45 protein-coding genes, 7 tRNA genes, 1 other RNA gene and 4 pseudogenes (2 of these 57 only partly in view) are annotated in these 57671 nt (G+C 68.8%); 35 read left to right on the forward strand and 22 right to left on the reverse strand.

The features are described from left to right. From AB0M67_RS09515 to AB0M67_RS09525, 3 genes are all read right to left on the reverse strand, one after another. Positions 1-1331, reverse strand: the 5' portion of a protein-coding gene (locus AB0M67_RS09515; RefSeq protein WP_365744320.1) for a HAMP domain-containing sensor histidine kinase. It extends 139 nt beyond the left edge of the window; only the first 1331 of its 1470 coding nucleotides appear in the window; it begins with the start codon at positions 1329-1331; the stop codon falls past the left edge of the window. Between the two features lies 1 nt (position 1332). Continuing rightward, entirely contained in the window at positions 1333-2076 is a 744-nt protein-coding gene (gene cseB, locus AB0M67_RS09520; RefSeq protein WP_365744322.1) for a two-component system response regulator CseB, read from the reverse strand. 218 nt (positions 2077-2294) lie between these two features. After that, a complete protein-coding gene (locus AB0M67_RS09525) occupies positions 2295-3416 on the reverse strand; it encodes an endonuclease/exonuclease/phosphatase family protein (protein WP_365744324.1) in 1122 nt (373 codons plus the stop codon). Between the two features lie 276 nt (positions 3417-3692). Between AB0M67_RS09525 and uppS the strand changes: the two genes are divergently transcribed. The 3 genes from uppS to AB0M67_RS09540 all read left to right on the forward strand — a co-directional run bounded on the left by uppS (position 3693) and on the right by AB0M67_RS09540 (position 7585). Then, positions 3693-4502, forward strand: coding sequence for a polyprenyl diphosphate synthase (gene uppS, locus AB0M67_RS09530; RefSeq protein ID WP_365744326.1), 810 nt, complete (start codon positions 3693-3695; stop codon positions 4500-4502). After that, positions 4424-6043 carry an oxygenase MpaB family protein gene (locus tag AB0M67_RS09535; protein WP_365744328.1) on the forward strand — a complete coding sequence of 540 codons (1620 nt, stop codon included), beginning with the start codon at positions 4424-4426 and terminating at the stop codon, positions 6041-6043. The genes uppS and AB0M67_RS09535 overlap by 79 nt, the downstream gene beginning before the upstream one ends. Positions 6044-7057: 1014 nt before the next feature. Beyond that, positions 7058-7585, forward strand: a complete 528-nt coding sequence (locus AB0M67_RS09540; RefSeq protein WP_365744330.1) for a toll/interleukin-1 receptor domain-containing protein — start codon at positions 7058-7060, stop codon at positions 7583-7585. Positions 7586-7717: 132 nt separating this feature from the next. On the opposite strand, the gene AB0M67_RS09545 is transcribed toward AB0M67_RS09540, so the two are convergent. Then, positions 7718-8395 carry a YdcF family protein gene (locus AB0M67_RS09545; RefSeq protein ID WP_365744332.1) on the reverse strand — a complete coding sequence of 226 codons (678 nt, stop codon included), beginning with the start codon at positions 8393-8395 and terminating at the stop codon, positions 7718-7720. A 133-nt stretch (positions 8396-8528) separates the two neighbouring features. Between AB0M67_RS09545 and AB0M67_RS09550 the strand changes: the two are divergent. Then, positions 8529-9415: pseudogene (locus AB0M67_RS09550) on the forward strand (site-specific integrase); the annotation flags it as partial. A gap of 91 nt (positions 9416-9506) precedes the next feature. On the opposite strand, the pseudogene AB0M67_RS09555 reads toward AB0M67_RS09550, so the two are convergent. Next, positions 9507-9714 (reverse strand): annotated as a pseudogene (locus tag AB0M67_RS09555) (VapC toxin family PIN domain ribonuclease); the annotation flags it as partial. 600 nt (positions 9715-10314) lie between these two features. On the opposite strand from AB0M67_RS09555, the gene AB0M67_RS09560 reads away from it, so the two are divergent. The 6 genes from AB0M67_RS09560 (at position 10315) to AB0M67_RS09585 (ending at position 15108) form a co-directional block, all read left to right on the forward strand. After that, on the forward strand, positions 10315-10938 hold the full coding sequence (locus AB0M67_RS09560; RefSeq protein ID WP_365744334.1) for a cyclic nucleotide-binding domain-containing protein: 624 nt from the start codon (positions 10315-10317) through the stop codon (positions 10936-10938). A gap of 149 nt (positions 10939-11087) precedes the next feature. Continuing rightward, on the forward strand, positions 11088-11912 hold the full coding sequence (locus AB0M67_RS09565; protein WP_365744336.1) for a hypothetical protein: 825 nt from the start codon (positions 11088-11090) through the stop codon (positions 11910-11912). Positions 11913-12822: 910 nt separating this feature from the next. Further along, positions 12823-13026, forward strand: a complete 204-nt coding sequence (locus AB0M67_RS09570; RefSeq protein WP_365744338.1) for a hypothetical protein — start codon at positions 12823-12825, stop codon at positions 13024-13026. Continuing rightward, the gene (locus AB0M67_RS09575; RefSeq protein WP_365744340.1) at positions 13023-13325 is read left to right on the forward strand and encodes a DNA-binding protein; all 303 of its coding nucleotides are present in this window, start codon (positions 13023-13025) and stop codon (positions 13323-13325) included. Before AB0M67_RS09570 ends, AB0M67_RS09575 begins: the two co-directional genes overlap by 4 nt. Next, positions 13322-14500, forward strand: a complete 1179-nt coding sequence (locus AB0M67_RS09580; protein ID WP_365744342.1) for a hypothetical protein — start codon at positions 13322-13324, stop codon at positions 14498-14500. The genes AB0M67_RS09575 and AB0M67_RS09580 overlap by 4 nt, the downstream gene beginning before the upstream one ends. A 278-nt stretch (positions 14501-14778) precedes the next feature. Further along, a complete protein-coding gene (locus tag AB0M67_RS09585) occupies positions 14779-15108 on the forward strand; it encodes a hypothetical protein (RefSeq protein WP_365744344.1) in 330 nt (109 codons plus the stop codon). 252 nt (positions 15109-15360) lie between these two features. Here the strand turns inward: AB0M67_RS09585 and AB0M67_RS09590 are convergent, their stop codons facing one another. Continuing rightward, a complete protein-coding gene (locus AB0M67_RS09590) occupies positions 15361-15609 on the reverse strand; it encodes a DUF4145 domain-containing protein (protein ID WP_365744346.1) in 249 nt (82 codons plus the stop codon). On the opposite strand from AB0M67_RS09590, the gene AB0M67_RS09595 reads away from it, so the two are divergent. The 5 genes and pseudogenes from AB0M67_RS09595 to AB0M67_RS09615 all read left to right on the forward strand — a co-directional run bounded on the left by AB0M67_RS09595 (position 15538) and on the right by AB0M67_RS09615 (position 21731). After that, positions 15538-15681, forward strand: coding sequence for a hypothetical protein (locus AB0M67_RS09595; RefSeq protein WP_365744504.1), 144 nt, complete (start codon positions 15538-15540; stop codon positions 15679-15681). The two genes, AB0M67_RS09590 and AB0M67_RS09595, sit on opposite strands and share 72 nt — an antisense overlap. Before the next feature lie 553 nt (positions 15682-16234). Further along, a complete protein-coding gene (locus AB0M67_RS09600; protein ID WP_365744348.1) occupies positions 16235-18022 on the forward strand; it encodes an HNH endonuclease in 1788 nt (595 codons plus the stop codon). 101 nt (positions 18023-18123) lie between these two features. Next, positions 18124-19974: a DUF2075 domain-containing protein gene (locus AB0M67_RS09605; protein ID WP_365744350.1), complete on the forward strand. Its 1851-nt coding sequence runs from the start codon at positions 18124-18126 to the stop codon at positions 19972-19974. 269 nt (positions 19975-20243) lie between these two features. Then, positions 20244-20693, forward strand: coding sequence for a hypothetical protein (locus AB0M67_RS09610; protein ID WP_365744352.1), 450 nt, complete (start codon positions 20244-20246; stop codon positions 20691-20693). A gap of 267 nt (positions 20694-20960) precedes the next feature. Further along, a pseudogene (locus AB0M67_RS09615) lies at positions 20961-21731 on the forward strand (DUF3987 domain-containing protein). Between the two features lie 48 nt (positions 21732-21779). Here AB0M67_RS09615 and AB0M67_RS09620 read toward each other — a convergent pair. Further along, positions 21780-21867, reverse strand: a tRNA-Ser gene (locus AB0M67_RS09620). Between the two features lie 72 nt (positions 21868-21939). On the opposite strand from AB0M67_RS09620, the gene ffs reads away from it, so the two are divergent. From ffs to AB0M67_RS09650, 6 genes are all read left to right on the forward strand, one after another. Then, positions 21940-22038, forward strand: an RNA gene (ffs, locus tag AB0M67_RS09625) — signal recognition particle sRNA small type. A 51-nt stretch (positions 22039-22089) separates the two neighbouring features. Further along, the gene (locus AB0M67_RS09630; protein WP_365744354.1) at positions 22090-24417 is read left to right on the forward strand and encodes a DNA polymerase III subunit gamma and tau; all 2328 of its coding nucleotides are present in this window, start codon (positions 22090-22092) and stop codon (positions 24415-24417) included. Between the two features lie 82 nt (positions 24418-24499). Then, on the forward strand, positions 24500-25804 hold the full coding sequence (gene purD / locus AB0M67_RS09635; RefSeq protein WP_365744356.1) for a phosphoribosylamine--glycine ligase: 1305 nt from the start codon (positions 24500-24502) through the stop codon (positions 25802-25804). Between the two features lie 398 nt (positions 25805-26202). Beyond that, the gene (locus AB0M67_RS09640; protein ID WP_365744358.1) at positions 26203-28164 is read left to right on the forward strand and encodes a hypothetical protein; all 1962 of its coding nucleotides are present in this window, start codon (positions 26203-26205) and stop codon (positions 28162-28164) included. Between the two features lie 384 nt (positions 28165-28548). Next, positions 28549-30084 carry a N,N-dimethylformamidase beta subunit family domain-containing protein gene (locus AB0M67_RS09645; protein ID WP_365744360.1) on the forward strand — a complete coding sequence of 512 codons (1536 nt, stop codon included), beginning with the start codon at positions 28549-28551 and terminating at the stop codon, positions 30082-30084. A gap of 202 nt (positions 30085-30286) precedes the next feature. Continuing rightward, positions 30287-31186: a phosphoribosylaminoimidazolesuccinocarboxamide synthase gene (locus AB0M67_RS09650; protein ID WP_365744362.1), complete on the forward strand. Its 900-nt coding sequence runs from the start codon at positions 30287-30289 to the stop codon at positions 31184-31186. Positions 31187-31319: 133 nt separating this feature from the next. On the opposite strand, the gene AB0M67_RS09655 is transcribed toward AB0M67_RS09650, so the two are convergent. The 8 genes from AB0M67_RS09655 to AB0M67_RS09690 form a co-directional block, all read right to left on the reverse strand. After that, a tRNA-Gly gene (locus tag AB0M67_RS09655) sits at positions 31320-31392 on the reverse strand. 22 nt (positions 31393-31414) lie between these two features. Beyond that, positions 31415-32026 (reverse strand): response regulator transcription factor, encoded by a 612-nt coding sequence (locus tag AB0M67_RS09660; RefSeq protein ID WP_365744364.1) that lies wholly within the window; start codon positions 32024-32026, stop codon positions 31415-31417. Then, positions 32023-33558 (reverse strand): histidine kinase, encoded by a 1536-nt coding sequence (locus tag AB0M67_RS09665; protein WP_365744366.1) that lies wholly within the window; start codon positions 33556-33558, stop codon positions 32023-32025. Before AB0M67_RS09665 ends, AB0M67_RS09660 begins: the two co-directional genes overlap by 4 nt. A gap of 39 nt (positions 33559-33597) precedes the next feature. Then, the gene (locus AB0M67_RS09670; protein ID WP_365744368.1) at positions 33598-34422 is read right to left on the reverse strand and encodes an ABC transporter permease; all 825 of its coding nucleotides are present in this window, start codon (positions 34420-34422) and stop codon (positions 33598-33600) included. Next, on the reverse strand, positions 34419-35387 hold the full coding sequence (locus AB0M67_RS09675) for an ABC transporter ATP-binding protein (RefSeq protein WP_365744370.1): 969 nt from the start codon (positions 35385-35387) through the stop codon (positions 34419-34421). Before AB0M67_RS09675 ends, AB0M67_RS09670 begins: the two co-directional genes overlap by 4 nt. Positions 35388-35544: 157 nt before the next feature. After that, positions 35545-35617: transfer RNA gene (locus AB0M67_RS09680), tRNA-Gly, on the reverse strand. 81 nt (positions 35618-35698) lie between these two features. Further along, positions 35699-35770, reverse strand: a tRNA-Gly gene (locus AB0M67_RS09685). 152 nt (positions 35771-35922) lie between these two features. After that, positions 35923-36258: an Lsr2 family protein gene (locus tag AB0M67_RS09690; protein ID WP_365744372.1), complete on the reverse strand. Its 336-nt coding sequence runs from the start codon at positions 36256-36258 to the stop codon at positions 35923-35925. A 375-nt stretch (positions 36259-36633) separates the two neighbouring features. On the opposite strand from AB0M67_RS09690, the gene purS reads away from it, so the two are divergent. The 7 genes from purS (at position 36634) to purM (ending at position 44631) form a co-directional block, all read left to right on the forward strand. Continuing rightward, on the forward strand, positions 36634-36885 hold the full coding sequence (gene purS / locus AB0M67_RS09695; protein WP_365744374.1) for a phosphoribosylformylglycinamidine synthase subunit PurS: 252 nt from the start codon (positions 36634-36636) through the stop codon (positions 36883-36885). After that, positions 36882-37562: a phosphoribosylformylglycinamidine synthase subunit PurQ gene (gene purQ / locus AB0M67_RS09700; RefSeq protein ID WP_365744376.1), complete on the forward strand. Its 681-nt coding sequence runs from the start codon at positions 36882-36884 to the stop codon at positions 37560-37562. Before purS ends, purQ begins: the two co-directional genes overlap by 4 nt. Further along, entirely contained in the window at positions 37562-39820 is a 2259-nt protein-coding gene (purL, locus tag AB0M67_RS09705; protein WP_365744378.1) for a phosphoribosylformylglycinamidine synthase subunit PurL, read from the forward strand. The genes purQ and purL overlap by 1 nt, the downstream gene beginning before the upstream one ends. 317 nt (positions 39821-40137) lie before the next feature. After that, positions 40138-40941, forward strand: coding sequence for a sterol carrier family protein (locus tag AB0M67_RS09710; RefSeq protein ID WP_365744380.1), 804 nt, complete (start codon positions 40138-40140; stop codon positions 40939-40941). A 54-nt stretch (positions 40942-40995) separates the two neighbouring features. Beyond that, entirely contained in the window at positions 40996-41886 is an 891-nt protein-coding gene (locus tag AB0M67_RS09715; protein WP_365744382.1) for an META domain-containing protein, read from the forward strand. A 73-nt stretch (positions 41887-41959) separates the two neighbouring features. Further along, entirely contained in the window at positions 41960-43486 is a 1527-nt protein-coding gene (purF, locus tag AB0M67_RS09720; protein ID WP_249951648.1) for an amidophosphoribosyltransferase, read from the forward strand. A 74-nt stretch (positions 43487-43560) separates the two neighbouring features. Next, on the forward strand, positions 43561-44631 hold the full coding sequence (gene purM / locus AB0M67_RS09725; RefSeq protein ID WP_365744384.1) for a phosphoribosylformylglycinamidine cyclo-ligase: 1071 nt from the start codon (positions 43561-43563) through the stop codon (positions 44629-44631). A 178-nt stretch (positions 44632-44809) separates the two neighbouring features. Here purM and AB0M67_RS09730 read toward each other — a convergent pair whose 3' ends face one another. Next, the gene (locus tag AB0M67_RS09730) at positions 44810-45061 is read right to left on the reverse strand and encodes a DUF3073 domain-containing protein (RefSeq protein WP_351419769.1); all 252 of its coding nucleotides are present in this window, start codon (positions 45059-45061) and stop codon (positions 44810-44812) included. 302 nt (positions 45062-45363) lie between these two features. Beyond that, a complete protein-coding gene (locus AB0M67_RS09735) occupies positions 45364-46464 on the reverse strand; it encodes a Glu/Leu/Phe/Val dehydrogenase dimerization domain-containing protein (RefSeq protein WP_365744387.1) in 1101 nt (366 codons plus the stop codon). A gap of 178 nt (positions 46465-46642) precedes the next feature. On the opposite strand from AB0M67_RS09735, the gene AB0M67_RS09740 reads away from it, so the two are divergent. Together AB0M67_RS09740 and bldC are read left to right on the forward strand one after the other, a co-directional pair. Beyond that, the gene (locus AB0M67_RS09740; protein ID WP_365744389.1) at positions 46643-47536 is read left to right on the forward strand and encodes a hypothetical protein; all 894 of its coding nucleotides are present in this window, start codon (positions 46643-46645) and stop codon (positions 47534-47536) included. Positions 47537-48111: 575 nt separating this feature from the next. Further along, complete coding sequence (gene bldC, locus AB0M67_RS09745; protein ID WP_003949541.1) at positions 48112-48318, forward strand: developmental transcriptional regulator BldC; 207 nt, start codon at positions 48112-48114, stop codon at positions 48316-48318. Positions 48319-48730: 412 nt separating this feature from the next. Here bldC and AB0M67_RS09750 read toward each other — a convergent pair whose 3' ends face one another. From AB0M67_RS09750 to hrpA, 3 genes are all read right to left on the reverse strand, one after another. After that, positions 48731-48943, reverse strand: coding sequence for a DUF6274 family protein (locus tag AB0M67_RS09750; RefSeq protein WP_365744391.1), 213 nt, complete (start codon positions 48941-48943; stop codon positions 48731-48733). Positions 48944-49197: 254 nt separating this feature from the next. Beyond that, positions 49198-49272, reverse strand: a tRNA-Asp gene (locus AB0M67_RS09755). Between the two features lie 101 nt (positions 49273-49373). Further along, entirely contained in the window at positions 49374-53324 is a 3951-nt protein-coding gene (gene hrpA / locus AB0M67_RS09760) for an ATP-dependent RNA helicase HrpA (RefSeq protein ID WP_365744393.1), read from the reverse strand. A 229-nt stretch (positions 53325-53553) separates the two neighbouring features. On the opposite strand from hrpA, the gene AB0M67_RS09765 reads away from it, so the two are divergent. The 3 genes from AB0M67_RS09765 (at position 53554) to AB0M67_RS09775 (ending at position 55824) form a co-directional block, all read left to right on the forward strand. Next, entirely contained in the window at positions 53554-54033 is a 480-nt protein-coding gene (locus AB0M67_RS09765; RefSeq protein ID WP_365744396.1) for a hypothetical protein, read from the forward strand. A gap of 94 nt (positions 54034-54127) precedes the next feature. After that, positions 54128-54928 (forward strand): thioredoxin domain-containing protein, encoded by an 801-nt coding sequence (locus tag AB0M67_RS09770; RefSeq protein ID WP_365744398.1) that lies wholly within the window; start codon positions 54128-54130, stop codon positions 54926-54928. Next, entirely contained in the window at positions 54925-55824 is a 900-nt protein-coding gene (locus AB0M67_RS09775) for a cytochrome c biogenesis CcdA family protein (protein ID WP_365744400.1), read from the forward strand. The genes AB0M67_RS09770 and AB0M67_RS09775 overlap by 4 nt, the downstream gene beginning before the upstream one ends. 55 nt (positions 55825-55879) lie before the next feature. On the opposite strand, the gene AB0M67_RS09780 is transcribed toward AB0M67_RS09775, so the two are convergent. Next, positions 55880-55953: transfer RNA gene (locus AB0M67_RS09780), tRNA-Phe, on the reverse strand. A gap of 21 nt (positions 55954-55974) precedes the next feature. Next, a tRNA-Asp gene (locus tag AB0M67_RS09785) sits at positions 55975-56049 on the reverse strand. A gap of 936 nt (positions 56050-56985) precedes the next feature. On the opposite strand from AB0M67_RS09785, the gene AB0M67_RS09790 reads away from it, so the two are divergent. Together AB0M67_RS09790 and AB0M67_RS09795 are read left to right on the forward strand one after the other, a co-directional pair. Continuing rightward, entirely contained in the window at positions 56986-57255 is a 270-nt protein-coding gene (locus AB0M67_RS09790) for a hypothetical protein (RefSeq protein ID WP_365744402.1), read from the forward strand. Positions 57256-57463: 208 nt separating this feature from the next. Then, positions 57464-57671, forward strand: a pseudogene (locus AB0M67_RS09795) (ABC transporter ATP-binding protein) (its annotated part continues 647 nt past the right edge of the window); the annotation flags it as partial.

Below are 57671 nucleotides of genomic sequence, written 5' to 3' on the forward strand. Positions count from 1 at the left end.
GTGAGGCCGAGGCCGTGCCCGTGGCCGCGTTCGGTGGCTCCGGTGCGGAAGCGCTGGGGGCCGTGGGCGAGGAGCTCCGGGGGAAAACCGGGGCCGTGGTCCCGTACGACGACGGTCGTGCCGTCGATCGTGACCTCGACCGGCGCCGCGCCGTGCCGGTGGGCGTTGAGGATCAGGTTGGTGACGATGCGGTCGAGGCGGCGGGGGTCGGTCTCGGCGACCGGGCGGCCCCTCACCGCGATGTCCGCCGCCAGGCCCGCGCGCCGCACGGACTCGGCCACCAGGTCGCCGAGCGGCACCGACCGGACGTCGGCCTCCTCGGCCCCCGCGTCCAGGCGGGAGATCTCCAGCAGGTCGTCCACGAGGGCGCGCAGCACCTGGACGCGATCCCGTACCAGGTCGGTGGCCTCGCTCGGGGGGAGGAGGGAGGCGGAGGTGACGAGGCCGGTGAGCGGGGTGCGCAGTTCGTGGGCGACGTCGGCGGTGAAGCGCTGTTCGCCGCGCAGCCGGTCCCGCAGGGCGTCCGCCATGAGATCGACGGCGGAGGAGATCTCGCTGATCTCGTCGTGGCCGCGGCTTCGGGTCCTGGCGTCGAGGTCGCCGCGTTTGATGCGGCGGGTGGTCACGGCGACGCGGCGCAGGCGGCGGAGCAGCAGTTCGGCGGCGAGGACGGTGAGGGGGACGACGACGGCGAGCGTGGCGACGGCCGCGTAGCCGATGTGCCGGTCCAGGGCCTGGAGACTGCGCAGCTCGCTGCCCATGTCCACGTTGACGGCCAGGACGGTTCCGTCGACGCGGTACGCCGCCCACATCCGCGGTCCCTGGAACGGCTTGCGGATGTCGTACCAGGTCACGGGCGACCCGGACGTGGAGGCGGGCCCGGATTCCGGCCCGGATTCCGGCGTGGGTTCGGAGTCGAGCCGGCGCCGCAGTTCTGCCGGTACCTCGTCGCCGACCATGTACGCCGACGGGTACGGCTGGGCGGGCGGCGCGCCCCGGAACTCCGCCGCGGCCTCATCCAGCGCGGTCAACGCGTAGCCGCGACCGATGCTCATGGAGCGGGCCTCGGTGGTCCGGTGGACCAGGACCCCGATGCCCAGCGCCATCGCACAGGCCGCTGCGGCGACCCCGGCGGCGATCTTCCAGCGCAGGGATCGCGGGTTGGTGAGGCGCCGCAGCGCGTGGCCGAAACCGTCCTCGGAGGAGGCGCGGCCGACGTTGGTGCCGACGTTGGTGCTGGTGCTGGTGCTGGTGCTGGTGCTGGGCGTGGGCGTGGGCGTGGGGGCGGGCTCGGGCCCGGGAGTGGGCGCGGGGCCGGTCGTCTGGCCCATCTCAGCGCCGGAACTTGTAGCCGAAACCGCGGACGGTCTCGATGTGATCGGCGCCGATCTTCTTGCGCAGCCGCTGCACCGCCAGATCGACCACCCGGATGTCGCCGTCCCAGCCGTACTCCCACACCTTGCGCAGCAACGTCTGCCGTTGCAGAGCGATGCCCGGCGCGGCCACGAACTCCAGAAGCAGCCGCAGCTCGGTCGGGGTGAGCGCGAGCGGCCGGCCGTCGACGCGGACGACCAGGCCCCGGGTGTCGACGCTGAGATCACGGAAGGTGAGCAGGCCGTCGGCGTCGGCCGGCCGACTGTCGGCCGCCGGGCGAGCGGTGAAGGTGGCCCGGCGCAGCAGCGTGCGGATCCGGGCCACCAGGACATTGGTGTCGACAGGCTTGACGACGTAGTCGTCGGCGCCCGCCTCCAGCCCTGCCACCACATCCAGCGCGTCGCCGCGTGCGGACATCATCAGAATGGGCGCCTGGCTCGTCTCGCGGATCCTGCGGGCCAGTCCGATGCCGTCGAGGTGCGGCAGCATGATGTCGAGCAGCAGCAGGTCATGCCCGCCCTCCCGGAACATCTCCAGGCCCGTCAGGCCGTCGGGCGCCGCCGAGACCTGATAGCCGTAGCGGTCAAGCGCCATCCCGACGGACTTACGGATCGCTTCGTCGTCCTCGACCAGCAGGACGCGCACGGCGGCGGAGGGGCCGCCGTCGCGCTGTCCTGTCACGTCGTTGTCGCGCTCTTGCATGACGTCACCTGACGGTCGAATCAACGGTCGAATGAAGGGGAGAAGTCTCGGCTGTGGAGGGAGGTCCCGAGGGTACAGATCCGGTCATGATCGCGTGCGCGGCGGACGCGGCGGACGCGGCGGAGGTGGCGGAGGCGGCGGAGGCGTGGAGGCGGCGGCGAGGACCGGCGCCGGCCCGGTGCTCCCAGTTGGCCCGGTGCTCTCGGTCGGCCCGGTGCTCACAGTCGGAGTGAGGCCGCGACCGGCAGATGGTCGCTACCGGTGGGCGGCAGGGTCCAGGACGAGGCCGGTGTGACGCCCTTCACCAGAATCTGGTCGATCCGGGCCATCGGGAAGGAGGCGGGCCAGGTGAAGCCGAAGCCGTCGCCCGCCTCCTCCTGGGCCGGCCGCAGCTGAGAGGTCACCGGCCGCAGCGCGCGGTCGTCGGCGGTGCCGTTGAAGTCGCCGACGACCACGACCCGGGGCAGCGGCTCCGCCCGTACGGCATCGGCCAGTTTCCCGGCCGCCTCGTTCCGGCGCATCGTGGTGAAGCCCACGCTCGGGAGTACCCGTACCGACGCGAGGTGGACGGCGTACACGGCGACCGGCCCCTTGGGGGTGTCGGCGGTGGCCCGCAGGGCGCGGGTCCACGGCATGATCGCGACCGGCTCCACGTCCCGCAGTGGGTACGTACTCCACAGTCCGACCGTGCCCCGCACCGAGTGGTACGGGTAGACGTCGGCCAGCGCGCGCTCGTACGCCGGTGCCGTGCGCGCGGACAGTTCCTCCAGCGCGAGCAGCTCGGCCCCCGAGGAGGCGAGTTGCCGGGCGGTCGCGGCCGGGTCCGGGTTCTCGTCGTTGACGTTGTGGCTTACTACGGTGAGGTCCCCGCCCGTGGACCGTTTGTCCATGAGGACGCCGCCGAACAGCGAGCACCAGACGACGGCCGGAAGCAGCACGGCGATCCCGGCGGTCGCGGACCGCCGCAGCGCCGCCAGGGCAAGCAGCACGGGCACGCTCACGCCCAGCCAGGGCAGGAACGTCTCCAGCAGGCTGCCGAGGTTGCCGAACCCGTTCGGCACGCGGGTGTGCGCCGCCATGACGAGCGCGGACAGCAGCGCGGCAGCGGTGACGAGCCGCCCGCGCCGGGTGAGCCGCCGCCCCTCACGGACCGGGGCGGTGGACTCGCCGAACGATCGGACCTCCCGCGCGGTGGTCTCGTCGGCCTTCCGCGCTTCGGGTACGTGGGCCTCCCGTCCGGCGGTCTCGTCGGCGTCCCGCGCGGCGGCCTCGTCGGCCGTGATCTCCGGCCCGTCCTCCGCGCCCGCCCCAGCAGCACCACGTACCCGAAGCGCACCCACCGACAACCACCCCTCCCAGCCCGACGCACACGGGAACCCCGTACGTCCCCGAGCCTGAGAGAGGACCGCGTCCAGCCGATCAGGACCGTGCGTCCGGCACCGCGCGGATTTGTGTCAGCCAGGTATCGGGCCCGCTCCTGGCGAGAGGAAGACCGCCGCAATGCGCCGCATCGAAAATCGGACAGACGTACTAAGGGTGAATGCGCGGAGATTGCGATGTGCCCGGGGCCTGCTACCGGCAGTCTGCTGAGGGCCGATCGCGGGGGAGCAGCACGTATGACGGTTGAACGAGCCGACGCCGACGGCATTTCCGCCTTGTCGCCGGCCTCCGCACATCCGCGTCGCCCGGCCGCTGAGGACCGGCAGGGGAGCGTGCCACGTCATGTCGCCTGCGTCATGGACGGGAACGGCCGGTGGGCGGCACAGCGGTCATTACCCCGTACGTCGGGTCACCGGGCGGCAGAGGCAACGGTGATCGACGTCATCGAGGCGGCACGGACCGCGGGCGTGGAGTGGCTGAGCCTGTACGCCTTCTCCACCGAGAACTGGCAACGCCCGGGCAGTGAGGTCGATTTCCTCATGCGACTGGTGCGCCGCGTGGTACGCAAACACGCCCCGCTGCTGCACGCGCGCGGCATCCGCTGCCGGTTCCTCGGGGTGGCGGACCCGAGGATCCCCGCACCGCTGGCCCGGGATTTCACCGACCTGATGACGCTGACCAGCATGAACCGAGGCATGACGCTGACCGTGGCGTTCGATCACGGCGGACGCAGGGACATCGTCGAGGCGGCGCGGTCCCTCATCCGCGGCGGGGTGCCGGCCGACGCCGTCGACGAGCGGGTCTTCGCCGCGCATCTGCCCTTTCCCGACACACCCGATGTGGATCTCCTCATCCGGACCTCCGGCGAACAGCGCATCTCCAACTTCATGCTCTGGCAGGTGGCCTACGCCGAGTGGATCTTCCCGCCGGTGCTCTGGCCCGACTTCCGCGCGCCGCACTTCCTGGAATGCCTGCACACCTACCGACAACGCGATCGCCGCTTCGGCGGCGTGACGCCGCACGCGAACGGAGAACCTCACCCGTGACGGATACAGGCCCCAGCCGCCCCGAGGGCACGCGTTCCGAAGCCCCCGACACCCCCGGTGACCCCGCACGGGGTCCGGACCCCGTGCGGCCGGACCCCGCCCGGCCGGACTCCGCGCCACAGCCCGGCTCCCTGTTCGGCCCCGACGCGCAGTTCTACCGGTTCTTCAACGATCCGCGCTGGGCCCTGGCCGTACTGAGGGCCACGGTATTGGAGGCCGCCCACCCGCAGATCGGCGCGGCGCTGATCGACAACTCGACGTTCGTGGCGCACCCGTGGCGACGGCTGCGCAACACCCTCGTCAGCCTGCAGCGCATGTTCGGCGCCGACGACGACACGCGGCGAAGGGAGGCGGCGCGGCTCAACCGCCTGCACGCGAGGCTGAGCGGTACGGACGCGCGGAACCGGCCCTACGACGCGATGGACCCCCGGGTCCGCGCCTGGGTGGTCGCGACACTGTTCGAGAGTTCCGTCACCATGTGCCGACTGAGCGGGCAGCCGCTCGACCGGGCCACCATGGAACAGCTCTACGCCGAATTCCAGGCCTACCTCATGGCCTTCGGGGATCAGGCCGGTCATCTGCCGCCCACATTGAAGGAGTTCTGGCAGTACTACGACCACACGGTCCAGGAGGAGCTGGAGGACACCGAGGCCCTGCGCGTCATCCTCTACAAACTCTTCGACCATCTCCCGGCGCCGCCCCTGCTGGACGGCCTGCCCACCGTATGGGCGGCGGGTCGCGCGCTCGCCGGTCCGGTCCTCGGTACGATCACCGTGGCGTCCCTCCCCGAACCCTTCCGCCGACGGGCCGGTCTGCCCGAAATCCCCGGCGCCCAGGCGCTGATGCAGAGCGCCTACCTGGGCGTCGGCCTGGCGCGCTTCCTGCCCGACAGCTGGCTCAAGGCGGAGAACATCACCAGCCTGCTCTACCTGTCCTCCGACAGCGACGACCCGCGCGTCGCGACGCTCAACGAGCTACGCGGCCGGATGAAGCGGGCCGGCGCCCTGTTCCGGCTGGTCACGCCCTTTCCGCCGGAGGACGGCCCGGCAGCGGGAACCGAGCCGCGGCGGAGCGCCGAGGAATTCTTCACCGCGGTACTGGACCAGACCGGGAACGGCTACCTGGACTGGCCCGATCTCGCCGCCATGGCACGGGAGTTGTCCTCCCGCCTCGATCTGGACGAACCGGAGGAGACCAAGCTCTACAACGCGTACGCCGAGTGGTGGAGGGAGCTCCAGGCGGCTCTCGACGTCGACGGCGACGGCCGCGTCAGCAAGGAGGAGTACGCCGCCGCCGTCCCCTCCCTCGCCGGGCCCGCGCTGATCAGGGTCGCCGAGGTGCTCTTCAGCGTCACCGATACGGACGGCAACCAGTTCATCGACGCGGACGAGTACCGGGCCCTGTTCCGAACGGGATTCCGGCGCACGATGGCCGACGCCGACGCGACGTACTCCCGCAGCGCGTTCGTGAAGGACTTCCTCTCCTTCATGTCGGGTCGCCGCCACTCGACCGCTTTCGACCCGCTGCTCGCGGAGGCGTAAGGAGGACGCTCCCGGCCCGCTTGAGGGGCCAGTTGGACATCTCGCGTTTGATGCCGCGGGGGCAGGTCTGATGGTGGCGGGCGGACAGGAAGACCACGCGGGGCTCACCGCATCGCGCGCGTGCTGCGCCGGGCCTGGTCCAGGACTCGCACGCGAAGAAGGCTCTGACAAGTTGAGACTGGTCAGGGCCTTCTTCGTATCGCCCGGTGAGAGCAATGGCAGAGGATACGGGATTGGAACTCGTGAGGGGTTGCCCCAATACGCCTTTCAACTGTGCGCATGAAAGTCCGAGGATGTCCGTGGGGGTTCACGCCGCAGATGAGACACCCCAAGGCTGAAGCTTCATCGGACAGTTGGGGCGGTGTGCGCCTCAGTTGGTCATCTCGGCGCTGCTACAAACGTGAAAGTGGCCAGACCCAGCAGGCTCACAACGCAGTACCGAAACGTGTTTATCGCTGATCTGAGATGTCGGTGCCTCTGTGAGTGCTGAAGGATGTCCGTCCATAGTTCCGCAACAGCATGGCCAAGGATCGATCTAAGCTGAGATCGCCAACTTTCCTAGCGAAGTCACTATGGCCGTCAACGGACGTGAGAGTGTCGCCCCAGTTGAATAGAAATCTGGACGGGATCTCAGCTGAGTGCAACGCCCGCGTTGTTTTGCGTGCCGCGATCGCGTTGATCGAGCCCCAGAGGCTTCGCAGGATGAGCGACAACGTCAATACGGTAAGGGTGCCAAACAGGGACTCAATCCAAAAATCGCGAGGCGCCTTAGTGGTCTGCAGATGATAGTTCACCTGAACTGGATATTGTCTCGTCTTTGCTCTGGCCTGGGATCGATAGCTTCGGCAGACTCTTACCTGGTTCCGGTTGCTTGGCGCGGGATGTCCCAGCCATTGTATTGCCCCCCCTCTTTGTCCTGCGGGTGCAGCTCGGAGTGGTCAACTCACGGTCCATCCAATCCAACTTCATCGGTCGACTAGCCTAGGGGATAACGGAGCGGAAGGTCTGTTTTTCATGGAAGAGCGAGTGGGTCGTTTATGTGCAAGGCGGGATGGAGCGGCTCAAATATTCATCAACTACCGCAGAGAGGGTGGAGCTTACGCTGCGGCCCTACTCGACGAATTGCTGTCAAACCGCTTCGGGGAGATTCGGGTTTTCCGTGCCGCTAGATCCATAGCGCCGGGATCGGATTTCTCGAACTCAATTCTCGAAGCTGTGGCTGCGTGTGAGGTATTTCTTGTGATCGTGGACGAAGGTTGGTTGGGAAAATTCGACTCTGGGACCCGTGATTATTCTTCTGGGCGGGACTGGGTGTTGCGAGAAATTAAAGAGGCATTTAAGTATGAGCGAACCGTGGTTCCCGTACTGCTCTCCGGGGCTAAGCGTCTGGATGAGAATAGCCTTCCGGAAACCCTGGCTCGCGTGGCAAGGCTGCAATATTTGAGATTTGACTATCGAAACATTCGGCAGGATGTCAACTTTATAGCCGAACAGCTTATCAAGCTTTGCCCGAATATTCGAAGCGTTCGAGACGACTGCTAAGACTTCTTTCATTTCTGACCGCCCTACACGGGCTCGCCGATCCCATCGACTCCTAGCGTTACCGGATGTGGTTTTACGCCTGGGTGTACAAACTTTTGCCCGCCAAGGCAGATTGGGGAAATCTCAACGCCCTCAAGAGGTCTGGGGACTGGTGCCAACATCTGTCGGAACGAGTCGGCTCGTGAATCCACGCGACACGAGCCGCTCGTATGCCTGCGTCACGTCGCCGGGCACCTCCTGCGGCACCGTGAACCCGTGCATTGGATAGATCAACAGCCGTTGCAGCGAACCCACCAGCATGTCGACCACAAAGCGCGGGTCCTGGATCGAGTCGACGTATTCAGGGAGCGTCATCGAGGTGGAAGCGCATACGAATTCCGCCTCAGGCCACAGCTTTCGGGCGGTGGCGTAGGCCCGCCGTTCCTCGTACGGCTTGCTGACGAGCAGCACTGAGGACACTTCGATCCCGCGCTCTTCGAGTAGCGAGCGGGACAGGGTGATGTTCTGCCCGGTGTTGCGTGCGTTCGGCTCCACAAGGATGGCGTCCACCGGCACGCCCAGTTCGAGCGCCCGGTCTCGGTAGTGCTCGGCTTCACCGCGCGGCATGCGGCCCTTGGTTGTCTGGCTGGTCGCGCCCGTGAAGACGATCAGCGGCATCATGCCGCGCCGGTACAGGGCCACGGTGGTGTCGGCCACCCCCAGATCGTGACTGCCCAGACCGACGCCGACCGAGCAGGGGCGCGGTTCGTGGTGCATCTGCTGGTAGTCCCACAGCAGTCGAGTGTGCTCCCAGTCCTGTATGGAGATCACGCCGAACCTTCCTTGCCCTTGCACTTGCCCTGCTGGCTGGCGGAATCGGGAACGTCGAATTCATACTCCCACGCAAGGCGGGAGGCGGCATGGACGCCGACAGCTAACTCAACCACTTTGCCGTCCGCAGTGTATGCGGTCCGGTGCAGTTCGACGACGGGTTCGCCAGCACCTGAACCGCCCGACGCGCAAGGGACTGGTGGGCGAAGTCCGGAAGCTGGAGAAGCAGCGCGACCAGGGTTCGGCGCAACAGCCCGGTAAGCCGTGGACGGTTGAGAAGTAGCTGTTGCACTGGCTTGAGAACATCGCCAAGCCGACCCTCAGCGAGAACACCTACGACCGCTACGAGGTGGCCGTTCGCGTGCATCTCCGTGCCTGGAGTCGGCAAGCACCTGGAGAGCCTGTTTCGCCGCGTGCAGGCGACGGGGAGCGCAAGGGGCGGCACGGCCCGCCAGGCTCACCGCACTGGGGAACGCTGCCGCGTTGGCGAAGCCGCCACGGACGGAAGAGGACGAATCAGAGGTTGAGCCCTCCTCTGTGGAAGAGGCTCACTGCCTGCAGCTCGAAGCCAACGAGCACTGGAACAGTGTCCGTTGGGTGCTGGCGCTCGGACTGCGGCGAGGTGCAGGTCCGGCGCGAGACCACGAACACCAAGTCCCGAGCGGGCCGGCGTGCCGTACCCCCGCCCGGCCCGCTGGTCTCGATGCTCCGTGCCATGTCGAGACACAAGCGCGCGAGCGTAAGGCGGCCGGTGACCTGTGGGTCGAGTCGGACTACGTGTTCACCAAGCCGCTGGGTGGCCCCCTGAGCCCGAACATGGACTACCACGACTGGAAGCGGCTGCTGGAAGACGCGGGGGTTCGGGACGGTCGGCTGCACGACGACCAGTACACGGCCGCCACCGTGCTCATGCTGCTTGGTCTTCCGGCCCGGGTCATCAACCAGATCACGGGGGAGGGTGAGCCGGGCACCTCCGCAAGCATGCGGGCGCGGTACCTGCATGTGCCGGACGCCATGCTCATACGAGATTCGAACTCGTGAGGGTTTGCCCCCAACATGCTTTCCCACTGTTCGTGTTGGGGTTCGGGTAAGTACGGAGACTTCGTGACCTGCGGTGCAGGAGGGGCAGCCCCCTATAGCTCGGCGGTAGCCGCAACAACGAGATCCAGTGCGCCTGCACTGCGGTGCTGCTGGTGCTGGGTCAGCAGCTCCTGGATCTGCCAGGCCCGGTCGTACGCTCGGCCGTCGACGGGTACCCAGTCGAACAGCGACTGCATGTCCGCGATGCCGCGTGCGCGGTCTGCGGCGGATCCGGCACTGATACGAACTCCAGCTTGGTGGTCGAGTAAGTGGCGATGTCTCGGGCACCTGGATAGCTCACCGCACCGTTCAGGTGCTCCGAAGCCGACCAGACCCACCACCACGGTCCGCGTCCACATCAACCACTGACGGCCGTCCGGGCCGTCACCCGGCGTCGCCAACCACGCGCGTCCCAGCGCGTCCAACGCCTCTCGTGCGACATGTCGTTGGCGCTCCCGAGACGCGCGGAAGGGCTCTGACGAGCCCGACCGGCTGGGTGTAACTCGCCAACAAGCCATGTCGACTGTCCGGCGATTGGACGGGCGTGCACCGCGCCAGTGGTCCCAGCCTTTCCTGCACGCGTTCTCGAAACGGTGTTGAATCTCCGCACAGAGTTCGCCATTTCGAATTTCGGGCGCTGGGTGAATTGCGCAAGGTTGGAATGCGTCGACCCGGCAGGCGTGCGGAGGCGCTTGAACTGCGGGTGGGTATGCAGGGCGCCCGATTTCCACGCCCGCACGCCCTGTTGTGGAGGCTGCGGGGGATCCATAATTGATCCCAGGGCAGTGAGGAAGTGATTCTGGTTCCGTCGGACAATGCAAAAGTTCGGAGAGAATTCGATGGATGTTGATCGCTGGTGGGAGAAGATATTCGATTCCGGGCGGACCCTTTCCTACCGGTCAGGTCAGCCCATGCTCCTGAAGGGCAGCCAGAAGGGAAGTGTCCTGCGGGTGGTCGAAGGGTGGGCCCTGGTGACTGACCCGCACCTGGACGGCACGCGCACCTTCCTCGAACTCCGTGGCCGGGGGCAACTCCTGGGCGAGACCTCGGCCCTGTCCGGCGGGCCACGGAACGCGGATGTGACGGCCGTCTGTCGCACCGTCGTCCGAGCCGTCGGCAGCGAACGATTCCTCGCCGAACTCAGGCGCAACGATGTTCTGGTCGGGATGCTCCTGCATGCACAAGAGCTCCACCGAACGACCAACGTGCGGGCCGGCCTGCGGCGCTTCGGAGTGGTGAGTGGGCTGAGCGGGCTGCTGCTCGACCTGACCCGTACTGTCGGTGCACCCGTCGTAGTGGGGATTCCTCAGAAGGTGCTGGCGTGCGTCCTGGGGGTGACGCCCAGGACGCTGTACGACGCGGTCGCCGAGTTGGAGCGACGCGGCGCACTCTCGGCGCGCTGGCCCGTGGTCCACATCACGGACGAGACCGTACTGAGGGAACTGGCGCACAGCGACGAGTGAGAGGGAGCCCGTGCTCTCGGGGGCGCATGGCTGAGGAGTGACCGGCGTCACCGGACGGCTCGGAAGTTTTGCTGCCTGGTGGGACCGCCGATTCCCGATCGTTGAACCGGCCCCGCAAACCCGGACGCCTCTTGGAAGGGATCTCCGTCATGCCCGAACCGTTCCGGTCAGCCATGCCCGAAAGCCGTCCGCTACCACCGTATTTCGGTCTACTGGCCGTGGATGCGAAGGATTCGACCCGGCTGCCGTCCGTGCAGCACGCTCCGCTCAGCAGAGCCATCGCCGAAATCATCCATCGCAGCCTCGAAGCCGCCGGACTGAAAGAAATGCGTAGAGAATTCGAGAACAATTCCGGCGACGGTCTTTCCTTCGGTTTCGATCCGTCATGGGTTCCGTTTGTCATCAGCCCCTTTACGGAAGTGCTGAACAAACTTCTCCAGCGACACAATGCCGGGACCGGCCCGCGCATCCGGCTGCGGATGAGCGTCCACATCGGGCCGGTGCCTGTCACGCCAGGGCTGCCCGGCGACGGCAACGCCGCACCGCGCAGCGAGACGCATCGCCTCCTGGACTCCGAGCCCGCGCGCAGTTGTCTGGCCCGCGCGGACGCACACGCCACGCCCCTCGTCGTGATTGTCTCAGACGCCGTCCACCACGCGGTGGTCGTTGGTGGTTACTGCGCTCTGCAGCGCTCCCGCTTCACCGAAGTCCGGGCCGAGGTCGCGGGGAAGGACTTCGCTCAGACCGCCTGGATGTACGTACCGTCCCCGTCCGGCGAACTGCTGCACCAGCCCGCCGCGCAGCCCGAGTCCGCGAAGGGGTTGGCAGAGGAGGCCGACGATGCCGTCCCGGCAGGCCCGCAGTCGTGTCGAACCCGCTTCCAGCATGTGGAGTACGGAGTCGCCGTCATGGACAGCACCATGCGTGACGTTCACCATCACACGGTGCACCACCAGGGCCCGGGCCGCCTGTGAGTACTGCGTCGGACCGCGTCGATCCTGACGAGGACAGATGCCCGCCCCTCCTCGGTGCGCAGTACGTGGGCTGGGGTACCGCCATCCGCGAGGCCTCGGCCCACCAGATCACGATCAACAACACCTTTGCCGCAAGCACGCAGAACCCGTGGCCATTCCGGGCCATGCCCTACGGTCCGGGACCCGGCCCGTTCCAGGCCCTGCGACGGCTGCGGAGCTTGACCAGCCAGCTGGTCGTGTTCGCCGACTGTCTCCATGCGGCGGCCGAGGCCCTTGCGGCCCTCTCCCTGCCGTCCGAGGACCCGGCAACACCTTCGTCCTACTCCTGTTCCTCCGGTGCGCCGGGCCTCGATCGAAAGAATCGACAGAGGAGAAGCATGTGACCCTGCTGAAGTTCACCAGCCTGTTTGACAACGTCGAGGCGCACGTCGATACCCTCTCGGACCACACCTCCGCCAGTGCCTTGACGGGCGCTGGGTCCCCGGCCATCGCGTTGCGGGAGGCTCGGGCGCTGGTCCACGGGCCGTCGCGCCACGACGCGGCGGCCCAGGCGGTCTGGTGCGACGTCCTGGGCGAGGCAGCCACAGACCCGGCCCCCGGCAGTCCTTCGGCTCTCCTGCTCGTATGGTTCGCTGCCCCAAGACTCCGCCGCACCGTACGCCGCATCTCCTCGTACCTTCCGGCCGATCGTGCCGATCTTGAGGCCGAAGCGGTACACGGTGTCTTGGAGGGCGTCCACAACGTGGATCCGCTGGCCGCCGGCGCCGGTGAGCGCCTGATGCGGGCGGCTGCCACCCGGGCTTGGCGATTCGCTCGGAGCGCCGTACCTGAACGCGCCATCCCAGATCCTGGCCTGCTGCCGGGGGACATTGCGTGGCCGTCCGGGGACAGTTCCCCGACCGGCTGGGTCGTGCACATCACACCCCCCGACCGTGCCGAGGGACTTGCCGCCCCGCTCCTCTTCTGTGCGTCCAAGCAGCACATCGAGGGGGAACGCCTCGGTGCGCTCGCCGAAGGCATGGGGCTGCGGGACGTGGTCCACCGCGCTCGCCGCCCCCGTCCCGGGCGCCGCATCGGCACCCTGACCCTCCGCTCGTACGGGAGTTCACGATGAGCCGCACCGCCCGAGCCCTTACCTTCGCCGAGGTGTTCGACCTCCCGCTGAGCGTCGATCTGCGGACCGCCGCCCGTGCCTTCGCCATCTGCCCCGCCACCGCGTACCGGCTGATCCACCTGGGCCGCTTCCCCTGCCCGGTGGTCCGCCTCGGACACCAGTACCGCATTCCGACCACCTTGCTCATGCGGGCCCTCGGTGTCGAGAACCTCCCCGTCTACGCGGCGGACATTGAGGCTGGTGCCGAGGTGTCTGCCCTGATGAACCACGCCCATTACGAGCAGGAGGGGAGCCAGTGAGCACAGCGACCGACGCAGCAGCGGATGACCCGGACCGGATCACCGTACCGAGTTGCTTTGTGATCGGCCCCATCGGTGATAAGTACGCGGAGCACGGAAGTTCGGAGCGCCGGCTGTACGAGGAGTCACTGCGCGTCTACGACGAAGTGGTCCGCGCCGCCTGCCGTGAACATGGGCTGTCCCCGCTGCGCGCCGACGCCATCGCGGACACCGGGGAGATTACCGACCAGATCCACCGAAGGCTTCAGGATGACGACATCGTGATTGCCGATGTCAGCGGCGGGAACCCCAACGTGACGTACGAACTGGGCTTCCGCATTGGCCGCGGCAAGCCCGTGATCCTCATCGGCGAGAGCGGCAGACTGCCTTTCGACATCGCCCAGTTGAGGACTATCCGCTTCCGGCGGAACGAGTCCAGCCTGCATGAGGCCCGCGATCAGCTGAGCCGTGTCCTCCGTGAGGGCGTCACCCAGGGATTCCGGACCGCTGCCTACGTTGGTACGACCGCCTCCGGCCCGAGCGCGACGAACGAGGCGGACGACGAGGAGGTGGACGACGCGCTCGGCACCGTCGATCTGCTGGCACACGCCGAGCAACAGATGGAATCCGCAACCACGGACATCGAAGCAATGGGTGAAGCGCTCCTGCGGATCGCCTCGGTGGCGGAGGAATGCACGCCGGAGATGGACGCGGCCAACGAGGCCAAAGCGTCGGCGAGTGCCCGTCTTGCCCTGGTTGAGAAGTTCTCGACGGCCCTCGCGGAGCCAGCTGCCGCTTTCCGGGCGAGTGCCGACGCGTTTGTCGAGTGCATGGAGGGCATCGAGGCTGGCATCCACACGACGTTCGACATGATCGAGTCCCTTCCCCTGGACGAACGCGATGAGGACAGCATGCGTTTCCTCCAACAGACCATCGAATTGGTGGAGTCCATCCGGTTGGGGACGACACACGTCACCGAGTTCGGAGCGGTGATCAAGACGGTCGTCGGCTACTCCCGACTGCTCCGGGTCCCTGGCCGCGACATCGCCGTCGCGGTGCGTACGGTCGTCTCCGTCGCCGCCCGTATCGACTCCCTGGAACGCCGGGCCCGCGCCCTCCTCACCGCCTCCCCGCACTCGACGGACTGTGACACCGCGCCCTCCGCGCCTGCCCTCACCCACTTGACCGCCTCGTGACCCACCGGCACTAGGACGCGAGCCCCGCCCTGCCGCGGACGGCACCGCGCTACACCGCCGCGCCACAACGCCGATGGACCACGGCCAGCGGACGTCGAATGCCCCGATCGGTTGCCCGGTCGGGGCCCTTCGACGTATTGCCCGGCGAGAGCAGTGGCGGAGGACACGAGATTCGAACTCGTGAGCTGAACGGTCGTGAACGGCGCCGAGTGAGACGGAAACCGAGACGGGCGGCTGCGCCGGGCTCGATAGCATCTTCGCTGTTGAAGGGGGGAGTCATGGCACTGGTCCGCAAAGGCTCACGACGGATTGTTGTCGACGGCACGGCCTACCGATGGCGGCTGCGTGGCAGGCCGACCTACTTCCAGGGCCTGATCTGGTCACCATGCACGTTCGCTGTCGCGCATGCGGACACCCCAGGGACAACGCTCGTGGTGACCACCAACCAGCCGCATCCGAGCAATTGGTTCGGACATGAGGCCAAGCCTGTACTGCCGTCCGACGTTGCCCAGGCTATTCATCAGGCCCTTCGCATGGGTTGGACTCCAATGTCTCCCGGCTCCCCGTTCCACCTCAACCACTCCGCCGGCCTCATGCCCTCGTCCTGAGCGGAGAAGGCGGAGCCCTTGTTGTCTTTGGCTCGGCCGACGACAGTCGGCCACGACGGCGGGTGCGCCGACTGATCAAGCCGCGCGTGTGTGCTTCGGTGGCCCCCACCGGCCTCAGCCACGCTGCCTGGTGACGTCCACCGGAGCAAGCTGCGACGGCGGGGCGTGGACGTGGTGGCGAGGCATTGGGGCCGTGACTTCTTCGTTCCGAAGCGACTTGGGCGGGGGATTGGCCTTGGGCTGGTGCGCCGCTCACCTGCACTGATGGTCCGCAGACGTTCGCGCTCGCCCGCGCTGTTCATCGGCGTTGTCACGCACTTCGGCTGTCTCGTGATCAACTGGCGCGAGATCGCCATGGGCTGCCTCATTGCCGCCGAAGCGCACTTCGTGCGCTGCTTCCTTGAGGTGTCCGCGTAGTAGACCCAGGTTATGAAGCTCATTGATTTTCGCGATCAGGCTTCCTGTGGTGACGCCCTTCTCTTTCGCGGATGCCTCAACCACTGCACGGGCGAGCGCTACTGCAGCTCGGTCTGCCTTGATGGCGAGGCAATCGTGCGCTTCGACCGCGAGTGACTCGATGGCTGCGGGGACATCCGGGAACGCCCTGTGAGGTTCGCTGGGGGAAGCCAGCGTGGCTCCTGGGCTTGGGGGTGGTCCCAGAGGTCAGAAGGAACCTCGTCCCAGTCGTGCGTGGGCTGGAAGCCAGTCCGTCCGTAGGCGAGGATCAACCGACGGCAGTTGGCACATCGATAGGTCTCGAACCCGACGTTGAGGCGGCTGTCTCGATCGGAGGCCACCTCGGCACTGCCGACCGGTCTCATGCGAGCCAACCGTCCACACCATCCGCATGTCGTGCTCGCCGCGTAGCTACCTGCATCAACACCGGCTGCGCCAACGCCTCCGTGTATGGGACTTCCACGTGTTCGGTACGCGGTTGGGTCCTGGCGCCGGTCGAGACGGGCACCCCAGCGCCGCAGCCCGGACAGCGGAAGGACTCAACGGGGGGCGACAGCCTGCCTGCTGGCGGAGATGCGTGCGTCGCGGTCACATCTCGCGAGAGGGAGCTGAAGAAGATGGGACGTGGTGCGAGGGCGTAATGTCATACGATCCGATTAGCCTTTGAGGCATGGGACTGGGAGATGTTACGCGGCCGGGAGTTCTCGCGGCGGTGGGGGAGAGCAGATACCTGGGGCGTGAAGCCTTCCGGCGTCGCTATGGTTTCGGTCAGGCCACGGCGTATGAACTGGTGGTGGACGGAGATCGGTATGACTCCAAGGCCATAGTGGGCGTGGGACACATGTACGCCACCGGCATTCTGCTGAGCTCGGGTGATTTCAGCGGCGGTGCACACACGGTGGCGCGCCGACTGGATGCACTCGGCTTCACTGTGGCGGGGACCAGCTCCGTGGAGGCACCGGAGCCATACTTGCCGCAGTTGGTCCTGCAGCCGAGAGGCGGGCCCCATGTCCAGGGCCCGAAGAACTTCCACCGGTCGGTGAGGACAGGCGTCCCGATCGCAGAGATCCAGACGGCCCTCGGGAAGCAGCAGGCCAGCGTACTCAGCGACCTGTACGCGGACGGGATCGCCCGACTGTGGGGCTCGACCCCTGCCAAAAGGGTCAACGACCCGAAGGCGAAGGCGCTGAGGAATCGCCGTGTTGGCGATGATGTCTTCTTCTACGCCGATAAGGGCTTCATTGCTCGCGCCCGGATCCTTCACCTGTTCGACAGCCCGGTTGCGGCCCGTGCGATATGGGGCATCGACCAAGACGGCTCCACCTGGGAGCACATCATGGCGTTGGGGGCCATCGAGGAATTCCCGGAAATTGTGCCAGCCGCGCCGATCCTCCAGGATCTGGGTGTTCCAGCACCGCTGCGCTGCCTCACCCTGCGGTCGGCCGGGGACTACCGCCGCGTTGCCCACATGTTCCCGGAGACAGTCTCATCGTTGCCTCTGCGGCCTTCGTCTGAACCGTCCTCCGTTTCGAAGCCGATGACCGCGCTTGAGATGCTTGAGCGCATCGGGACTCTCAATACGCACCGCACCTCCAAGGGAGGACCTCCCAGCCGCCACCAGCCGCTGGCCCTTCTGTGGACGATTTCCCGAGTCGCTGCGGGAAAACCGCGCCTGGCTCCGTGGTCACGTTTTCGTGCTGAGGTAGGGCCGCTCTTGGCCGAGTTCGGGCTGCCCAGTTCCAAGGTCACTCCCGAGTACCCCTTTTGGCATCTGCAGGGCAGCGGTTTGTGGGAAGTGCTCGGCATCCCTGACGACGCCGGCGTCATGCCGCGGACCGGAGTTTTCGACACCCTTCAGCCGGTCGCCGGCCTGACCTGCGAGGCGGCCGAGATCATCAAAGATCCGGTCGCTCGTCTGGACGTTGTCGCGAGGCTGTGCCGAACCTATCTCGAAGGCGTTGATCGGCACGCACTGTTCGACGGGGTGGGGCTGTCCGGGTATGAGACTGCCGACGGCATGCTCAACCGCACTGTGGCGGCGATGGACCAGGCTGTCGATGTGGAGCGGGCGTCTGGCCCTGCGGAGCGACGCGAGTCGAAGTCTTCTCGTCTGGTTCGTGATGCAGCGTTGGCGCGAAGGGTGAAGGAGCTGCACAGCAACCTGTGTCAGGTATGCGGAGTTCGTCTGCAGTACAAGCGCAGCCCCTATAGCCAAGCCGCTCACATCCGTGGGCTTGGATCTCCGCATGATGGGCCGGACGAGCTGCCCAATCTGCTGTGTCTGTGCCCCAATCACCACATTCTTTTTGACGGCTTGGAGATCTACGTCGACGTGGACGGCATCGTGCGGTGGACTCATGGCGGTGAGCCCCTTGGCCCGCTTCGTCGGTGCCCATGCCATCCGCTCGACGCAGAACATCTCCGCTACCACCGGATGCTTTGCGCTCTCAGCGTCTGAATTCGCCCGCAGCTCCATTCGACGAGCTGCCGCCGCCCGTCGACGCTACCTGCCACGTTTTCTCGACGCCTTCTTGGAGGCTGCCCGTGCCCCTCGCTCGTATGTCCGCACGTGCGCTGCGCGAGCGCAGCCGCGCAGACTTGGTTGCGCACCTCACTGAGCAGTATCGCTGCGTACTCTTTCAGGACCCGTCGTCCGGCGAGTGCGGTGCCTGGCAGAACAGCCTCCCAGCCCTGGCGGAGGTCCTGTGCGACGCCGGGCTCGATGAGGTCGAAGTACTGATTGAGCAGAAATTGCCTCTCACCAGCCTGCGCGCCGACGCGGTCCTGGCCGGCTCGCACCCCGAGACCGGTATGCCGTCCTATGTCATCGTGGAGCTCAAACAGTGGAGCGAAGCGCGCCTTGTGCCGGATTCCGAAGACCTGTGCCTGGTCCCCAAAATGGGAAACCATGCAGCCCTGCACCCTGTTGCCCAGGTGCGGCGTTACTGTGACTATCTGCAGGATTTTACCAATCTGCTGAACGACTGCCAGGAGAGCGTTACCGGCGTCGCCTACCTGCATAACGCAGAAGATTTGGACGTCGACCAGCTGTTCGGGCTTCCCGATGCGAAGGCGCAGCTCTTCACGAAAACGACCCGCGGCGAACTCATACGGCATCTGCAGACCCGTCTGTCCGCGCTCAATGGGGCTCTTGAAGCGGATGCTCTTCTGGAGAGCCCAATTGCCCCTGGTCGCCAGCTCATGCGCGCCGCCTTCGACGAGATCACGCACGGCGGAAAGTTCCTTCTAGTCGATGAGCAGCAGGTGGCAGCATCCTTGGTGAAACGTGCGGCTGCCGCTGCGCGTCGAGCGGACCAGAAAGAAGTCATTGTGGTCTCGGGAGGCCCTGGATCGGGGAAGAGCTTGATCGCCCTTAACCTCATGAGTCATTTCAGCATGCACGGCAGGCCTGTCGTCCATGCAACCGGCTCCAGGTCTTTCACCACGACGCTCCGTCACGTAGTTGGCGAGAAGAACCCCAAGCTTCCGAAGCTTTTCCGATATTTCTTCGACTTCACTGCTGCTGAACAGAACGGACTTGATGTCTTGATCTGTGACGAGGCGCACCGAATCCGCCGCCATTCGGGAAAGGAAGGAACGCCGGACACATTCCGTGCCGGTCGCAGCCAGGTTGAGGAACTCATCGACGCGGCCAGGGTTCCGGTCTTCCTGCTCGATGAGCACCAGGTGGTGCGCCCGGGAGAGATGGGGAGTGTCAAGACGATTGACCAAGCCGCGCACGCCAGAGGCTGCATCGTCCGTCACGTCAATCTGAACGACCAGTTTCGGTGCGGTGGCAGTCGCGCCTACGAGAACTGGGTGCTTCGCCTTCTGGGACTGGAGCCAGGGGGGCCGGTGCCGTGGCAGCCGGAGAAGGATTTCGAGCTGCTCGTCGCTGACACTCCCCAGGAGATGGAGACCTATCTCCGCTCCCAGCAAGAGGCGGGCTACACCGCTCGCATGACTGCCGGCTTCTGCTGGCGGTGGAGCAGCCCGAAGAGCGACGGCAGCCTCGTCGATGACGTGGTCATCGGAGACTGGCGGAGGCCCTGGAATCTCAAGAGTGAGCGTTCCGTTGGCGGGGTGCCCGCATCCTCGCTGTGGGCCACGGAGTCGGGGGGAATCGGGCAGATCGGCTGTATATACACGGCACAGGGGTTCGAGTACGCCTGGAACGGCACTATCTTCGGCCCCGACCTGGTATGGCGTGACAATGGCTGGCGTGCCCGCAAGGCAGCGAGCAGAGACGGCAGCTTGAAGGAGGCTGAACCGGAGGAGTTCGAGCTCCTGGCGCGCAACAGCTACAAGGTGCTGCTGACCAGGGGGCTGGCTGGCACCGTCCTCTATTCGACCGACCCCGAGACGCATGCCATGCTGCGTGCACTCGTCCCTGGCCGGGCGAGTCAGTAGACCTGAGCACAGCAGCCGCGGCCATGCGCCGCACAGCCCTGATGGCGATCGGTCGCTGCGCTCCGCCGCCATAGCTGGGAGCACCTGGAGGACGACGGGGAACTTCTGATCCGTCGCTCTGTGCAGGTGGGTCGCCAGTGGTCATATCGGCCGCAGTAAGACCCGACGGGGACAGGGCAAGTCGCTGACGGTTGCTGTAGTTGCGGTACTCCGCTGCTGTACTGCTGGCTGAGAGGAAGAGCCGGTTGTACAGGACTTCAGGGGGACGCATGCAGTGGGCGACGCTTGTGGCAACAGCCGTGGGCACGGTCCTTGGTGTACTCGCCACGCTCGTTGCCGATCACGTCCGCTGGCGACGCGACCGCTCGGAGCGGGATCGTGACACGCTGCGCAACGCCTTCACGGAGTACCTCACGTGTCTTTTGGCAGCGAGGGATGCCTTCTCCCGAGCAGAAGCTTCACCCGAGCATGTAGGCAAGGGGCACGTTGCGATTGGCGAGCACGGAGTCTACGCAGCACAGCAAAATTTGGAACTTGTGGCCCATCAGACGCTCGTCGACAAGGCTGGTCGCGCAACCCTCTCGGTGCTCGACTTCCACGATGCGGTGGTTGCCGGCAAAGCCTCGGACTCCCAGGAGTACGTCCTTGCCTGGCGAGCCGCCCGTCAGGCCCGAGCAGCATTGATCGATGAGATGAAGAAGGCTCTGCAACGGACCTGACGTCGCCAAGTGGCGCCGTCTCATCGAGACCGGCACCCGCCTGATCGCGTACGGCCGCCGAGACGCGTCGGGCACGGATCACATCGCCGCCCAGGCCGCCGAGGAACTGGCCACGATCCGGGCAACAGACCGATGGCCGGCCCCGATCCCACTCGGCACACACGCGGCCCTACCCGTCTTTCCGGTATCCGCCCTGACGCCATGGATGGGGAACACGTCGCCGCCGTAGCCGAGTTCACCCAGACCCCACTGGACCTCGGCGCCACCATGGTGCTGGCCGCCGACTCCACGGCAGTGGGCGGCCGGGTGCATGTGGAGATCCGGCCCGGCTGGCGTGAGCAGTCCAATCTCTACCTCGTCTGGGCGATGCCACCGGCTTCCCGGAAGTCGGACGTGTTCGCCGCCATGACGGAGCCGATCTACGACGTCGAACGCCGGCTTCAGGAGGAGTCCCGCGCCCGGATCATCGAGGCCGAGACGGTGAAGGGAGCCGCACTCGCCGAGGCCGAGGGGCTCATGGCCAGAGCGCGCAAGCCCAGTGGGGCGTCGAAGCTCCGCAACAGCGCCCGCTGGGTCATCGCCCTGACGCTCGGCCTGCGTCAGGGCGAGGCGCTCGGGCTGATGTGGGAAGACGTGTACCTGGACGCCGGACACATCCGCATCCGCAAGAACCGTCGGCGCCCGGTACGAGCATGGGTGCGGCGACAAGTGCGGCCGGAAGCCCGGCTACGGCCCGGACCGCAGGCAGATTCGCCGGGAGCTCATCCCGAAGAACCGGACTATCACCGTTGGGAGCAGCTCCTGGAGGACGCGGGCGTACGAGACGGACGTCTGCATGACGCGCGTCATACGGCCGGGACCGTGCTGCTCCTCCTCGGGGTCCCGGATGTGGTGGTGGACGCCATCATGGGATGGGAGCCGGGCTCAGCACGGATGAGGCCCCGGTACATGCACGTCACCGGCCCCATGCTGAAGAACGTCGCGCACCAGGTCGGTGAAGCGCTCTGGTCTCGGATCCGCACGCGAAGAAGGCCCTGACCAGTCAAGACTGGTCAGGGCCTTCTTCGTATTGCCCGGTGAGAGCAATGGCGGAGGATACGAGATTCGAACTCGTGAGGGGTTGCCCCCAACACGCTTTCCAAGCGTGCGCCCTAGGCCACTAGGCGAATCCTCCGCCGCAAACAATACAAGACGCTGGGGAGTGCTCGCGAACTCGATCCGGGCCTCTCGCATCGGGTACTGTGTGCGGAGCCCCTCACGTGGCGCTATCTGACTGAACTCCCCCAGGGCCGGAAGGCAGCAAGGGTAGGTTGGCTCTGGCGGGTGCGTGGGGGGCGCTTGTGTTGGGGGTGGCGGCAGGGGGGCGTTGTCGTAGGGGGCCGATATCGTCGTAGGTGTGTCGTCCCTTGCGCTGTACCGCCGTTATCGCCCCGAGTCGTTCGCCGAGGTCATCGGGCAGGAGCATGTCACTGACCCGCTGCAGCAGGCCCTGCGGAACAACCGGGTCAATCATGCGTACCTGTTCAGTGGGCCGCGTGGCTGTGGGAAGACGACCAGCGCCCGCATCCTCGCGCGCTGTCTGAACTGTGAGCAGGGGCCGACGCCGACGCCGTGCGGGGAGTGCCAGTCCTGCAAGGACCTGGCCAGGAACGGGCCGGGGTCCATCGATGTGATCGAGATCGACGCCGCGTCGCACGGTGGTGTGGACGACGCCCGTGATCTTCGTGAGAAGGCGTTCTTCGGGCCCGCGAGCAGTCGTTACAAGATCTACATCATCGACGAGGCGCACATGGTCACCTCGGCGGGCTTCAACGCGCTGCTGAAGGTGGTCGAGGAGCCGCCGGAGCATCTCAAGTTCATCTTCGCGACCACCGAGCCCGAGAAGGTCATCGGCACGATCCGGTCGCGTACGCATCACTATCCGTTCCGGCTGGTCCCGCCGGGGACGCTGCGCGACTATCTCGGCGAGGTGTGCGGGAAGGAGCGGATCCCGGTCGCCGATGGGGTGTTGCCGCTGGTCGTACGGGCCGGTGGCGGGTCCGTGCGTGACTCGATGTCCGTCATGGATCAGTTGCTCGCGGGCGCGGCCGAGGACGGTGTGACGTACGCCATGGCGACGGCCCTGCTCGGTTATACGGACGGGTCGCTGCTCGATTCGGTGATGGACGCGTTCGCGGCGGGGGACGGGGCCGCGGCGTTCGAGGTCGTGGAGCAGGTCATCGAGGGCGGAAACGACCCGCGGCGCTTTGTCGCCGATCTGCTGGAGCGGCTGCGGGACCTGGTCATTCTGGCCGCCGTGCCGGATGCCGGGGAGAAGGGGCTGATCGACGCGCCCGCCGATGTCGTCGAGCGGATGCAGGCCCAGGCGTCGGTCTTCGGCGCCGCCGAGCTGAGCCGGGCGGCCGACCTGGTCAACACCGGGCTCACGGAAATGCGCGGCGCCACCTCGCCGCGGCTTCAGCTGGAGCTGATCTGCGCGCGGGTGCTGCTGCCCGCGGCCTTCGACGACGAGCGGTCGATTCAGGCGCGGCTCGACCGGCTGGAGCGCGGGGCGGGGGCGACCGCCTCCGTCGCGGGGGCCGCGTTCTCGGCCGGGGGGCCCGGTCCCGCCACGGGGTACGTCCCCGGGCCCGAGGCGCACGCGCCCGTATCGCCCGCCATGCCTGGACCGCCCGCGCCCGTACCGCCGGCCGCGCAGCATGCCGCTCCGGCGCCCGCCGTTCCGCAGCCGCCCGCGCCCCCATCGGCCCCCGCCGCCGCCCCCGCCCCCGTCGCCGAGCCGCAGCGGCCCGGTGCCTGGCCCTCCGCCGCGGCGCCGGAGGCTCCGGGGCGCCGTCCCGGCGGCTGGCCCACCGCGTCGGCCCCCGGACAGGGGCAGGGGGCCGCACCGACGCCGGGACCCGCGTCCGCGCCGGCCGCTCCCCAGCCCGCCGCCGCCGCGCCGGCCCCCGGGATGACACAGGGCGCCGGTCAGGTACGGAACATGTGGCCGGACATCCTGGAGGCCGTGAAGAACCGCCGGCGCTTCACCTGGATCCTGCTCAGCCAGAACGCGCAGGTCGCGGGGTTCGACGGCACGACACTCCAGGTCGGCTTCATCAACGCGGGCGCCCGCGACAACTTCACGAGCAGTGGCAGCGAGGACGTCCTCAAGCAGGCGCTCTCCGAGCAGTTCCATGTGCAGTGGAAGATCGAGGCGATCGTCGACCCGTCGGGCGGCACCGCCGCGCCCCCGGCCGGAGGCGGCGGAGGCGGTGGCGGTTACGGCGGCTCCGCCCCCGGTGGCGGCTATGGCGGGGGCGCGGGCGGCCCAGGCGGCCCAGGCGGCGCGGGCGCGCCCGGTTCCGGCGGTGGGTACGGGGGCGGTGGTGGCGGTTACGGCGGCGCCCCCTCCGCCTCGAACGCCGCCCTGGCCGCCCAGGCAGCCCCGCAGGCACAGCGCCCCGCCCAGCCCGCGCACTCCTCGCAGCCGTCGTCCGCCCCCGCGTCCCAAGGCCCGGCCGGTCCCGGTACGGCGCGATCCGAGTCCCAGCGCCAGAACGGCCCCGACCGCCCGGAGCGGACCGACAACAGACCCGTCACGCCCACGAAGCCCCCCGTGGCACCGGAGGACGACATTCCGGAGGAGGACGATCCGGATCTCGTCGACTCCGCGCTCTCCGGCCACGAACTGATCGTGCGCGAGCTGGGAGCGACGGTTGTGGAGGAATACACAAACGAATAGCGGTCCGTCTTTCGGCGACCCGTCCAAGACCGTCCGAGGCCCGCACACGGAGCGGCGCCCCGTCCCGGCTAGGCTGCCCCTCGTGAAGGTCCTTGTCATCGGCGGCGGCGCCCGCGAACACGCCCTGTGCCGCTCTCTCTCCCTCGACCCCGAGGTCACCGCTCTGCACTGCGCGCCCGGCAACGCCGGCATCGCCGAAGTGGCCGAGCTGCACCCGGTGGACGCGCTGGACGGTACGGCCGTGGCCCGCCTCGCCACCGAGCTGGAGGCCGGGCTCGTCGTCGTCGGGCCCGAGGCCCCGCTGGTGGCCGGGGTCGCCGACGCAGTACGGGGCGCGGGCATCCCGTGCTTCGGCCCGTCCCGGGAGGCGGCCGAGCTGGAGGGCTCCAAGGCCTTCGCCAAGGATGTGATGGCCTCGGCGAACGTTCCGACGGCCCGTAGCTACGTCTGCACCACCCCCGAACAGATCGACGACGCGCTCGACGCCTTCGGTCCGCCGTACGTCGTCAAGGACGACGGGCTGGCCGCCGGGAAGGGCGTCGTCGTGACCGCGGACCTCGCCGCGGCGCGCGCGCACGCGATCGGCTGCGACCGGGTCGTCATCGAGGAGTTCCTCGACGGCCCCGAGGTCTCCCTCTTCGCCATCACCGACGGCGAGACGGTCCTCCCGCTCCAGCCCGCGCAGGACTTCAAGCGCGCCCTCGACAACGACGAGGGCCCCAACACGGGCGGCATGGGGGCGTACTCCCCGCTCCCGTGGGCCGACCCCAAGCTGGTGGACGAGGTCCTGGAGACCGTGCTCCAGCCGACGGTCAACGAATTGCGCCGGCGCGGTACGCCCTTCTCGGGGCTGCTGTACGCGGGTCTCGCGATCACCGGACGCGGCGTACGGGTCATCGAGTTCAACGCGCGCTTCGGCGACCCGGAGACGCAGGTGGTCCTGGCGCGGCTCAGGACGCCGCTGGCCCGCGTCCTGCTGGCGGCGGCGGAAGGAGACCTCGCCGCGCTGCCCCCGCTGACCTGGCGCGACGACGCGGCGGTCACGGTGGTCGTCGCCTCGCACAACTACCCGGACACACCGCGCACCGGTGACCCGATCGAGGGCCTGGGAGAGATCGCGGAACAGGATGCACCCAACGCGTACGTCCTGCACGCCGGCACCCGGCGTGACGGCGACTCGGTCGTGAGCGCCGGCGGTCGCGTGCTGTCGGTGACGGCGACGGGCCAGAACCTGACGCAGGCCCGGGAGCGCGCGTACACGGCGCTGCGCCGCATCCGTCTGGCGGGCTCCCAGCACCGCACGGACATCGCTCGCGAGGCAGCGGAGGCAGCGGAGGCCACAGAGATCGCGGAGGCCGCGGGGACAGCGGAGACCGCGGGAGCCTGATCCCGTCCGCGGGACCGGGCGCCTGAGGAACGTACGGGCGCCCCGTCTCCCCGCCCCGGCACCCGCTGCCCCGGCCCCCCTGCCCCGCCCCCGCCCCGTCCTGCCCGGCACCCGCTGCCCCGGCCCCTGCCCCGCGCCCCGCCGCCCCCCGAGCACCCCGCCCCAGCCGGGCTGCCGCGCCGCACGGCCTCACCCACCCCCGCGCGTCAGCAGCTTTACCCAAAGCCATTCCATCGAGTGACCGTTGGGCCATCCGGATGACGGGTCTCCAGGGTCCAACTAGGGTGCGGCGCAGGCTTTCCGGCACTTGGCCCATCGGCATTGCGATGTCAGTGACGGGTGCCACAGTGGGGGAGTGAGCAACGCAGGCCGCACGGCAGAGGGGGTGAGGTCCGACCATGTCCGGTTCCGGTATCCGTGAGGAGATGGGTGCTCAGGGCGCCCGTGTACGGGCTCTCGCCGTGCTGCGCATCCGCAGCAGGGCGCTGGCCGTGGCGCTGCTGCCCGCCGCTGTCGCCGTCGTACTGCTCGTCGGCGGGGCCACGGGCCGTATCAGCGGCGGAGGCTGGGACATCGCGCGCTGGGCCGTGACGGGGTTCGCGCTCGCCGTGCTGCTGCTCGCGGGCGCCGTCGCCGCCGTGGTCGCCCGTGCCAGGCCCGCGCTCAGCCCCACCGTCCCGGTCACCGAGAAGGCCGCCCCCGACCTCTACCGGCTGGTGCGCGATCTCGCGGAGCGGCTCGATGTGCCCGCGCCCTCCGCCATAGCGCTGACCCCGGACTGCGACAGCTGGCTGGAGGACCGTACGCATCCGGCGCACGCCGAGGCGCTCTCCCGTACGCACTCGGACCCATTTACGCGTCACCGCGCGCTGTCCGGCTTCGGAAGCGGCCGTCGGCGCGCCGCCCGGCGGAGCCCCGCCGCCCCCGTCCTCGTGATCGGCTCGCCGTTCCTGTGGTGGATGCGGGTCGCCGAGCTGCGCGCCGTACTGGCCCCGGTCGTGGCGGGTACGGGACCCTCGGCGCATCCGGACATAGCCGCGGCCCGCCGGTTCGTTCGGGGGCTGGACGCGGCGGTGGCTGTCGCGTCCCGGCCGGGCTTGGGGCCGATACGACGGGTGGCGCTGGGTTTTGTCGGCCGGATCGCCAAGCTGCTGCTGCGCGGCTGCGGCGAGCATGCCGCGCTGATGGAGCGCGGCGTGGCGGCAGCCGCGTCCGAGCGCGCACAGGCGGTGGACTACGGTCTGCGGATCGTCGCCCAGGAACAGGTCGGTCTCGCGTACGCGGGCTGGGACCGGTTGCTGACTCGGGTCGCGCTGCCCGCTTGGCGCATGGGCCGCTGGCCCTCCCGGCTGGACGCCGGCGTGGTGTCCGCCCTCACCGAGCTGTCCCGTCGCGACAGCCTTGCCGAGGGCTTCGCCTCCCGGCTCGGTGAGCGTCCCGCCTGCGATCTGCTCGAAGAACCGGGCGTGGTCGACGAGGCGGCCTCCCTGCTGGCCGCCCGCCTCTTCCACGGCGGCCCGGCCGAGGCGGGCCCGGACTGGTCCCCGGTGGACTGGCAGCAGTATCCGGAAGAGGTCGTCGACCGTAAGTGGCGTACGGAAGCGGCCAGGCTGCACCGCGTCCTCGACACCATGGGGGTACGGTGCTCCGCCGACCCCGCGGGCTCCGCCCTGAGCCCGGGCCCGACCCTGGAACGGGTCATCGACCATCTCTCCCGGCACGACGCCGGGGCGGACGGGCCCACCGGGACTCGTGGCTTCACCATGGCCGGAGGGGCGAGCGAGACCAGCGACCCGGCCGGAACAGCCGACACCGCCGGAGCTGCCAACCCGGCCGGAACCAGCAACACCAGCAACACCAGCAACACCAGCAACACCGCCGACACCGGCCGACCAGCAGACACCGCCGACACCGCCGGAACGGCTGCGACCGCCAGGGCCGGTGGCGAGGGCGGCGACGCCTGTGAGGCCGGCGACGCCCTGGCCGCGGGCATCAGCGCGGAGCTGGCCCGCGAGGAGGCGGCGGCGGCCCCGTCCGCCCCGGCCGAGGCGGCGAGCGACGCCCTCGCGCTCTGGGGCACCGATCCGCTGCCCCTCTTTCCGCTCCAGCCGCCCCGCAGCGGCCGTGAGCTGCTCGCCGACCATGTCACGGCGATGGTCTGCTGCTCCGCCGTCGATACGGCGGGCGCCGTGCCCGGCCTCGACTGGCTCGACGGCCCGGCACTCCTGATCGACGGCGAGCGCCGAGCGGATCTGGGCGGGCGCGTCCTCAGCCTGGTCGAGGGCGGCGACGCCGAGCCGCTCCGTTCCTGGCTGGTCTCGCTCGGTGTACGGGCCGAGAAGCCCGTACGCCTGGTGTGAGTCCCGCCACACGCCGCTCAGACCCGCCACGCACCCGCCCGAGGGCCCGAAATCCCCTTACGCCGCACGACAGCGCACGACAGCGCACGGTACGGGGCTGGGCGATGGGCCCGGCGACAGGCCCGGCGCAGCCCCGCGCACGGCGATGGGAGCCCACCCTTTATCACACCGTGCATCACCATTGTCGCCTTCCGTTAAGGTTAATTCGCAACGAACGGTGACGGAGTGCGTGCGTAATGTGATGTGCTGGGGATCGCCGCTTACACCCGACCGCTTCACCGGCCGGATAAACGGTCGTATCACCGGCGCGTCGGCGCTCGCGTCGGCGCATTTATCAACGGTCGTGCCACCTGATGGCGCGGGGGCTCGGAGGAGGGGCGCACCATGGGGGCGGATCAGATCCGGCGGTGGGAATCGGGCGCGCTCGCCCACGCGGTCAGCGATCCTTTCGGCCAGGGCCCGCTGCCCTGGCTGCGCGGCAGTGAGAACTACTTCGACGACACCGGCCATGTCGTGCCCTGGTACGCCGATCCACACCTGGGCAGCGGCAGCCAGGGCAACCACGCCGGCCAGGGCAACCACGCCGGTCACGGCCACCACGGCGGCCATCACGGCGGCAGCGCAGGCAGTGGTGGCACCCGTACCGCCGACGACGTACGACGCCAGATCAAGGGCTTCGCGTCCACCGGCGCCGTCGCGCCCGGCGAGGCCATCGACTTCCATGTCACCGTCGACCCGCCCCAGCAGTTCTCGGTCGACATCTACCGGATCGGGCACTACGGCGGCGACGGCGCCCGCAAGATCATCACCAGCCCCCGGCTCTCCGGAATCGTCCAACCGCCCCCGCTCGCAGCCGACCGGACCGTCTCGTGCCATCACTGGTGGCTCTCCTGGCGGCTCCAGATCCCGGAGTTCTGGGCCCTCGGCGCCTACGTCGCCGTCCTCACGACGGTCGACGGCTACCGCTCCCACATCCCCTTCACGGTCCGCGACAGCCACCCCGCCGACCTGCTCCTGCTCCTCCCCGACATCACCTGGCAGGCCTACAACCTCTATCCCGAGGACGGCCACACCGGCGCCAGCCTCTACCACGCCTGGGACGAGGAGGGCCGGCTCCTCGGCGAGCGCGACGCCGCCACGACCGTCTCCTTCGACCGCCCCTACGCGGGCGCGGGGCTGCCCCTCCATGTCGGCCACGCCTACGACTTCATCCGCTGGGCCGAGCGGTACGGCTACGACCTCGCCTACGCCGACACCCGCGATCTGCACGCGGGCCGCGTCGACCCCAGCCGCTACCGGGGCCTGGTCTTCCCCGGCCATGACGAGTACTGGTCCGTCCCCATGCGCCGGACGGTCGAGGCCGCGCGGGACGGCGGCACCTCACTCGTCTTCCTCTCCGCCAACACCATGTACTGGCAGGTGGAGTTGGGACCCTCGGCCTCCGGCGTCCCCGACCGGCTGCTCACCTGCCGCAAGCGACGCGGTCCTGGCCGCCCCGCGCTCTGGCGTGAGGTGGACCGGCCGGAGCAGCAGCTGCTCGGTATCCAGTACGCGGGCCGTGTCCCCGAGCCCCGCCCCCTGGTCGTACGGAACGCCGATCACTGGCTCTGGGAAGCCACCGGCGCGACCGAGGACGATGAGATCGAGGGTCTGGTCGCGGGTGAGGCGGACCGTTACTTCCCGCGCACCGCGCTCCCCGAACACCGGGACCGGATCCTGCTCGCGCACTCCCCGTACCGCGATCTCGACAACAGCAGGCGCCACCAGGAGACCTCGCTCTACCGGGCCCCGTCCGGCGCGCTCGTCTTCGCGTCGGGAACCTTCGCGTGGTCACCGGCACTGGACCGGCCCGGTCATGTGGATCCCCGTATCCAGCGCGCGACCGCCAACCTCCTGGACCGGATCTGCAAGCGGGACTGAGGGGCCAGGGAGCCGACCGCGCACACAGCCGACCGCGCACACACCCAACCGCCCACACACCCAACCGCCGCCCACACACCCGGCCGGCCGCGCGTCTTCGGAATGGAGTAAACGGCTCACGGCACCCCTGCGAGCTGGGACTTCCCGCATACGGGAGAATCGAGGCGATCTCTCAGATCGGACAGAACCACGGGGAGGAACCGTGTCCGGATTCGTAGAAAAGCCCGAGCCCGTCGAGGTGCCGGGTCTGGTACACATCCACACCGGCAAGGTGCGGGAGCTGTACCGGAACGAGGCGGGCGACCTCGTGATGGTCGCCAGTGACCGAATGTCCGCGTACGACTGGGTGCTGCCCACCGAATTCCCCGACAAGGGCCGGGTGCTCACCCAGCTCTCGCTCTGGTGGTTCGAGAAGCTCAGCGACCTCGTGCCCAACCATGTGATCTCCACCGACCTTCCCCCGGGCGCCCCCGCCGACTGGGCCGGCCGCACGCTCATCTGCCGGTCGCTCCGGATGATCCCGGTGGAGTGCGTCGCCCGTGGCTATCTGACCGGCTCGGGCCTCGCCGAGTACGAGCAGACCCGCACCGTCTGCGGGCTCGCGCTCCCCGAAGGGCTCACGGACGGCTCCGAGCTGCCCGCCCCGATCTTCACGCCCGCCACCAAGGCGGCCGTCGGTGATCACGACGAGAACGTCCCGTACGAGGAAGTGGCCCACCAGACCGGCGCGGAGACCGCCGCCCTGCTGCGCCGGACGACTCTCGACATCTATGGCAGGGCCCGGGACATCGCCCGCGACCGGGGGATCATCCTCGCCGACTCCAAGTTCGAGTTCGGCTTCGACGGCGATCACCTGGTCCTCGCCGACGAGGTGCTGACCCCCGACTCCTCGCGTTTCTGGCCGGCCGCCACCTGGGAGCCGGGCCACCCGCAGCCGTCGTACGACAAGCAGTACGTACGCGACTGGCTGACCTCCCCGGCCTCCGGCTGGGACCGCCGGAGCGAGCAGCCGCCGCCCCCGCTGCCGCAGGTGATCGTCGACGCGACCCGCGCGAAGTATCTGGAGGCGTACGAAGTCCTCACCGGCCTGAGCTGGCAGTAAGCCCCGGCCCCGCACGAGCCGGGGCCGGTGCCGGGGCCGAAAGACGTCACCGGAACACGACGTCACCGGAACACGACGTCACCGGAACACAGAGAAGCCCCCCGATCGATTCGACCGGGGGGCTTCCGCACTGAGCGGACGACCAGGTTCGAACTGGCGACCTCAACCTTGGCAAGGTTGCGCTCTACCAACTGAGCTACGTCCGCGTGCGCCGTGGCGCGGAGCCAACTATACCCAACCTCGCTCGCGTGCGAGACGCACCGCCGTATGCCGGTTCTCCGCCCCCAGTTTGGAGGCCGCCGACGACAGATAGTTCCGTACGGTCCCCTGCGACAGCGACGCGCGCTCCGCGACCTCCGAGATCGGTGCTCCGTCCGCCGCCAGCTCCAGGACCTCGGCCTCCCGTGCGGTCAGCGGCGAGTCCCCGGCCGAGATGGCGTCAGCGGCCAACTCGGGGTCGACGAAACGGTTCCCGGCGTGGACGGTACGGATGATCTCGGCGAGCTGCCGCGCGCTCACCGTCTTCGGTACGAAGCCCCGTACGCCCGCGGCCAGTGCCCGCTTCAGATGGCCGGGCCGGCCATGGCTCGTCACGATCATCGTCCGGCAGCCGGGCAGATCGGTACGGAGCGATGTGGCGACTTTCACACCGTCCGCGCCGGGCATCTGGAGATCCAGTACGGCCACATCGGGGCGGTGGGCCCGTGCCATCGCCAGCGCCTCGGGTCCGGAGGCCGCCTCGGCGACCACGACGAGATCGTCTTCGAGCGCGAGCAGCGCGGCGAGCGCACCCCGGATCAGATGCTCGTCGTCGGCGAGCAGGACGCGAACAGGACTCATACCGTCACTTCCTCGCCGGTCTCGGTCTCGCCGGTCTCGCCGGTCTCACTGGTGAGAGTCCCGCCGGCCTTGCCGACCTCGCCGCCCGCATCGGACACGGGACGGACGCGCCCGGTGTGCCCCGGGTGTCCTGTGTGCCCCGTGGGCTCGGTGACCGTCCTCGGCAGCGGCACCCGCGCGGTCAGTACGAAGCAACCGTCCGCCGTACTCCCCGCTTCGAGGGTCCCGTCCAGCGCGGCCAGTCGCTCCCGCAGTCCGGCGAGCCCGGAGCCTTTCCCGGACAGTCCCGATCCGCGTCGCGCGAGCCCGGCGCCCTTCCCGGCCAACCCGTCGGCGCCGGCGGCCGGCACCCCGTCGTTCTCCACGGTCAGGACCGCCTCCCGGCCGCGGGATCCACCGCCGTATCCGCTGCCGGACCCACCGCCGGACCCATCGCCGGACCTGCGGCGCCCGGCCAAGGGCCCGGACTCCTCGGACTCCCCGGTCCGCGACAGCCGTACGGTGCACCGCCGGGCGTCCCCGTGCCGCAGCACATTCGTCGTCGCTTCCCGTACCACCCACCCGAGAGCCGACTGGATCTCGGCGGACAGCCCTTCGACATCGCCGCCGTTGATCCGGCAGTCGATGCCCGCCGCCTTCAACACCCCCCGGGCCCCTTCCAGTTCGGTGTGCAGATCCGCCTCCCGGTAGCCGCGTACGACCTCCCGTACCTCCCGCTGCGAGTCCTGCGCGATCTGCTGCACCTCGGTCATCTGGGTCACCGCTCCCGGCCGGTCACGCTCGGCCAGCTGGACCGCCAGCTCGCTCTTCAGCGCGATCACCGCGAGATTGCGGCCCATGACATCGTGCAGATCGCGCCCGAACCGCAGTCGCTCCTCCGCGATCGCGAGCCGCGTATGCAGCTCGCGTGCCTCGTCCAGCTCCCAGACGACGCTGACCAACCAGGCCGAGAAGACATAGGTGACGGCGAGAGCCGCACTCGTGGCGGTGACCCCGGCCGCGTTCGCGACGGCGTTGTTCCACTCCAGCCCCAGCACCAGACTCATGACCGCCGTCCCGGTCGCCGTGCCGAGCACGGCGTACACCCTGTGCGCCGCCGTGCGCAGGCCCAGAGCGATCGCCGCCAGGCCGAAACCGGCGATCCCCATCAAGAGAAACGCGTAGCTCTGATCCTGTGGAATGGAATTGGCATTCCGCAGTGCGAGCAGGGTGATGATGCCTCCGCCGGTCAGCGCGGAAACGCTCAGAATCAGCCGTACGGGCTGCTCACGTCGGCCGAGACGCCAGTCCATCGCCATGGACAGCAGCACACCGCAGATCACGGCATGCGTGATGACCAACAGGAACAGCCAGCCGCCGAGCTGCCCCCCGACCTCGCCCCCGGCCCCGTCGAAGAGCTGCGGAACGCCGATCGCGCCGACTTCGAGGCCCACGAGGGCATGGAACGTCCAGCGGGTGTAGAGCTCCACCTTGACCATGTTGCTCCTGGCCGGCCCGCCCCTGCCGTTCCACCAGCCCGTCAGTCTGGACATCGCGCCCTTCCTCGGTGTCCTGGTGCCTGTGTCCGTGTCTCAGCGACGTGGCTCCCAGCGGAACCATCGCTGTACAGCAAACACTGAGAGGATGGTCCAAACCAAGGCGCTCAGCGCCGCGCCGAGCAGGTCGTACCCTTCCGTCCCGCCGAGCCAGCCCGCGCGGATCAGTGTCATGGTCCCGGTCACCGGCAGCAGTTCGCAGATCGAGGCCATGCGCTCCGGCAGCGCTTCCAGCGGGATGAACAGCCCCGAGCCGATCACCGAGACCATGAACAGCGGCATGGTGCTGATCTGAGCGCTCTCGACGGTACGGGTGAACGCGGAGGTCACGGCGGCCAGCGCGCTGAGCAGCAGCAGCCCGATCAGCAGCCCACCGACCAGCACCACCGGCTGCTGCGGCGCGCGGACATCGAGGAACACGACTCCGGCGGCGATCATCACGGCGGACTGTACGAACGCCAGCCCGGCCGCCGGCAGCGCGGTGCCGATCAGGATCTCCCGGTCGGACGCCTCCATCGTGCGCAGCCGCTTGAGTACGAGTTCCTCACGCCGCGCGGTGTACGCGGAGGTGAGACTGCCGTAGACGGCCAGCACCAGCACCATGCCGATGCCGCCGGTCATCGCCGCCTCAAGGGCGCTGAACCCGGTCTCGCCGAGGTCGAGCTCGCCGAGCGACTGTCTGATCGCCACGATCATCCCCAGCGGCACGAACAGGGCGGTGAACAGCGCCGTTCTGTTCCGCAGGAGGAGCGAGAACTCGGCCCGGCCGAGCGACTTGAGGCGGTCTCCGGTCGTTGTCGTCCGTATGCCGGTTTCCCCGCTCCGGAGGCTTTCCGTCTTCTTCGAGCTCACCGTGCTCATCGCGCGTCCACCGTTCCCGCCGTTCCGACCGTTCCCGCTGTTCCCGCTGTTTCCGTCGTTTCCGTGCCGCGCGCCGCGATATCGAGAAAGGCCTCTTCGAGGGAGGCGGACCGCGCGTCCAGCGCCTCCAGCTCCACCCCCGACTCCTCGGCCCATCGGAGGAGTTCGCTCAGATCCCGCTGGAGCCGTCGCGTACGGATCTCCACCGCACGTCCGTTGGCCGCCGCCCGCAGGGACAGCGGGAGCCGTCCGGCGGGGATGTCCTCGGGCAGGACGAAGCGGATCCGGGCCGGCCGGGAGGCGGTCACCTCGGCCGGGGTGCCGGTGACATCGATCCGGCCCCGGTGCATGATCGCCAGCCGGTCGGCGAGGGTCTCGGCCTCCTCCAGATAGTGCGTGGTCAGCAGCACGGTCGTGCCGCCGTCCCGCAGCTCCCTGATCAATTCCCAGGTGTCGCGCCGTCCTTCGGCGTCCAGCCCGGTCGTCGGCTCGTCGAGGAAGAGCACCTCGGGGCGGCCGAGCAGCGCGAGCGCCAGATCCAGGCGCCGCTTCTCCCCGCCGGACAGCTGCTTGACCCGTACGCCGGAGCGCTGGGTGAGCCCCACCAGAGCCAGCGCCTCGGGGGTGGGCCGTGCCCCGGTGGTGCAGCCGGCGCACATCCGTACGGTCTCGGCGACCGTCAGATCGGACGGGAAGCCGCCTTCCTGGAGCATCACCCCCATCCGGGGCCGGACGGACGTCCGCTCGGTGTACGGATCATGGCCGAGCACCCGGACCGTGCCGCCGCTGGGCCGGGCGAGGCCCTCCAGCAGTTCGACGGTGGAAGTCTTGCCGGCGCCGTTCGTCCCCAGCAGCGCGAACAGTTCCCCGCGCCCCACGGAGAAGGAGATACCGTCCACCGCTGTGAAGCCGCCGGCGTATGCCCGCCTCAGCTCTTCCACCTCGATTACCGCGTCGTTCATCATGCTTCGAGGTTTCCGCCGGAGCGGTGGGGACGGCAGTGCGCGGTGTCATCGCGGCGGATGACATTTGTCATCGGCGGCGCGGACACGCACCGGGACATCGGGACACCGGGACAAACGAAGAAGGCCCCGGTCAAAGCGACCGGGGCCTTCATCTCTGAGCGGACGACCAGGTTCGAACTGGCGACCTCAACCTTGGCAAGGTTGCGCTCTACCAACTGAGCTACGTCCGCACTGCGTCGGAAGTCCGACGCGAGCACCACTCTACCTGATCCAGATGAACCAGCGGACCACTGGATCGGAGAGCGATGCAGAGCGGGTGACAGGAATTGCACACTGCGCCTCCCCCTTGGAAAGGGGGCGTTCTACTACTGAACTACACCCGCACGCTGCTTGGGGTTTGGCCTTTCGGCCTTGCCCCTCGGCGTGGTCCAAACTCTAGCCGATCAATGGGGGTGCTGTGCAACTCCGTGCGCCTCGGGGCGCACTGTCCGCGGGACCGGGTCGCGCCGAGCCCGCGGACCCGGGCGCCGTGGGCTCAACTCGCCTCGCGGAACGCCTCGTACACCCGCTTGGGGATCCGGCCCCTGGCCGGCACCTCCATCTTGTGGGACTGCGCCCAGGCGCGGACCGCCGCCGGGTCGGGCGCGAGGGTGGTGTGCTGGTAGGTGGTGCGAGACTTGCCGTGCTTGCTGGCGTTTGTCTGCTTTCGGCCTGCGGCCATGAACGGTGCCAGGGCCTTGCGCAGTTTCTTTGCATTGGCGGGATTGAGGTCGATCTCGTACGACTTCCCGTCCAGGCCGAACGTGACCGTTTCCGCCGCTTCTCCTCCGTCGATGTCGTCGGAGAGCGTGACCACTACGCGTTGCGCCACGGATATCGGTCCTTTCCTGCGGTACCGCCCGCCTCCGTCGCCGCCGGGAAACGCGGCTGACGTGCGGTGATACCGGCCTTCCGGCTGTTATGGGGCAATGCTGCTTTCTTCTGTATTCCTTTGTACAGCGGCAGGCGTCGCATTGTGAAGCCCAGCCAATTACATCAGCGTGTCCCACGGCAATGGCGGATGCGACTTTTTCCCTGGATTTTTCCCGTTGTCGCCGGGGTCGAAATCGCGGCGTGATCTGCGAACCACCATATCTACCCGCGTAGATTTTCGAGCCGGGTACGCTGAGAGAGCTCGGGGGGTCTGGGGGATTCCCCGGAGAAGACAGCAGCGAGAACCAGCCGCACCACACCACCGGGAGTGCCAGTGGCACGCGTCGTAGTCGACGTCATGCTCAAGCCGGAGATCCTCGACCCGCAGGGCCAGGCGGTGCAGCGCGCACTGCCCCGCCTCGGTTTCGAGGGGATCGCCGACGTCCGCCAGGGGAAGCGCTTCGAGCTTGAGGTGGCAGGGCCGGTCGACGACGCCGCCCTCGCCCGTATCCATGAGATGGCCGAGACCTTTCTCGCCAACACCGTCATCGAAGACTTCATCGTGAAGGTCGAGGAGTCGAAGTGACCTCTCGTATCGGAGTCGTCACCTTCCCCGGCACGCTGGACGACCGGGACAGTCTGCGAGCCGTCCGGATCGCCGGGGCCGAGCCCGTCTCCCTCTGGCACCGCGACAAGGACCTCAAGCAGGTCGACGCCGTCGTGCTGGCCGGCGGCTTCAGTTACGGCGACTATCTGCGGGCGGGCGCCATCTCCCGGTTCTCCCCGGTGATGGAGACGGTCATCGAGCAGGCGAAGGCCGGTCTGCCGGTCCTCGGTATCTGCAACGGCTTCCAGATCCTCACCGAGTCCCATCTGCTGCCCGGCGCGATGCTCAGGAACAACCACCTGCACTTCATCTGCCGTGACCAGAAGCTGAGGGTGGAGACCACGGACACCGCCTGGACCGCCGATTACGAGGCCGGCCAGGAGATCTCCGTACCCCTCAAGAACATCGACGGCCGGTACGTCGCCGACGAGCGCACGCTCGACGAGCTGGAGGCCGAGGGCAGGATCGCCTTCCGCTATCTGGACGGCAACCCCAACGGTTCGCTGCGCGACATCGCCGGAGTCACCAACGCGGCGGGCAATGTCGTCGGCCTGATGCCGCACCCCGAGCACGCGGTGGAGCCGCTGATCGGTACGGGCCGTACCGACGGCCTGGGGTTCTTCACCTCGATCCTGAAGAAGCTGGTAAGCGCCTGATGACCATCAAGACCCTCGACACGGTCAAGCACGCGAGCGGCACGCCCGAGGCCGAGCAGCCCTGGAAGGAACTCGGCCTCAAGGAGGACGAGTACGCCCGGATCCGCGAGATCCTGGAGCGCCGTCCCACCGGCGCCGAGCTGGCCATGTACTCCGTCATGTGGTCCGAGCACTGCTCGTACAAGAGCAGCAAGGTGCACCTCAAGCAGTTCGGTGAGAAGGCCCCGGCCAGCGACGCCATGCTCGTCGGCATCGGTGAGAACGCGGGCGTCGTGGACGTCGGCCAGGGGTACGCGGTCACGTTCAAGGTCGAGTCCCACAACCACCCGTCGTACATCGAGCCCTACCAGGGCGCGGCCACCGGCGTCGGCGGCATCGTGCGCGACATCCTCGCCATGGGCGCCCGCCCGGTCGCCGTCGTGGACCCGCTCCGCTTCGGCGCCGCCGACCACCCCGACACCAAGCGCGTCCTGCCCGGCGTCGTCGCGGGCATCGGCGGCTACGGCAACTGCCTGGGCCTGCCGAACATCGGCGGCGAGGTCGTCTTCGACGCCTGCTACCAGGGCAACCCGCTGGTCAACGCCGGCTGTATCGGTGTGATGAAGCACGAGGACATCCACCTCGCGAAGGCCTCGGGCCCCGGCAACAAGGTGATCCTGTACGGCGCCCGCACCGGCGGCGACGGCATCGGCGGCGTGTCCGTCCTCGCCTCCGAGACCTTCGAGTCGACCGGGCCCGCCAAGCGGCCCGCCGTCCAGGTCGGCGACCCCTTCCAGGAGAAGCTGCTCATCGAGTGCACCCTGGAGATCTTCCGCGAGAAGCTCGTCGCCGGTATCCAGGACCTCGGCGGCGCCGGGCTCTCCTGCGCCACCAGCGAGCTGGCGTCCGCCGGTTCGGGCGGGATGCGGGTCGAGCTGGACACCGTGCCGCTGCGTGACGCGACCCTCTCGCCCGAGGAGATCCTCATGAGCGAGTCGCAGGAGCGCATGTGCGCGGTGGTCGAGCCCGACAAGGTCGACCGCTTCATGGAGATCTGCGAGAAGTGGGACGTCATCGCCACCGTCATCGGTGAGGTGACCGAGGGCGAGCGCCTGGAGATCTTCTGGCACGGCGAGCAGATCGTCGACGTACCGCCGCGCTCGGTGGCGCACGACGGTCCCGTCTACCACCGGCCGTACGCGCGCCCCGACTGGCAGGACGCCCTCCAGGCGGACGACGCCAACAAGCTGCCCCGTCCGGCGACCTCCGCCGAGCTGAGGGAGCAGGTCCTGCGGCTGATCGCGTCGCCTAACCAGGCGTCCAAGGCGTGGATCACCGATCAGTACGACCGGTTCGTGCAGGGCAACACCGTTCTCGCGCAGCCCGAGGACGCCGGAATGGTCCGGATCGACGAGGAGTCGAACCTCGGCGTGGCCATGGCGACCGACGGCAACGGCCGGTACGCGAAGCTCGACCCGTACACGGGCGCACAGCTCGCGCTGGCCGAGTCGTACCGCAATGTCGCCGCCTCCGGCGCCACGCCGCTCGCCATCTCCGACTGCCTGAACTTCGGCTCGCCCGAGGACCCGGCCGTCATGTGGCAGTTCGCCGAGGCCACCCGCGGTCTGGCGGACGGCTGCCTCCAGCTGGGCACCCCGGTCACCGGCGGCAATGTCTCGCTCTACAACCAGACCGGCGAGACGGCCATCCACCCGACGCCGGTCGTCGCCGTGCTCGGTGTGATCGATGACGTCAACCGCCGTACGCCGATCGCCTTCGCGGAAGAGGGCCAGCTCCTCTATCTGCTGGGCGAGACGCGCGAGGAGTTCGGTGGCTCGGCCTGGTCGCAGGTCGTCCATGACCACCTCGGCGGGCTGCCGCCGGCCGTGGACCTGGACCGGGAGAAGCTGCTCGGCGAGATCCTGATCTCGGCGTCCCGTGACGGCATGATCGACGCGGCGCACGATCTGAGCGACGGCGGTCTGATCCAGGCGGTCACCGAGTCCTGCCTGCGCGGCGGGAACGGCGCCCGGCTGGTCGTGCCGGACGGTCTGGACGCGTTCACGTTCCTGCTCAGCGAGTCCGCGGGGCGCGCGGTCGTCTCCGTACCGCGCAGCGAGGAGCTTCGCTTCACCGACATGTGCGGTGCGCGCGGGCTGCCCGTGACCCGGATCGGGGTCGTGGACGGCGAGGCGATCGAGATCCAGGACGAGTTCAGCGTCACGCTGGCCGAGCTGAAGGACGCCCACGAGGGCACGATCCCCGCGCTGCTGGCCTGAGGCACGGCCGTATCCGAGCCGTATCCGGGTCCGTAGCCGAGCCGCATCCGCGTTTCCGAACGCGGCGATGAGCCCCCCGCCCGGTCTCCACCGGACGGGGGCCCGTCGGCGGCCCGGCGTATATCCCCGCCGCGCCGGGGACGCGCGTTTCCGCCCGGAATTCGCCCCATTCGTACGGACCGAAAGCGGGCAGGACGGAATTCGGTGCGCAACGGCGGTGCCGGGATCACGCGCCGTCGCGGTCACTTCGCGCCAGTCGTGGCGGGGATACGTAAGGACCCCGGCGGCCGGCCGGGGGCCGCGCATATGCTCGCGCCATGCCACCGGCCAAGAAGCGTCTGCGCAGCTACGACTCCGCCAAGATCCGGACCGCTGTCCTGACCCAGTTCGGGACCGTACGCGAGGCAGTCGCCGGGCTCACCCCCGAGCAGCTCGCGCTGCCGACCGCGCTCGGCGACTGGACCGTTCGCGAGCTGGCCGCGCATCTCAGCATGGCCGTGGAGTCCGTCAACCGCTATCTCGAACAGCCCGAATACCCCGGACCGCCGCCCGGCCCCGTGGTCGTCCTGCCCGAGTGGCCGTTCACGACCGCCACCCACGCCACGGCCATCTCCGAGGACATTCGCGCGCTCGCCGCGTCCGCCACCCCCGACGAGCTGTTCGAGCGTGCCGGAACCCGGATCGCCGCGCTGCTGCCGGGCGCCCCGGACGACCGGCTGCTGGCCACCCGGATCGGGGCCATCCGCCTCGGGGACTATCTGGTCACCCGGACCGTGGAGCTGATCGTCCACACCGACGACCTGAACCGGGCGACCGGGCTGAGCGTCCCGTACGAGCGGCAGGCGCTCGCCGCCTGTACGCGGCTGCTCGCCGACGCCCTCGCGGTGAAGGCGCCCGGGGCCTCCACCGAGGTACGGATCCCGCCGTACGCCGTGGTGCAGTGCGTGGAGGGGCCGCGGCACACCCGTGGGACGCCGCCGAATGTCGTGGAGACCGATCCGCTGACCTGGGTCAGGCTCGCCACCGGGCGTACGACCTGGCGCGACGCGCTCGACACGGCGCGGGTCAGGGCCAGTGGAGAGCGCGCGGATCTGGCCGGGCTGCTCCCGCTCATGGGGTGACGGGACCCCGCCACCCGGGCGACAGAGGCAGAACCGGCGGAACCGGAGCCCCGCTTGTCCCGTCCCAGGGGTATGCCGAAGCAGCGGATCACCCCACTCACCACTGTCACAGCCGTCACTACCGTCGCTCTGCTCACACTGACCGCCTGCGGTACGGAGTCCGGATCGGGCTCCGGATCGGGCGCCGGCGCGGGCTCCGGCGGAGAGGTACGGACCGAGACCGCCCTCACCGACGTGCGCTGGAACGTCGACAGCGTGACCGTCGGCGGCCGGAAGACCGCGGCCCCCGCCGGTGCCAGCGTGGAGATCGACTCCCAGGGCCGGGCCAGCGCGACGACGGGCTGCAACTCCATCGGCGCGGATGTCACCGTCGAGGGCGACACGATCACCGTGGGCGAGAAGGAGACCACGTTGATCGGCTGTCCGAAGGAGCTGGAGACCTTCGAGAAGGCGCTGGACGGCGCGTTCTCCGGCCGGCTCAAGGCCACTGTCCAGGACAAACGGCTCACGCTCACCACCGCCGACGGCGACGCGATCGCCCTCACCTCCGAGCCCCCCGCGCCCCTCGTGGGCACCGAGTGGACCGTCGACGCGCTGGCCCAGGGCGCCACCGCGACCTCCCTGCCCAAGGGGACGGATGGCAAGGCGCGTTTCACGTTCCGTAAGGACGGCAAGGACCTGTCCATGGAGGGCAGCCTCGGCTGCAACTCCTTCAGCGCGCCCGCGCGGCTCTCCGAGTCCGCGTCCGGTGCTCCGGCCACGCTCACGATCGGCCGGGTCAGCTCCACCCGCAAGCTCTGCCCGGGGCCCGAAATGACCCTGGAACGCCAGGTTCAGAAGGTGCTGGAGGGCAAGGTCTCCTATGAGCTGCGTCACCGCGGGCTGGCCCTCACGGCCGCCGACGGCCAGGGGCTGAGCGCCACCGCGCCCGCTCCGGGCAAGTAGTCCGAGGGCCGGCGGGGGGCCGGTCCGTATCCCCAATTCGGACCAGTGGTCGATCTCGCCTACACTCGGTGGCGTGCCTCGTGGTGATGGACGACTCAACCACGACCTGCTCCCCGGAGAGAAAGGCCCCCAGGACGCTTGTGGCGTCTTCGGAGTCTGGGCCCCGGGCGAAGAGGTCGCCAAGCTCACCTATTTCGGACTGTATGCCCTGCAGCACCGTGGACAGGAGTCCGCGGGCATCGCAGTGAGCAATGGGTCCCAGATCCTGGTTTTCAAGGACATGGGTCTCGTCTCGCAGGTCTTCGACGAAACCTCCCTCAGCTCGCTCCTCGGCCATATCGCGGTGGGCCATGCCCGCTACTCCACCACCGGAGCCTCGGTGTGGGAGAACGCGCAGCCGACCTTCCGGGCCACGGGCCACGGCTCCATCGCGCTCGGCCACAACGGCAATCTGGTCAATACCGCCCAGCTCGCCGAGATGGTCGCCGATCTGCCCAAGGAGAACGGCCGGACGACCCGCGTCGCCGCCACCAATGACACCGACCTGGTCACCGCGCTGCTCGCCAGCCAGGTCGACGAGGACGGCAAGCCCCTCACGGTCGAGGACGCCGCCGCCAAGGTGCTGCCCGACGTCAAGGGCGCCTTCTCGTTCGTCTTCATGGACGAGCACACGCTCTACGCCGCCCGCGACCCCCAGGGCATCCGCCCGCTGGTCCTCGGCCGGCTCGAGCGTGGCTGGGTCGTCGCCTCCGAGGGCGCCGCTCTCGACATCTGCGGCGCCTCGTACGTTCGGGAGATTGAGCCCGGCGAGCTGATCGCCATCGACGAGAACGGTCTCCGTTCGCAGCGATTCGCGGAAGCGAAGCCCAAGGGCTGTGTCTTCGAGTATGTCTATCTGGCCCGTCCCGATACGGACATCGCCGGACGGAACGTCTATCTGTCCCGGGTCGAAATGGGGCGGAAACTCGCCAAGGAAGCTCCGGTCGAGGCGGATCTCGTCATAGCGACCCCGGAGTCCGGCACCCCGGCCGCGATCGGCTACGCGGAGGCCAGCGGTATCCCGTACGGCTCGGGCCTGGTCAAGAACGCCTATGTCGGCCGGACCTTCATCCAGCCGTCCCAGACCATCCGCCAGCTGGGCATCCGCCTCAAGCTGAACCCGCTGAAGGAAGTCATCCGGGGCAAGCGTCTGGTCGTCGTCGACGACTCGATCGTCCGCGGCAACACCCAGCGCGCCCTGGTCAAGATGCTCCGTGAGGCGGGCGCCGCCGAGGTCCATATCCGGATCTCGTCGCCCCCGGTGAAGTGGCCGTGCTTCTTCGGGATAGATTTCGCCACCCGCGCCGAGCTGATCGCCAACGGTATGACGGTCGAGGAGATCGGCGTCTCCATGGGGGCCGACTCCCTGGCGTACATCTCCCTCGACGGGATGATCGAGGCGACGACCATCGCCAAGCCGAACCTCTGCCGCGCCTGTTTCGACGGCGAGTACCCGATGGATCTTCCCGACCCCGAGCTCCTCGGCAAGCAGCTGCTGGAGACCGAGCTGGCGGCGGGCCCGGCCAACACCGCCGCCACGGACGCGCTCCGCCGCCCGTAGCCGCCCGCGTCCCTCCCCGCCCGTGACCGTCCGTCCCAACAGACGACCGCAAGACGACAGGAAAGTACCCAGCCATGTCCGAAACGACTACTGGTGCCAGCTATGCCGCCGCGGGCGTCGATATCGAAGCCGGTGACCGCGCGGTCGAGCTGATGAAGGAGTGGGTGAAGAAGACCCGGCGCCCCGAGGTGCTCGGTGGCCTCGGCGGCTTCGCCGGCCTCTTCGATGCCTCCGCCCTCAAACGCTACGAGCGCCCGCTGCTCGCCTCAGCCACCGACGGCGTCGGTACGAAGGTGGATCTCGCGCGCAAGATGGGCGTGTACGACACGATCGGTCACGATCTGGTCGGCATGGTCGTCGACGATCTGGTGGTCTGCGGCGCCGAGCCCCTCTTCATGACCGACTACATCTGTGTCGGCAAGGTCCACCCCGAGCGCGTCGCCGCCATCGTCAAGGGCATCGCCGAAGGCTGTGTGCTGGCCGGCTGCGCCCTGGTCGGCGGCGAGACCGCCGAACACCCGGGACTGCTCGGCGAGGACGACTTCGATGTCGCGGGCGCCGGTACGGGTGTGGTCGAGGCGGACCGGCTGCTCGGCGCGGATCGTATCCGTACGGGTGACGCGGTGATCGCCATGGCGTCCTCCGGTCTTCACTCCAACGGGTACTCGCTGGTCCGGCACGTGGTCTTCGACCGGGCCGGCTGGTCGCTGGACCGCGAGGTCGCGGAGTTCGGCCGCACCCTCGGCGAGGAACTGCTCGAACCGACCAAGATCTACTCGCTGGACTGTCTGGCGCTCGCCAGGACCACCGAGGTGCACGCGTTCAGCCACATCACCGGCGGCGGTCTGGCGGCCAATCTGGCCCGGGTGATCCCGGACGGACTGCACGCCACGGTGGACCGCTCGACCTGGACGCCCGGCGCGGTCTTCGACGTCATCGGAACGGCGGGCCGGGTGGAGCGCCTGGAGCTGGAGAAGACGCTGAACATGGGCGTGGGCATGATGGCCGTCGTCCCGGCGGAGTCGGCCGGCGCCGCGCTCACCACGCTCGCCGACCGAGGGGTGGACGCCTGGGTCGCCGGAGAGATCACCGAGCGGGCCGGCCGCTCCACCGGCGCCACGCTGACCGGCGACTACGCGCGCTGAGTGACTACGCGGGCTGAGTGCGGACAGACCTGTCTGTCCTGGGGGCCGCCCCGGCATCGCCGGGGCCCCAGGACGGTACGGGACCGGGCAGAAGCGGACAGCACAGAACCCGGTCCCGGACTACCGCCCAGGACCGGGCAATGAGCTACTGCTCGGGGTATATCGACGTATAAGGACGTCAAGCGCCGCGGCGCCGCGTCGAGGGTCCGGACTCGTCGTCCTCGTCCTCGTCGTCGTTGTACCGATCCGCGTACTGTGCGTACGGGTCATCTTCCTCTTCGTCATCCTCGAACGGCTCCGCGTTCGGTGGTTGACTTGAAGGCGATGCGCCCAGCTCGTTGGCCAGACGCGACAGGTCAGTCCCGCCGCTGTTGTACTTCAGCTGGCGGGCGACCTTCGTCTGCTTGGCCTTGGCCCGGCCGCGCCCCATGGCTCGACCCCCTCGGTGACGGGGCTCGACGGCCCCAGAGTCTTGACACGCGTTCATGAATCAGAACGAGCTCTCCGCGGAGAGACCCGTCCGTAGGGCTTCAACGGTACCTGCTTCCGCGGCCATACGGTACGCCGCCCGCATGACGCGCCTTTCCGCAGGACCAACGAGGCGCCCCGTCCTCGCTGGTCAGCTGCGATTTTAACCTCTTCTTGCCGGGCGACCCGCCGACCGGCGTGAGTCTGGTCTCCCGAACGGCCCCCCGCGCGGTCCCGCGCAGGTCACGCGGGCCTCGCGCACGGTCAGCGGTGGCGGGCTTCCGCCATCCTGTGCTCGGCGATCCTGTCCGCCGCGGCGGCCGGCGGAATACCGTCTTCCTTCGCACGTGCGAATATCGCCAGCGTGGTGTCGAAGATCTTCGCGGCCTTCGCGTGGCACCGGTCGAAGTCGAACCCGTTCAGTTCGTCGGCGACCTGGATCACTCCGCCGGCGTTCACCACGTAGTCGGGCGCGTAGAGGATCCCGCGGTCCGAGAGGTCCTTCTCGACACCGGGGTGGGCGAGCTGGTTGTTGGCCGCTCCGCACACCACGGCCGCGGTGAGGACGGGCACGGACTCGTCGTTCAGCGCGCCGCCGAGGGCGCACGGGGCGTAGATGTCCATGCCCGTGGTGCGGATCAGCGCGTCGTTGTCGGCGACGACGGCGACCTGGGGATGGCGGTCGGTGATGCGGGTGACCGACTCTTCCCGTACGTCCGTGATGACGACCTGCGCGCCGTCCTGGAGCAGATGCTCCACGAGATGCCGCCCGACCTTGCCGACGCCCGCGACCCCGACCGTACGGCCGCGCAGCGACGGGTCGCCCCACAGGTGCCGCGCGCTCGCCCGCATGCCCTGGAAGACCCCGAAGGCCGTCAGGACCGAGGAGTCGCCCGCCCCGCCGTTCTCCGGGGACCGTCCCGTGGTCCACCGGCACTCGCGCGCCACGACGTCCATGTCCGCGACGTACGTGCCGACATCGCAGGCGGTGACGTACCGGCCGCCGAGCGAGGCCACGAACCGGCCGTAGGCCAGCAGCAGCTCGGTCCTTCTGCCGCCCTCGATCTGGGCGGAGTCCCCGATGATCACGGCCTTGCCGCCGCCGTGGTCGAGCCCGGCCAGGGCGTTCTTGTACGACATGCCCCGGGAGAGGTTCAGCGCGTCGGCGACGGCCTCTTCCTCGGACGCGTAGGGGTAGAAACGGGTGCCGCCCAGGGCGGGGCCCAGGGCGGTCGAATGGATGGCGATAACGGCCTTGAGGCCGCTGGCACGGTCCTGGCAGAGCACGACTTGCTCGTGGCCTCCCTGCTCCGAACGGAACAGGGTGTGCAGTACGTCGACAGGAGCGCCGGTCACATCGGTCACTGTGGTGACTCCCAAGTACGAAGCGGCGGTGGGAAGGCCCCTCCTGCTGGGTGGGGGAGGGACCGTTGAACGGTTGGGCGGTCGAGCAAGCAAGAGAGTAATTCCTGCGGGGGCGCAGATCAGCCGCAGTGCCGAGGATCACCCCCTTGTGGGGTACGGGCATGGGACGATGCGCCGCATGCCTGCGGTGTCTTCAGTTCTCGTCCCTTACGCGTCCTACCTGCGGGTCTACGAGCCGCTGGCGGCCTTCGCCGAGCCCGAGCGCGGCCATTGGCGACGCTACGCCGCCCGGGACGGAACACCGACCGCACAGGACGAACTACGGCGCTCCCTGGCCGACTTGCTGCCCACTCCGCCGGTGCCCGTGCCGGTGCACGAGAGCGCGGACGCCTTCATCACCGAGGTGGACGGTGTGGTGTGCGTCTGTCCCTGGCGGACGCGGCTGCGCGGCTGGCTGGCGCTTGAGGAGCTGGGGGAGCTGCTGCCCGTACCGCTGCTGGACGCGGTACTGCCGCCGGTGGTGCGCGGGCAGGCGGCGAAGGACTACGAGCGCTGGCGGGACAGCAACCCGGACGCGCGGCCGTGGATCCGGACGGCCGTCTGGCAGGTGCCGGTGCGCTGGTTCACGCTCTTCTCCGATGACGAGCGCACTTTTGAGCCAGGTGGGGCGGCGCCGGACGGCGCCGAACCGGACGGGGCCGAGCGGGGCGGTACGGAACCGGGCGGCGCGCGCGTGCTGCGGTACCGGACCCCGATGGTGCAGGCCAGGCGCCGGCTGGCCCGCTCGCTGAAAACCCTGCGGGACACCGTGGACGACGGTCCGCTGATCGACGGCCTGGTGGACGTCGGGCGCTGGCTGGAGGAGTTCCATCCGCGCTCACTGGTCGAACTGGACTACGGAGGTCTGGTGCACGTACTGTCCTGCGCTCAGCTTGCCGAGGACCACTCGGCGGCCGATGTGGCGGCGGCGATCACGGCGCTGCGGGACGGGGACGACGAGGGTGCCGGGGAGGCGTACGGACGGCTCACGGAGCGGTGGCGGGCGGTCCGGGACCGCCAGTTCGCGAACTGAGTTCATCCGTGTTCATCCTCCGTCTCCCTTCCCGACTCCCGCGCGGCGGAGGGTGACGGGCAGCGGGCGCAGGGAAACGGGCGCCGAAACGGGCAGTGCGCGGTCCTTCACGGGCGGTGAACCGGGCCTAGGGCAGAGGTCCCGATCCGGGCCTTTGCCTCAAGCGTGACGGACCGCACTAACGGGGCTCTTGCGCCCATCACCCACCCTCGTGTCAAAATAGGACAAGGAGTCCGGGGAGGGTTCCTTCCGTCCAAGTGTGGGCGGAACGCTCAGCATTGCACTCTATATGGGGGGTCTGTTGACTCCTGATCGCTCTGTGACTGATCGTATCTGTGACGTGACTGTCCGCTATGGCATGGTCCATCGGCTTCCGCCACTGATGAACACCTCAGAGGGCAATTCCATCGGTTTGGCCGACGTGGCTGGACGGATGGTGTAGTTGTAGTGCCGAGGACAAGCCGTTCGTCCTATAACCGACTCGGCCCGCGTCCGCCATTTCGGGCAACGCGGGTCAAGGTGCAGAATTTAGAGGAAAGAACCGAGATGGTTCGGTTCTCCCGAGGAGGCCGCTCATGACCGCTCGCACCCCTGATGCCGAGCCGCTGCTGACCCCGGCTGAGGTTGCCACGATGTTCCGCGTGGACCCGAAGACGGTCACTCGCTGGGCAAAAGCCGGCAAGCTCACGTCCATCCGCACGCTCGGTGGGCATCGCCGGTATCGCGAGGCAGAGGTCCGCGCACTGCTTGCGGGTATTCCGCAGCAGCGCAGCGAGGCCTGAACAACTCAGTAAGGCTCATTAGGGCGCAACTACAAGCAGGGCACAGCCGGGTCCCCCAAACTCGGTCGTCCCGACCCATAGCTCCACACGACGGGCGCCTGCCCCAACAGGCCCCATGCCCTCGCATCACGGGGTAAGTCGTCGATCGCGCTGGACTCCGCCGGGTCCAGCGCGATCTTTTTTGTGCGCCGGGGAGGCGGTGTCCCGGCCCTGTTGGGGCGCTGTGCGGGGGGTGTCGAAGGCACCTCCGGAGGGGTTCGGGAGAGGGTGCAATTGCACATATTAAATTGGTCGATTGTAGGTGGGGTGTAAGCGCCGTCATTCCAGAAACTCATTCGGTGACTAGCGTCACACCGCGAAAGTCTTGCCAACAGTGGGAGCGCTACCGGATGGATCGCGCTCGTACGGTCGGTCACGGAGCCGAGGCGGCCTGGCCCTCGGCTAACTCGTCGTCCAGGAAGCACTCTTCGAGGAAAAGATCGTCGTTCGCCGAGGACTCCATGGCGAGCCGCTGGAGGCGATGACAGATCGGGCAGTACCCGGTGCGATGCGGTCGGCCGGACGCGGCCGCCAGATGGGCGCGCAACAGCGCGCGGGTCTCATGCTTGGTCGTCGATGCCGTCACGCACACCACCCCCGGTGCGGGCCCGTGGATGCGGTGAGCGTGGGGCCCTTCTGCTTAGGTACCCCCGGCCGTTGGCCTCGTCAAGGAGACGCGGCCCCGGCCCGGTCGATTTGGGTACGCCATTACTGCCGCGTGACCAGGGCGTCGACGGCGCTTGCCGTATGCAATGGGGTCACCTGTGAACGGGGTGGTGAGGGGGGACAGCGGAAGAGCCCGCATCCGATGTGGATACGGGCTCTTCCTCACTGCTACTGCGGTCCTGACGGGATTTGAACCCGCGGCCTCCACCTTGACAGGGTGGCGAGCACTCCAAACTGCTCCACAGGACCAGGTTTCGCGGCCCCGTACCGGCGGCTGCGAAACGAGACTCTACAGCAGCTCGGAGGGTCCGGTCGAACTCACTCCCCGCGCACCCTCCGCCATGAACGCGTTACGGCGCCGCCGCGTCGATCGCCTTGATGATCCGCTTGTCCGAGACGGGCTGCGCGGTGCCCAGCGCGTGCGCGAAGTAGCTCACCCGCAGCTCCTCGATCATCCAGCGGATGTCCAGCACCTGCTGCGGCACCGGTCGTCCCCGCGGGAGCTGTTCGAGCAGCCAGGCGTACTCGTCCCGCATCTCATGGACCTTCGCCATGCGGGTGGTGTCGCGCTGGACGTTCGTCGGCATCTGCTGGAGCCGGCGGTCCGCCGCGACGAGATAGCGCATCAGGTCGGGCAGTCTGCGCAGCCCGGTGCGGGTGACGAAGCCGGCCGGTACGAGGGCCGCCAGCTGGTCCCTGACGTCCTGGACGTTGTTGATCAGCGTCGGACTGCCCGTGGCCTTCAGACGGCGCTCACAGGCCTGCCAGGCGGCCAGGATCTGCTGGACCTGCCCGATGGTCCGTACGGTCGCGTCGACGAGATCGGCGCGCACCTTGTCGTACAGCTTCCGGAACGATTCCTCGTCCCACGCCGGACCCCCGTGGTCCGCGATCAGCTTGTCGGCGGCGGCCATGGCGCAGTCGTCGAAGAGCGCCTGGATGGAGCCGTGCGGATTGCGGGAGAGCGCCAGCTTCTGCTGGTTGGTGAGCTTGTCGGAGGCGAACTTCGCAGGGTTCACCGGGATGTTCAGCAGGATCAGCCGGCGCGTACCCGCCCACATCGCCTGCCGCTGCTCCGCCTCGGTGTCGAAGAGCCGCACGGCCACGGTCGCGCCCTGGTCGACCAGCGCCGGGTACGCCTTGACCGGCTGGCCGGCCCGCCGGGTCTCGAAGACCTGGGAGAGCGTGCCGATCGTCCACTCCGTCAGCCCCGTACGTTCGATCGCCTCGCCGCCCGAGCGTTCGGCGGTGGCCGCGGCGGCCTTGGAGAGCGCCTGGCGGGCCTTGGGGCGCAGCTGGAGCTTGAGCGCCTCCAGGTCTTTCCCCTCGGCGAATTCGGCGACCCTGCGGCGCCGCTCGTCGACGATACGGAACGTGATCCTGAGATGGTCGGGCATCCGGGCGGGATCGAAGTCGTCGGCCGTGACCGGCACCCCGACCATCCGCTGGAGCTCGCGGGCCAGTGTCACCGGCAGCGGTTCCTGGAGGGGCACGGCCCGCTCCAGGAACGCCTTGGCGTAGTTCGGCGCGGGCACGTAGTGGCGGCGGATCGGCTTGGGCAGGGAGCGGATCAGTTCCATGACCACCTCCTCGCGCAGGCCCGGGATCTGCCAGTCGAAGCCCTCGGAGGTGATCTGGTTGAGCACATGGAGCGGGACATGGACGGTCACGCCGTCCGCGTCCGTACCCGGCTCGAACTGGTACGTCACCCGGAACTTGAGCGGCCCCTGCCGCCAGGAGTCCGGGTAGTCGTCCTTGGTGACCGAGCCGGCCCTCTCGTTGATGAGCATCGAGCGCTCGAAGTCGAGCAGCTCCGGCTCCTCGCGGCGTCTCTTCTTCCACCACGAGTCGAAGTGCGCGCCGGAGACCACCTCGTCCGGCACCCGCCGGTCGTAGAAGTCGTAGAGCGTCTCGTCGTCCACGAGGATGTCGCGGCGCCGGGCGCGGTGCTCCAACTCCTCGACCTCGCCCAGGAGTTTGCGATTGTCATGGAAGAACTGGTGGTGCGTGCGCCAGTCGCCCTCGACCAGCGCGTGGCGGATGAACAGCTCCCGGGACGCCTCCGGGTCGATTCGGCCGAAATTCACCTTGCGCTGGGCGACGATCGGCACCCCGTACAGCGTCACCTTCTCGTACGCCATCACGGCCGCCATGTCCTTCTCCCAGTGCGGCTCGCTGTACGTCCGCTTGAGGAGATGGCCGGCCAGGGGCTCGATCCACTCGGGCTCGATCTTCGCGTTGACTCGCGCCCAGAGCCGGGAGGTCTCCACCAGCTCGGCGGACATGAGGAAGCGCGGCGGCTTCTTGAAAAGCGCCGAGCCGGGGAACACCGCGAACTTCGCGCTGCGGGCGCCCAGATACTCGTTCTTGGCGCCGTCTTTCACATCCTTCATCCCGATATGCGAGAGGAGCCCGGCCAGCAGCGAGACATGGATGGGCTGGTCCGCCGCGTCCTCCTCGTTGAGGTGGATACCCATCTGCTTGGCGACCGTACGCAGCTGCGCGTAGATGTCCTGCCACTCGCGGATCCGCAGGAAGTTCAGATACTCCGACTTGCACATCCGGCGGAAGGCCGAGGAGGACAGCGTCTTCTGCTGCTCCCTGATGTAGCGCCAGAGATTGATGAAGGCCAGGAAGTCGGACGTCTCGTCCTTGAACCGGGCGTGCTGCTGGTCTGCCTGGGCCTGCTTCTCGACGGGCCGCTCGCGCGGGTCCTGGATGGAGAGCGCGGCGGCGATCACCATCACTTCGCGTACGCAGCCGTTGCGGTCGGCCTCGATGACCATCCGGGCCAGCCGCGGGTCCACGGGGAGCTGGGAGAGCTTGCGGCCGAGCGGCGTGAGCCGCTTCTTCGGATCCTTCTGCGCGGCCTGCGACGGATCGAACGCGCCCAGCTCCTGGAGCAGCTGCACACCGTCGCGGATATTGCGGTGGTCCGGCGGATCGATGAACGGGAACTTCTCGATGTCGCCGAGCCCGGCCGCGGTCATCTGGAGGATGACGGACGCCAGATTCGTACGGAGGATCTCGGCGTCGGTGAACTCCGGGCGCGACTCGAAGTCCTCCTCGGAGTAGAGCCGGATGCAGACGCCGTCCGACGTACGGCCGCAGCGGCCCTTGCGCTGGTTGGCGCTGGCCTGGGAGATCTTCTCGATCGGCAGCCGCTGGACCTTGGTGCGATGGCTGTAGCGGGAGATCCGGGCGTTGCCCGGGTCGATCACGTACTTGATGCCGGGGACGGTCAGCGAGGTCTCGGCGACGTTCGTCGCGAGGACGATCCGGCGTCCGCTGTGCTTCTGGAACACCCGGTTCTGCTCGGCGTGCGAGAGCCGGGCGTAGAGCGGCAGAACCTCGGTGTTCCGGTGCTGGAGCTTCTGCAGGGCGTCGGCGGTGTCGCGGATCTCGCGCTCGCCGGAGAGGAAGACCAGGATGTCACCGGGGTCCTCCCGCTGGAGTTCGTCCACGGCTTCGGAGATCGCGGTGATCTGGTCGCGGTCGCCCTCGTCGCCGTCCTCCTCCAGCAGGGGCCGGTAGCGGACCTCGACCGGGTACGTACGGCCCGAGACCTCCACGATGGGCGCGTCCGCGAAGTGCCGGGAGAAACGTTCCGGGTCGATGGTCGCGGAGGTGATGACGACCTTGAGGTCGGGGCGTCTGGGGAGCAGCTGGGCGAGATAGCCGAGCAGGAAGTCGATGTTGAGGCTTCGCTCATGGGCCTCGTCGATGATGATCGTGTCGTACGCGAGCAGCTCGCGGTCCGTCTGGACCTCGGCGAGCAGGATCCCGTCCGTCATCAGCTTGACGAACGTCGCGTCCTGGTCGACCTGATCGGTGAAGCGGACCTTCCAGCCGACGGCCTCGCCCAGCGGTGTGTCCAGCTCCTCCGCGACACGTTCCGCGACCGTACGGGCGGCGATCCGGCGCGGCTGGGTGTGCCCGATCATGCCGCGGACACCGCGGCCCAGCTCCAGGCAGATCTTGGGGATCTGGGTCGTCTTGCCCGACCCGGTCTCCCCGGCGACGATCACGACCTGGTGGTCGCGTATCGCCTCCAGGATCTGGTCCTTCTTCTGGCTGACGGGCAGCTGCTCGGGGTACGAGACGGCGGGCATCCGCCCGGCGCGCAGCCGCGTCCGCTCGGCGGCCTTCTCGGCCTGACCCGCGATCTCGTCCAGCACGGCCTGCCGCGCGTCGGGCTTACGGATGCGCCGTGCGCCTTCGAGACGGCGGCCGAGCCGCTGCGCGTCACGCAGCGAGACGTCGGCCAGCAGGGTCTGGAGGTCGGCGAAGGAAGTAGACATACCTGGCCCAGGATCTCACCCGCGGCTCGGGAGTGGCGAACCCATTTCAGCGGCGGACCCGGCGCGGCGGTGCGGCGGGTCGAAGGGCCGTATTGCCCGATGGGGATGAGCACCCCTTACGATGCGAGGCGGGCCCCCCGTACCCCGTACCCGGTCCGTCCCCCGTCCCCCGTCCCCCGTCCTCGTAGCGCTCGTCCCCGTACCGCCGTCGCCCGGAGAGGCTCCCCTGATGACCCGCGTGCCCACCGGAAGCAGGCGCCGCCGCTTCGTGGGTGTGGGCATGGGCGGGGCGCTGCTGGGGATGCTGGTCGCGCTGCTGTTCTGCCTTCCGTCGGCGGCGGCGTCGGACTTCGTATCGGCTTCCCCGCCGGCGGTGGGGACCGTCGGGACAGTGGCGGCTGCCGGGGCTGCCGGGGCTGCCGGGGCTTCCGGCGCTTTCGGGACCGAGACAGAGACCGTGACGGCCGGTGGCGGGTACGGCGGTCGGACTCCGGGCTGTGGGCGCGGCGACCGGGACGATACGGGCACCCCGCCCATCGCCCCCGCGCGCGGCAGCCTGGTCCATGAACTGCTGCCCGCGCTGTGCGACGCCCGCGACACCGGCGACGCGTGGGGCATCGCTCAGGCCGTGCTCGCCGTGATACCCGATCGCGGGCCGCCGCCGGTCGCCGCGCCCTCTCCGGTCGATCTCTCCGTACTGCGCGTATAGGGGCCGGCTGCGTCCGCCGCTTTCGTCCCCCTTCTTCACGTCTTCACGGATCGCAACGGAGAGTCGATCACCCATGTCCGCACAGCCTTCCCGCATGTCCTCCCGCCGTGCCGTCGCCATCGGCGCCGGTGTCGTGGCCGCCGCCGCCCTGCTCGGCGTCGTCTCGTACACCGCGACCAAACCCGCCACCACCACGTCCGACGCCTCCACCAGCGTCACGACCGGGGAAAGCCCGGCCGCCGAGGTCTCCGCGGAGCCGGGGGCCGGGGTCTATTCCGAGCTGGCCAAGCTCGCCCGCCGCGACGGAGCCGACCCCCTCGCCGTCGGCCGCGCGGACGCGCCGGTCGTCCTCGTCGAGTACGCCGACTTCAAGTGCGGCTACTGCGGCAAGTTCGCCCGGGACACCGAGCCCGGCCTCATCGAGAAGTACGTCAAGAAGGGCACGCTGCGCATCGAGTGGCGCAACTTCCCGCTCTTCGGTGAGGAGTCGGAGGCCGCCGCCCGCGCCGGCTGGGCCGCCGGACAGCAGGGCCGCTTCTGGGAGTTCCACTCGGCCGCGTACGCCGAGGGCTCGAAGGAGAAGGGCTTCGGCGACGACCGGCTCGCCGCGCTCGCCCGGGAGGCCGGGGTGAAGGACTTGGAGCGGTTCCAGCGCGACCGTGCCGGGGACGCCGCCGCCGCGGCCGTACGGAAGGACCAGGAGGAGGCGTTCGGCCTCGGCGCCACATCCACCCCGTCCTTCCTCATCAACGGCCGCCCCATCGCCGGCGCGCAGCCGGACGAGACCTTCACCCAGGCCATCGAGTCGGCGAAAGCCGCGGCGGACGCGGCGACGGACGCCCCCGGGGCCGAGAAGAGCGGCAAGGCGGATACGGACGGCAAGGAGGACCGATGACCGACATCGGGTATCCGGTCGCCCTGATCGGCGGCCTCCTCGCGCTGCTCAGCCCGTGCAGCGCGCTGCTCCTGCCCGCGTTCTTCGCGTACTCCATCGACTCGGCCGGCCGGCTCCTGGCCCGTACCGGCATCTTCTACCTCGGCCTCGCGACCACACTCGTCCCGCTGGGCGCCGCCGGTTCCTTCGCCGGCCGGCTGTTCTACGGGCACCGCGATCTGCTGGTCACCACCGGCGGCTGGCTGATCATCGCGCTCGGGGTCGCCCAGATCATCGGCATGGGCTTCGCCTCGCGCCGTATGGCCGCGCTGTCGGGCCGGATCCGTCCGACGACCGCGCTGTCCGTGTACGCGCTCGGCATGGTCTACGGGCTCGCCGGGTTCTGCGCGGGCCCGATCCTCGGCAGCGTGCTGACCGTGGCCGCGCTGAGCGGCAGTCCGGCCTACGGCGGGCTGCTGCTCGCGGTGTACGCGCTCGGCATGGCCGTACCGCTGTTCCTGCTCGCCCTGCTCTGGGAACGCTTCGATCTCGGCGGGCGGCGGTGGCTGCGCGGCCGGGCCTTCCGGCTCGGCCGCTTCGAGCTGCATACGACCTCGCTGCTCTCGGGGCTTTTCTTCATCGTCCTGGGCGCGGTCTTCCTCGCCTTCGACGGGACGACGGCGCTGCCGGGGCTGCTCTCGGTCGACGACTCCTTCGCCACCGAACAGTGGGCGCGCGGGGTCGGTGCGGCGATCCCGGACTGGGCGCTGCTGGGCGCGGTGGTGCTGGTGGTGGCGGTGATCACACTGGTGCGCTGGTTCCGCGGCCGTGCTGACCGCGCGGAGCGCGACGAGCGGGCTGAGCGGGCTGAGGGTGCTGAGAGTGCCGAGCCGGTGCGTAAGGGAACGGGAGCATAAGAGAAGCCCCCCGCCGAGATTCTCGGTGGGGGGCTGCCGCCCTCGCGGGCCGAAGTGGCTGGGGCCGGGATCGAACCGGCGACCTATCGCTTTTCAGGCGATCGCTCGTACCAACTGAGCTACCCAGCCACGCAACCTCTCGGCTGCAAGCGGTCCTGACGGGATTTGAACCCGCGGCCTCCACCTTGACAGGGTGGCGAGCACTCCAAACTGCTCCACAGGACCAAGCGATGTGCGAGCACCAGTCTCGCACACGGTGTCAGGAGCCGCTGTTCTCGGGACCCGATTCGGCTTCCCCGACCCCGAGAGCCGCAGCAGCGTGGAGCGGGTGGCCTTCGCGGGGCGCACCGGCACCGAGGTCTGGGAGGAGCTCCAGCGTCACCGCGTCTTCGCCCTGCCCTGCCGGCAGTTCCACTGGGCCGAGCCCTCGGAAGGCGAACACATGCTGCGGATAGCCCTCGCCAGGTCCGCCGAGCCGCTGGAGCAGTCCGGGTGGACCGCGGCCCCTTCGCACGGCGGGTTCTTTCTCTGGCTGAAATGTGACGTGGGATTACTGGAAGAGCAATTGTTAGGCAAAGCACTCAAGTCGAAGATGAGGATTGCGGCGGGTTCACGCTTCGGCCATGCCGGAGGTACCGCGGTACGCCTCTCCTATTCGTTCAACCCGCCCGGTCTGTTCGAGGGGGCCGGCAGCGTCCGAACGGCCCTCGACCTGCCGCCCGGGCTTGCAGGGACCCTGCCCCGGGAGGTCGAGAACGCCGCGTACCGCCTGGTCATCGAAGCGCTGACCAATATCCGCAGGCACGCCCCCGAGGCCCGCCTGGTGACGGTCGCGGTGGCTCGCGACACGGCCGGGCTCAGGGTCGCCGTCGCCGACGACGGCGGGCTGCCCGCCGGGCACGCCCCCGCCCCCCCGCGCCGACGGCGGTACCGGCCTGGTGGCGCTCACCGCGCACTTCGACGGTCTGCGGGGCAGGTTCGAAGCGGGGCCAGGTCCGGTGGGCTGGACCGTCGTCGGCGTGCTGCCCCTGGACGGGCCGTCGGTCCGACCGGGCCCGGGGTGACAGTCCGTCCCCGGATATCTGCCGAACGGCAGATGGCAGCGGGCCCGCACTCCGGGAATCTGAAGCCATCACCATCCGACCGGAGACGGAGAACCCGATGTTCATCCGAGGCAAGAACACCCGCGGCAGGACCGCCACCACTCTGATCGCCCTTAGCGCCGGCCTGCTGCTCACCACCACCGCCTGCGCCGACTCGAAGAAGGCCGATCCGCAGGAGAGGACGTTCGCCTTCAGCGGCAAGCAGCTGAACGTCCGCACCAACGACACCCGACCGACCTGGTCGCCGCCGACATCAAGGACGTCCGCGTCACCCTGTGGTTCGACGAGGGCGCCTCGCTCGGTGGCTCCGACATCACCTGGGAGCTGAAGGACGACACGCTCGACCTGGACGCCTCCTGCAGCGGCCTGGCCGACTGCGACACCAAGTTCCGCGTCGAGGTGCCGCGCGACACCACCGTGCTGCGCAACGGCAACGCTACCGACCTCAAGGGCTGATCGGGCCGCGAGCCGGGCCCCGAACCACCCCCTCACGTACGCAGAACTGCCGGGCAGAGCAGTCGGAGAAGGCGGAGACCATGCTTGAGCTGATCGACATCACCAAGGTCTACAAGGGAGGCAAACGCGCGGTCGACGGCCTCTCCATGACCCTCGGCCACGGAATGGTGGGCCTGCTCGGCCCCAACGGCGCGGGGAAGTCCTCCCTGATGCGGATCATTTCCACGGTGACGAGGCCTACCAGCGGAACCCTCCGCTACGAGGGGACCGACCTCACCGCCGACCCGG

Origin of the sequence: Streptomyces sp. NPDC051662 (assembly GCF_040681655.1) — a bacterium.
In the GTDB taxonomy this organism is placed as follows: Bacteria; Actinomycetota; Actinomycetes; order Streptomycetales; family Streptomycetaceae; genus Streptomyces.

What these genes read in the sequence shown, in the direction of transcription:
- bldC (WP_003949541.1), top strand. Translation starts at nt 48,112, where the DNA reads ATGACCGCTCGCACCCCTGATGCCGAGCCGCTGCTGACCCCGGCTGAG.
- AB0M67_RS09765 (WP_365744396.1), top strand. Translation starts at nt 53,554, where the DNA reads ATGACCCGCGTGCCCACCGGAAGCAGGCGCCGCCGCTTCGTGGGTGTG.
- AB0M67_RS09770 (WP_365744398.1), top strand. Translation starts at nt 54,128, where the DNA reads ATGTCCTCCCGCCGTGCCGTCGCCATCGGCGCCGGTGTCGTGGCCGCC.
- AB0M67_RS09665 (WP_365744366.1), bottom strand. Translation starts at nt 33,558, where the DNA reads ATGTCCAGACTGACGGGCTGGTGGAACGGCAGGGGCGGGCCGGCCAGG.
- AB0M67_RS09670 (WP_365744368.1), bottom strand. Translation starts at nt 34,422, where the DNA reads ATGAGCACGGTGAGCTCGAAGAAGACGGAAAGCCTCCGGAGCGGGGAA.
- AB0M67_RS09640 (WP_365744358.1), top strand. Translation starts at nt 26,203, where the DNA reads ATGTCCGGTTCCGGTATCCGTGAGGAGATGGGTGCTCAGGGCGCCCGT.
- cseB (WP_365744322.1), bottom strand. Translation starts at nt 2,076, where the DNA reads ATGCAAGAGCGCGACAACGACGTGACAGGACAGCGCGACGGCGGCCCC.
- AB0M67_RS09675 (WP_365744370.1), bottom strand. Translation starts at nt 35,387, where the DNA reads ATGATGAACGACGCGGTAATCGAGGTGGAAGAGCTGAGGCGGGCATAC.
- AB0M67_RS09730 (WP_351419769.1), bottom strand. Translation starts at nt 45,061, where the DNA reads ATGGGGCGCGGCCGGGCCAAGGCCAAGCAGACGAAGGTCGCCCGCCAG.
- AB0M67_RS09775 (WP_365744400.1), top strand. Translation starts at nt 54,925, where the DNA reads ATGACCGACATCGGGTATCCGGTCGCCCTGATCGGCGGCCTCCTCGCG.
- uppS (WP_365744326.1), top strand. Translation starts at nt 3,693, where the DNA reads ATGACGGTTGAACGAGCCGACGCCGACGGCATTTCCGCCTTGTCGCCG.
- AB0M67_RS09540 (WP_365744330.1), top strand. Translation starts at nt 7,058, where the DNA reads ATGGAAGAGCGAGTGGGTCGTTTATGTGCAAGGCGGGATGGAGCGGCT.
- AB0M67_RS09790 (WP_365744402.1), top strand. Translation starts at nt 56,986, where the DNA reads ATGTTCATCCGAGGCAAGAACACCCGCGGCAGGACCGCCACCACTCTG.
- AB0M67_RS09560 (WP_365744334.1), top strand. Translation starts at nt 10,315, where the DNA reads ATGGATGTTGATCGCTGGTGGGAGAAGATATTCGATTCCGGGCGGACC.
- AB0M67_RS09575 (WP_365744340.1), top strand. Translation starts at nt 13,023, where the DNA reads ATGAGCCGCACCGCCCGAGCCCTTACCTTCGCCGAGGTGTTCGACCTC.
- AB0M67_RS09660 (WP_365744364.1), bottom strand. Translation starts at nt 32,026, where the DNA reads ATGAGTCCTGTTCGCGTCCTGCTCGCCGACGACGAGCATCTGATCCGG.
- AB0M67_RS09740 (WP_365744389.1), top strand. Translation starts at nt 46,643, where the DNA reads ATGCCTGCGGTGTCTTCAGTTCTCGTCCCTTACGCGTCCTACCTGCGG.
- AB0M67_RS09710 (WP_365744380.1), top strand. Translation starts at nt 40,138, where the DNA reads ATGCCACCGGCCAAGAAGCGTCTGCGCAGCTACGACTCCGCCAAGATC.
- hrpA (WP_365744393.1), bottom strand. Translation starts at nt 53,324, where the DNA reads ATGTCTACTTCCTTCGCCGACCTCCAGACCCTGCTGGCCGACGTCTCG.
- AB0M67_RS09565 (WP_365744336.1), top strand. Translation starts at nt 11,088, where the DNA reads ATGCCCGAACCGTTCCGGTCAGCCATGCCCGAAAGCCGTCCGCTACCA.
- AB0M67_RS09595 (WP_365744504.1), top strand. Translation starts at nt 15,538, where the DNA reads ATGAAGCTCATTGATTTTCGCGATCAGGCTTCCTGTGGTGACGCCCTT.
- purL (WP_365744378.1), top strand. Translation starts at nt 37,562, where the DNA reads ATGACCATCAAGACCCTCGACACGGTCAAGCACGCGAGCGGCACGCCC.
- purM (WP_365744384.1), top strand. Translation starts at nt 43,561, where the DNA reads ATGTCCGAAACGACTACTGGTGCCAGCTATGCCGCCGCGGGCGTCGAT.
- AB0M67_RS09610 (WP_365744352.1), top strand. Translation starts at nt 20,244, where the DNA reads ATGCAGTGGGCGACGCTTGTGGCAACAGCCGTGGGCACGGTCCTTGGT.
- AB0M67_RS09605 (WP_365744350.1), top strand. Translation starts at nt 18,124, where the DNA reads ATGTCCGCACGTGCGCTGCGCGAGCGCAGCCGCGCAGACTTGGTTGCG.
- AB0M67_RS09645 (WP_365744360.1), top strand. Translation starts at nt 28,549, where the DNA reads ATGGGGGCGGATCAGATCCGGCGGTGGGAATCGGGCGCGCTCGCCCAC.
- AB0M67_RS09585 (WP_365744344.1), top strand. Translation starts at nt 14,779, where the DNA reads ATGGCACTGGTCCGCAAAGGCTCACGACGGATTGTTGTCGACGGCACG.
- AB0M67_RS09535 (WP_365744328.1), top strand. Translation starts at nt 4,424, where the DNA reads ATGCCTGCACACCTACCGACAACGCGATCGCCGCTTCGGCGGCGTGAC.
- AB0M67_RS09600 (WP_365744348.1), top strand. Translation starts at nt 16,235, where the DNA reads ATGGGACTGGGAGATGTTACGCGGCCGGGAGTTCTCGCGGCGGTGGGG.